Origin of the sequence: Streptomyces sp. NPDC002467, from assembly GCF_042889825.1 — a bacterium.
Lineage (GTDB): Bacteria > Actinomycetota > Actinomycetes > Streptomycetales > Streptomycetaceae > Streptomyces.
In genome coordinates this window covers 12,018-60,176 of sequence record NZ_JBIARJ010000005.1, presented here as the reverse complement: position 1 = coordinate 60,176, position 48,159 = coordinate 12,018, and the positions used below count along the sequence as shown (strand labels likewise).

Annotated in this window: 82 protein-coding genes and 1 pseudogene (1 of these 83 cut by a window edge); 10 read left to right on the top strand and 73 right to left on the bottom strand. The window is 69.8% G+C overall.

The annotated features are described in order from the left end of the window. The 10 genes from ACFYYJ_RS12730 to ACFYYJ_RS12685 all read right to left on the bottom strand — a co-directional run. On the bottom strand, positions 1-1,532 hold the 5' portion of the coding sequence (locus tag ACFYYJ_RS12730; protein WP_389131604.1) for a terminase. It extends 199 nt beyond the left edge of the window; only the first 1,532 of its 1,731 coding nucleotides appear in the window; its start codon is at positions 1,530-1,532; the stop codon falls past the left edge of the window. Continuing rightward, entirely contained in the window at positions 1,525-1,965 is a 441-nt protein-coding gene (locus ACFYYJ_RS12725; RefSeq protein WP_389131601.1) for a hypothetical protein, read from the bottom strand. The genes ACFYYJ_RS12730 and ACFYYJ_RS12725 overlap by 8 nt, the downstream gene beginning before the upstream one ends. 607 nt (positions 1,966-2,572) lie before the next feature. Beyond that, positions 2,573-2,761, bottom strand: a complete 189-nt coding sequence (locus ACFYYJ_RS12720; protein ID WP_389131598.1) for a hypothetical protein — start codon at positions 2,759-2,761, stop codon at positions 2,573-2,575. Between the two features lie 4 nt (positions 2,762-2,765). Next, positions 2,766-3,059: an HNH endonuclease gene (locus ACFYYJ_RS12715; protein WP_389131595.1), complete on the bottom strand. Its 294-nt coding sequence runs from the start codon at positions 3,057-3,059 to the stop codon at positions 2,766-2,768. 4 nt (positions 3,060-3,063) lie between these two features. Further along, positions 3,064-3,216 (bottom strand): hypothetical protein, encoded by a 153-nt coding sequence (locus ACFYYJ_RS12710; protein WP_389131593.1) that lies wholly within the window; start codon positions 3,214-3,216, stop codon positions 3,064-3,066. 17 nt (positions 3,217-3,233) lie between these two features. Continuing rightward, a complete protein-coding gene (locus ACFYYJ_RS12705; protein ID WP_389131590.1) occupies positions 3,234-4,115 on the bottom strand; it encodes an NAD-dependent epimerase/dehydratase family protein in 882 nt (293 codons plus the stop codon). Continuing rightward, the gene (locus ACFYYJ_RS12700) at positions 4,115-4,708 is read right to left on the bottom strand and encodes a class I SAM-dependent methyltransferase (protein WP_389131587.1); all 594 of its coding nucleotides are present in this window, start codon (positions 4,706-4,708) and stop codon (positions 4,115-4,117) included. Before ACFYYJ_RS12700 ends, ACFYYJ_RS12705 begins: the two co-directional genes overlap by 1 nt. Beyond that, on the bottom strand, positions 4,705-5,442 hold the full coding sequence (locus ACFYYJ_RS12695) for a glycosyltransferase family 2 protein (protein ID WP_389131583.1): 738 nt from the start codon (positions 5,440-5,442) through the stop codon (positions 4,705-4,707). The genes ACFYYJ_RS12700 and ACFYYJ_RS12695 overlap by 4 nt, the downstream gene beginning before the upstream one ends. 52 nt (positions 5,443-5,494) lie before the next feature. Continuing rightward, positions 5,495-8,299 (bottom strand): hypothetical protein, encoded by a 2,805-nt coding sequence (locus ACFYYJ_RS12690; RefSeq protein ID WP_389131580.1) that lies wholly within the window; start codon positions 8,297-8,299, stop codon positions 5,495-5,497. Between the two features lie 18 nt (positions 8,300-8,317). Next, positions 8,318-8,563 (bottom strand): hypothetical protein, encoded by a 246-nt coding sequence (locus ACFYYJ_RS12685; RefSeq protein ID WP_389131577.1) that lies wholly within the window; start codon positions 8,561-8,563, stop codon positions 8,318-8,320. Between the two features lie 137 nt (positions 8,564-8,700). Between ACFYYJ_RS12685 and ACFYYJ_RS12680 the strand changes: the two genes are divergently transcribed. Both ACFYYJ_RS12680 and ACFYYJ_RS12675 read left to right on the top strand, forming a co-directional pair. After that, complete coding sequence (locus ACFYYJ_RS12680) at positions 8,701-9,009, top strand: DUF6221 family protein (RefSeq protein WP_389131574.1); 309 nt, start codon at positions 8,701-8,703, stop codon at positions 9,007-9,009. 50 nt (positions 9,010-9,059) lie between these two features. Continuing rightward, positions 9,060-9,260 carry a hypothetical protein gene (locus tag ACFYYJ_RS12675; protein ID WP_389131571.1) on the top strand — a complete coding sequence of 67 codons (201 nt, stop codon included), beginning with the start codon at positions 9,060-9,062 and terminating at the stop codon, positions 9,258-9,260. Between the two features lies 1 nt (position 9,261). Here the strand turns inward: ACFYYJ_RS12675 and ACFYYJ_RS12670 are convergent, their stop codons facing one another. The 17 genes from ACFYYJ_RS12670 to ACFYYJ_RS12590 all read right to left on the bottom strand — a co-directional run bounded on the left by ACFYYJ_RS12670 (position 9,262) and on the right by ACFYYJ_RS12590 (position 16,858). After that, positions 9,262-9,435, bottom strand: coding sequence for a hypothetical protein (locus ACFYYJ_RS12670; RefSeq protein ID WP_389131568.1), 174 nt, complete (start codon positions 9,433-9,435; stop codon positions 9,262-9,264). A gap of 42 nt (positions 9,436-9,477) precedes the next feature. After that, positions 9,478-9,666: a hypothetical protein gene (locus ACFYYJ_RS12665; protein ID WP_389131566.1), complete on the bottom strand. Its 189-nt coding sequence runs from the start codon at positions 9,664-9,666 to the stop codon at positions 9,478-9,480. 40 nt (positions 9,667-9,706) lie between these two features. Beyond that, positions 9,707-10,180, bottom strand: a complete 474-nt coding sequence (locus ACFYYJ_RS12660; RefSeq protein ID WP_389131563.1) for a hypothetical protein — start codon at positions 10,178-10,180, stop codon at positions 9,707-9,709. Then, positions 10,177-10,362, bottom strand: coding sequence for a hypothetical protein (locus ACFYYJ_RS12655; protein WP_389131561.1), 186 nt, complete (start codon positions 10,360-10,362; stop codon positions 10,177-10,179). Before ACFYYJ_RS12655 ends, ACFYYJ_RS12660 begins: the two co-directional genes overlap by 4 nt. Next, on the bottom strand, positions 10,362-10,811 hold the full coding sequence (locus tag ACFYYJ_RS12650; RefSeq protein WP_389131558.1) for a hypothetical protein: 450 nt from the start codon (positions 10,809-10,811) through the stop codon (positions 10,362-10,364). Before ACFYYJ_RS12650 ends, ACFYYJ_RS12655 begins: the two co-directional genes overlap by 1 nt. Positions 10,812-10,843: 32 nt before the next feature. Continuing rightward, positions 10,844-11,026, bottom strand: a complete 183-nt coding sequence (locus ACFYYJ_RS12645) for a hypothetical protein (RefSeq protein ID WP_389131555.1) — start codon at positions 11,024-11,026, stop codon at positions 10,844-10,846. Positions 11,027-11,201: 175 nt separating this feature from the next. Beyond that, the gene (locus ACFYYJ_RS12640; RefSeq protein WP_389131552.1) at positions 11,202-13,169 is read right to left on the bottom strand and encodes a hypothetical protein; all 1,968 of its coding nucleotides are present in this window, start codon (positions 13,167-13,169) and stop codon (positions 11,202-11,204) included. A gap of 97 nt (positions 13,170-13,266) precedes the next feature. Continuing rightward, positions 13,267-14,358: a hypothetical protein gene (locus tag ACFYYJ_RS12635; RefSeq protein ID WP_389131549.1), complete on the bottom strand. Its 1,092-nt coding sequence runs from the start codon at positions 14,356-14,358 to the stop codon at positions 13,267-13,269. A gap of 29 nt (positions 14,359-14,387) precedes the next feature. Next, positions 14,388-14,600 (bottom strand): hypothetical protein, encoded by a 213-nt coding sequence (locus tag ACFYYJ_RS12630; RefSeq protein ID WP_389131546.1) that lies wholly within the window; start codon positions 14,598-14,600, stop codon positions 14,388-14,390. Next, on the bottom strand, positions 14,597-14,920 hold the full coding sequence (locus tag ACFYYJ_RS12625) for a hypothetical protein (protein WP_389131543.1): 324 nt from the start codon (positions 14,918-14,920) through the stop codon (positions 14,597-14,599). The genes ACFYYJ_RS12630 and ACFYYJ_RS12625 overlap by 4 nt, the downstream gene beginning before the upstream one ends. Before the next feature lie 74 nt (positions 14,921-14,994). Beyond that, complete coding sequence (locus ACFYYJ_RS12620) at positions 14,995-15,156, bottom strand: hypothetical protein (protein WP_389131541.1); 162 nt, start codon at positions 15,154-15,156, stop codon at positions 14,995-14,997. Between the two features lie 75 nt (positions 15,157-15,231). Continuing rightward, positions 15,232-15,441 carry a hypothetical protein gene (locus tag ACFYYJ_RS12615; protein ID WP_389131538.1) on the bottom strand — a complete coding sequence of 70 codons (210 nt, stop codon included), beginning with the start codon at positions 15,439-15,441 and terminating at the stop codon, positions 15,232-15,234. 8 nt (positions 15,442-15,449) lie between these two features. Beyond that, the gene (locus ACFYYJ_RS12610; RefSeq protein WP_389131535.1) at positions 15,450-15,986 is read right to left on the bottom strand and encodes a DUF6919 domain-containing protein; all 537 of its coding nucleotides are present in this window, start codon (positions 15,984-15,986) and stop codon (positions 15,450-15,452) included. After that, a complete protein-coding gene (locus ACFYYJ_RS12605) occupies positions 15,986-16,216 on the bottom strand; it encodes a hypothetical protein (RefSeq protein ID WP_389131532.1) in 231 nt (76 codons plus the stop codon). The genes ACFYYJ_RS12610 and ACFYYJ_RS12605 overlap by 1 nt, the downstream gene beginning before the upstream one ends. Positions 16,217-16,237: 21 nt before the next feature. Continuing rightward, positions 16,238-16,462, bottom strand: a complete 225-nt coding sequence (locus ACFYYJ_RS12600) for a hypothetical protein (protein WP_389131530.1) — start codon at positions 16,460-16,462, stop codon at positions 16,238-16,240. Between the two features lie 40 nt (positions 16,463-16,502). Beyond that, positions 16,503-16,661 carry a hypothetical protein gene (locus ACFYYJ_RS12595; protein ID WP_389131528.1) on the bottom strand — a complete coding sequence of 53 codons (159 nt, stop codon included), beginning with the start codon at positions 16,659-16,661 and terminating at the stop codon, positions 16,503-16,505. Continuing rightward, positions 16,658-16,858 (bottom strand): hypothetical protein, encoded by a 201-nt coding sequence (locus ACFYYJ_RS12590; protein WP_389131525.1) that lies wholly within the window; start codon positions 16,856-16,858, stop codon positions 16,658-16,660. The genes ACFYYJ_RS12595 and ACFYYJ_RS12590 overlap by 4 nt, the downstream gene beginning before the upstream one ends. Before the next feature lie 159 nt (positions 16,859-17,017). Between ACFYYJ_RS12590 and ACFYYJ_RS12585 the strand changes: the two genes are divergently transcribed. Next, on the top strand, positions 17,018-17,785 hold the full coding sequence (locus tag ACFYYJ_RS12585) for a GntR family transcriptional regulator (protein ID WP_389131522.1): 768 nt from the start codon (positions 17,018-17,020) through the stop codon (positions 17,783-17,785). A gap of 54 nt (positions 17,786-17,839) precedes the next feature. Here the strand turns inward: ACFYYJ_RS12585 and ACFYYJ_RS12580 are convergent, their stop codons facing one another. The 37 genes from ACFYYJ_RS12580 to ACFYYJ_RS12400 all read right to left on the bottom strand — a co-directional run bounded on the left by ACFYYJ_RS12580 (position 17,840) and on the right by ACFYYJ_RS12400 (position 33,905). After that, complete coding sequence (locus tag ACFYYJ_RS12580; RefSeq protein ID WP_389131520.1) at positions 17,840-18,118, bottom strand: hypothetical protein; 279 nt, start codon at positions 18,116-18,118, stop codon at positions 17,840-17,842. A gap of 60 nt (positions 18,119-18,178) precedes the next feature. Continuing rightward, positions 18,179-18,781: a hypothetical protein gene (locus ACFYYJ_RS12575; RefSeq protein ID WP_389131518.1), complete on the bottom strand. Its 603-nt coding sequence runs from the start codon at positions 18,779-18,781 to the stop codon at positions 18,179-18,181. A 34-nt stretch (positions 18,782-18,815) separates the two neighbouring features. Then, positions 18,816-19,154, bottom strand: a complete 339-nt coding sequence (locus ACFYYJ_RS12570) for a hypothetical protein (RefSeq protein WP_389131515.1) — start codon at positions 19,152-19,154, stop codon at positions 18,816-18,818. Further along, complete coding sequence (locus tag ACFYYJ_RS12565) at positions 19,151-19,588, bottom strand: hypothetical protein (RefSeq protein ID WP_389131512.1); 438 nt, start codon at positions 19,586-19,588, stop codon at positions 19,151-19,153. Before ACFYYJ_RS12565 ends, ACFYYJ_RS12570 begins: the two co-directional genes overlap by 4 nt. Beyond that, positions 19,585-19,749 carry a hypothetical protein gene (locus ACFYYJ_RS12560; protein ID WP_389131509.1) on the bottom strand — a complete coding sequence of 55 codons (165 nt, stop codon included), beginning with the start codon at positions 19,747-19,749 and terminating at the stop codon, positions 19,585-19,587. Before ACFYYJ_RS12560 ends, ACFYYJ_RS12565 begins: the two co-directional genes overlap by 4 nt. Beyond that, on the bottom strand, positions 19,746-20,102 hold the full coding sequence (locus ACFYYJ_RS12555; protein WP_389131506.1) for an HIT family protein: 357 nt from the start codon (positions 20,100-20,102) through the stop codon (positions 19,746-19,748). Before ACFYYJ_RS12555 ends, ACFYYJ_RS12560 begins: the two co-directional genes overlap by 4 nt. Positions 20,103-20,207: 105 nt before the next feature. Further along, the gene (locus ACFYYJ_RS12550) at positions 20,208-20,570 is read right to left on the bottom strand and encodes a response regulator transcription factor (RefSeq protein ID WP_389131503.1); all 363 of its coding nucleotides are present in this window, start codon (positions 20,568-20,570) and stop codon (positions 20,208-20,210) included. Further along, positions 20,567-20,746, bottom strand: coding sequence for a hypothetical protein (locus ACFYYJ_RS12545; RefSeq protein WP_389131501.1), 180 nt, complete (start codon positions 20,744-20,746; stop codon positions 20,567-20,569). Before ACFYYJ_RS12545 ends, ACFYYJ_RS12550 begins: the two co-directional genes overlap by 4 nt. Before the next feature lie 66 nt (positions 20,747-20,812). Beyond that, positions 20,813-20,986 (bottom strand): hypothetical protein, encoded by a 174-nt coding sequence (locus ACFYYJ_RS12540; protein ID WP_389131499.1) that lies wholly within the window; start codon positions 20,984-20,986, stop codon positions 20,813-20,815. A gap of 43 nt (positions 20,987-21,029) precedes the next feature. Continuing rightward, positions 21,030-22,445, bottom strand: a complete 1,416-nt coding sequence (locus tag ACFYYJ_RS12535) for a hypothetical protein (RefSeq protein WP_389131496.1) — start codon at positions 22,443-22,445, stop codon at positions 21,030-21,032. After that, complete coding sequence (locus tag ACFYYJ_RS12530) at positions 22,442-22,639, bottom strand: hypothetical protein (protein ID WP_389131494.1); 198 nt, start codon at positions 22,637-22,639, stop codon at positions 22,442-22,444. The genes ACFYYJ_RS12535 and ACFYYJ_RS12530 overlap by 4 nt, the downstream gene beginning before the upstream one ends. After that, the gene (locus ACFYYJ_RS12525) at positions 22,636-23,427 is read right to left on the bottom strand and encodes a hypothetical protein (RefSeq protein ID WP_389131491.1); all 792 of its coding nucleotides are present in this window, start codon (positions 23,425-23,427) and stop codon (positions 22,636-22,638) included. Before ACFYYJ_RS12525 ends, ACFYYJ_RS12530 begins: the two co-directional genes overlap by 4 nt. Then, on the bottom strand, positions 23,424-23,729 hold the full coding sequence (locus ACFYYJ_RS12520; protein ID WP_389131489.1) for a hypothetical protein: 306 nt from the start codon (positions 23,727-23,729) through the stop codon (positions 23,424-23,426). The genes ACFYYJ_RS12525 and ACFYYJ_RS12520 overlap by 4 nt, the downstream gene beginning before the upstream one ends. Continuing rightward, positions 23,726-24,130, bottom strand: coding sequence for a hypothetical protein (locus tag ACFYYJ_RS12515; RefSeq protein ID WP_389131486.1), 405 nt, complete (start codon positions 24,128-24,130; stop codon positions 23,726-23,728). Before ACFYYJ_RS12515 ends, ACFYYJ_RS12520 begins: the two co-directional genes overlap by 4 nt. Then, positions 24,127-24,378 carry a hypothetical protein gene (locus tag ACFYYJ_RS12510; protein ID WP_389131483.1) on the bottom strand — a complete coding sequence of 84 codons (252 nt, stop codon included), beginning with the start codon at positions 24,376-24,378 and terminating at the stop codon, positions 24,127-24,129. Before ACFYYJ_RS12510 ends, ACFYYJ_RS12515 begins: the two co-directional genes overlap by 4 nt. Further along, positions 24,375-24,650 carry a hypothetical protein gene (locus ACFYYJ_RS12505; protein ID WP_389131480.1) on the bottom strand — a complete coding sequence of 92 codons (276 nt, stop codon included), beginning with the start codon at positions 24,648-24,650 and terminating at the stop codon, positions 24,375-24,377. The genes ACFYYJ_RS12510 and ACFYYJ_RS12505 overlap by 4 nt, the downstream gene beginning before the upstream one ends. Beyond that, complete coding sequence (locus ACFYYJ_RS12500) at positions 24,647-25,390, bottom strand: ATP-binding protein (protein WP_389131477.1); 744 nt, start codon at positions 25,388-25,390, stop codon at positions 24,647-24,649. Before ACFYYJ_RS12500 ends, ACFYYJ_RS12505 begins: the two co-directional genes overlap by 4 nt. A gap of 2 nt (positions 25,391-25,392) precedes the next feature. Next, a complete protein-coding gene (locus ACFYYJ_RS12495) occupies positions 25,393-26,232 on the bottom strand; it encodes a hypothetical protein (RefSeq protein WP_389131474.1) in 840 nt (279 codons plus the stop codon). A gap of 37 nt (positions 26,233-26,269) precedes the next feature. Continuing rightward, positions 26,270-26,974, bottom strand: a complete 705-nt coding sequence (locus tag ACFYYJ_RS12490) for an SAM-dependent methyltransferase (protein ID WP_389131471.1) — start codon at positions 26,972-26,974, stop codon at positions 26,270-26,272. Next, positions 26,974-27,513 carry a helix-turn-helix domain-containing protein gene (locus tag ACFYYJ_RS12485; protein WP_389131469.1) on the bottom strand — a complete coding sequence of 180 codons (540 nt, stop codon included), beginning with the start codon at positions 27,511-27,513 and terminating at the stop codon, positions 26,974-26,976. The genes ACFYYJ_RS12490 and ACFYYJ_RS12485 overlap by 1 nt, the downstream gene beginning before the upstream one ends. Next, complete coding sequence (locus ACFYYJ_RS12480; RefSeq protein ID WP_389131466.1) at positions 27,510-27,770, bottom strand: hypothetical protein; 261 nt, start codon at positions 27,768-27,770, stop codon at positions 27,510-27,512. The genes ACFYYJ_RS12485 and ACFYYJ_RS12480 overlap by 4 nt, the downstream gene beginning before the upstream one ends. Further along, the gene (locus tag ACFYYJ_RS12475; protein WP_389131463.1) at positions 27,770-28,147 is read right to left on the bottom strand and encodes a hypothetical protein; all 378 of its coding nucleotides are present in this window, start codon (positions 28,145-28,147) and stop codon (positions 27,770-27,772) included. Before ACFYYJ_RS12475 ends, ACFYYJ_RS12480 begins: the two co-directional genes overlap by 1 nt. 73 nt (positions 28,148-28,220) lie before the next feature. Next, positions 28,221-29,003 carry an ATP-binding protein gene (locus ACFYYJ_RS12470; protein WP_389131461.1) on the bottom strand — a complete coding sequence of 261 codons (783 nt, stop codon included), beginning with the start codon at positions 29,001-29,003 and terminating at the stop codon, positions 28,221-28,223. An 8-nt stretch (positions 29,004-29,011) separates the two neighbouring features. Next, complete coding sequence (locus ACFYYJ_RS12465) at positions 29,012-29,845, bottom strand: PD-(D/E)XK nuclease-like domain-containing protein (RefSeq protein WP_389131458.1); 834 nt, start codon at positions 29,843-29,845, stop codon at positions 29,012-29,014. Then, a complete protein-coding gene (locus ACFYYJ_RS12460; protein WP_389131456.1) occupies positions 29,842-30,450 on the bottom strand; it encodes an AP2 domain-containing protein in 609 nt (202 codons plus the stop codon). The genes ACFYYJ_RS12465 and ACFYYJ_RS12460 overlap by 4 nt, the downstream gene beginning before the upstream one ends. Next, positions 30,447-30,647 (bottom strand): hypothetical protein, encoded by a 201-nt coding sequence (locus ACFYYJ_RS12455; protein WP_389131454.1) that lies wholly within the window; start codon positions 30,645-30,647, stop codon positions 30,447-30,449. Before ACFYYJ_RS12455 ends, ACFYYJ_RS12460 begins: the two co-directional genes overlap by 4 nt. Then, entirely contained in the window at positions 30,647-30,970 is a 324-nt protein-coding gene (locus tag ACFYYJ_RS12450; protein WP_389131453.1) for a hypothetical protein, read from the bottom strand. The genes ACFYYJ_RS12455 and ACFYYJ_RS12450 overlap by 1 nt, the downstream gene beginning before the upstream one ends. Before the next feature lie 108 nt (positions 30,971-31,078). After that, the gene (locus tag ACFYYJ_RS12445) at positions 31,079-31,354 is read right to left on the bottom strand and encodes a hypothetical protein (protein ID WP_389131451.1); all 276 of its coding nucleotides are present in this window, start codon (positions 31,352-31,354) and stop codon (positions 31,079-31,081) included. Further along, positions 31,351-31,614: a hypothetical protein gene (locus ACFYYJ_RS12440; protein ID WP_389131449.1), complete on the bottom strand. Its 264-nt coding sequence runs from the start codon at positions 31,612-31,614 to the stop codon at positions 31,351-31,353. Before ACFYYJ_RS12440 ends, ACFYYJ_RS12445 begins: the two co-directional genes overlap by 4 nt. A 50-nt stretch (positions 31,615-31,664) precedes the next feature. Further along, on the bottom strand, positions 31,665-32,039 hold the full coding sequence (locus tag ACFYYJ_RS12435; RefSeq protein WP_389131446.1) for a hypothetical protein: 375 nt from the start codon (positions 32,037-32,039) through the stop codon (positions 31,665-31,667). A gap of 93 nt (positions 32,040-32,132) precedes the next feature. Beyond that, on the bottom strand, positions 32,133-32,429 hold the full coding sequence (locus tag ACFYYJ_RS12430; protein WP_389131443.1) for a phiSA1p31-related protein: 297 nt from the start codon (positions 32,427-32,429) through the stop codon (positions 32,133-32,135). Continuing rightward, on the bottom strand, positions 32,426-32,641 hold the full coding sequence (locus tag ACFYYJ_RS12425; protein WP_389131441.1) for a hypothetical protein: 216 nt from the start codon (positions 32,639-32,641) through the stop codon (positions 32,426-32,428). The genes ACFYYJ_RS12430 and ACFYYJ_RS12425 overlap by 4 nt, the downstream gene beginning before the upstream one ends. Further along, positions 32,638-32,856, bottom strand: a complete 219-nt coding sequence (locus tag ACFYYJ_RS12420) for a hypothetical protein (RefSeq protein WP_389131438.1) — start codon at positions 32,854-32,856, stop codon at positions 32,638-32,640. Before ACFYYJ_RS12420 ends, ACFYYJ_RS12425 begins: the two co-directional genes overlap by 4 nt. Further along, positions 32,853-33,086, bottom strand: coding sequence for a hypothetical protein (locus ACFYYJ_RS12415; protein ID WP_389131435.1), 234 nt, complete (start codon positions 33,084-33,086; stop codon positions 32,853-32,855). Before ACFYYJ_RS12415 ends, ACFYYJ_RS12420 begins: the two co-directional genes overlap by 4 nt. After that, positions 33,083-33,292 (bottom strand): hypothetical protein, encoded by a 210-nt coding sequence (locus ACFYYJ_RS12410; RefSeq protein ID WP_384727333.1) that lies wholly within the window; start codon positions 33,290-33,292, stop codon positions 33,083-33,085. The genes ACFYYJ_RS12415 and ACFYYJ_RS12410 overlap by 4 nt, the downstream gene beginning before the upstream one ends. 110 nt (positions 33,293-33,402) lie before the next feature. After that, on the bottom strand, positions 33,403-33,699 hold the full coding sequence (locus ACFYYJ_RS12405) for a hypothetical protein (RefSeq protein ID WP_389131432.1): 297 nt from the start codon (positions 33,697-33,699) through the stop codon (positions 33,403-33,405). Continuing rightward, positions 33,696-33,905 carry a helix-turn-helix domain-containing protein gene (locus ACFYYJ_RS12400; protein WP_389131429.1) on the bottom strand — a complete coding sequence of 70 codons (210 nt, stop codon included), beginning with the start codon at positions 33,903-33,905 and terminating at the stop codon, positions 33,696-33,698. The genes ACFYYJ_RS12405 and ACFYYJ_RS12400 overlap by 4 nt, the downstream gene beginning before the upstream one ends. A gap of 216 nt (positions 33,906-34,121) precedes the next feature. Here ACFYYJ_RS12400 and ACFYYJ_RS12395 point away from each other — a divergent pair, with 216 nt between their 5' ends. From ACFYYJ_RS12395 to ACFYYJ_RS12380, 4 genes and pseudogenes are all read left to right on the top strand, one after another. Continuing rightward, positions 34,122-34,625, top strand: a complete 504-nt coding sequence (locus ACFYYJ_RS12395) for a helix-turn-helix transcriptional regulator (protein ID WP_389131427.1) — start codon at positions 34,122-34,124, stop codon at positions 34,623-34,625. Between the two features lie 377 nt (positions 34,626-35,002). Then, entirely contained in the window at positions 35,003-36,343 is a 1,341-nt protein-coding gene (locus ACFYYJ_RS12390; RefSeq protein ID WP_389131426.1) for a hypothetical protein, read from the top strand. Between the two features lie 258 nt (positions 36,344-36,601). Further along, entirely contained in the window at positions 36,602-37,063 is a 462-nt protein-coding gene (locus ACFYYJ_RS12385) for a hypothetical protein (RefSeq protein ID WP_389131424.1), read from the top strand. A 135-nt stretch (positions 37,064-37,198) separates the two neighbouring features. Continuing rightward, a pseudogene (locus ACFYYJ_RS12380) lies at positions 37,199-37,617 on the top strand (DUF6578 domain-containing protein). 63 nt (positions 37,618-37,680) lie between these two features. Here the strand turns inward: ACFYYJ_RS12380 and ACFYYJ_RS12375 are convergent. Continuing rightward, complete coding sequence (locus tag ACFYYJ_RS12375) at positions 37,681-37,755, bottom strand: 50S ribosomal protein bL37 (protein ID WP_099895366.1); 75 nt, start codon at positions 37,753-37,755, stop codon at positions 37,681-37,683. A gap of 46 nt (positions 37,756-37,801) precedes the next feature. After that, the gene (locus ACFYYJ_RS12370) at positions 37,802-39,046 is read right to left on the bottom strand and encodes a TerD family protein (RefSeq protein WP_389131421.1); all 1,245 of its coding nucleotides are present in this window, start codon (positions 39,044-39,046) and stop codon (positions 37,802-37,804) included. Positions 39,047-39,141: 95 nt separating this feature from the next. Here ACFYYJ_RS12370 and ACFYYJ_RS12365 point away from each other — a divergent pair, with 95 nt between their 5' ends. Further along, positions 39,142-39,804, top strand: a complete 663-nt coding sequence (locus ACFYYJ_RS12365) for a hypothetical protein (RefSeq protein ID WP_385128865.1) — start codon at positions 39,142-39,144, stop codon at positions 39,802-39,804. A 7-nt stretch (positions 39,805-39,811) separates the two neighbouring features. Then, a complete protein-coding gene (locus tag ACFYYJ_RS12360; RefSeq protein WP_385128866.1) occupies positions 39,812-40,045 on the top strand; it encodes a DUF2277 domain-containing protein in 234 nt (77 codons plus the stop codon). 114 nt (positions 40,046-40,159) lie between these two features. Here the strand turns inward: ACFYYJ_RS12360 and ACFYYJ_RS12355 are convergent, their stop codons facing one another. The 5 genes from ACFYYJ_RS12355 to ACFYYJ_RS12335 form a co-directional block, all read right to left on the bottom strand. Further along, positions 40,160-40,660 (bottom strand): hypothetical protein, encoded by a 501-nt coding sequence (locus tag ACFYYJ_RS12355; RefSeq protein ID WP_389131418.1) that lies wholly within the window; start codon positions 40,658-40,660, stop codon positions 40,160-40,162. A gap of 93 nt (positions 40,661-40,753) precedes the next feature. Further along, entirely contained in the window at positions 40,754-41,293 is a 540-nt protein-coding gene (locus ACFYYJ_RS12350) for a hypothetical protein (RefSeq protein ID WP_385128868.1), read from the bottom strand. Between the two features lie 276 nt (positions 41,294-41,569). After that, positions 41,570-42,193 (bottom strand): DedA family protein, encoded by a 624-nt coding sequence (locus ACFYYJ_RS12345; RefSeq protein ID WP_385359127.1) that lies wholly within the window; start codon positions 42,191-42,193, stop codon positions 41,570-41,572. A gap of 161 nt (positions 42,194-42,354) precedes the next feature. After that, positions 42,355-44,022, bottom strand: a complete 1,668-nt coding sequence (locus tag ACFYYJ_RS12340; RefSeq protein ID WP_385359125.1) for an alkaline phosphatase D family protein — start codon at positions 44,020-44,022, stop codon at positions 42,355-42,357. A gap of 105 nt (positions 44,023-44,127) precedes the next feature. Next, a complete protein-coding gene (locus ACFYYJ_RS12335; RefSeq protein WP_385128882.1) occupies positions 44,128-44,772 on the bottom strand; it encodes an HNH endonuclease family protein in 645 nt (214 codons plus the stop codon). A 496-nt stretch (positions 44,773-45,268) separates the two neighbouring features. Between ACFYYJ_RS12335 and ACFYYJ_RS12330 the strand changes: the two genes are divergently transcribed. Beyond that, a complete protein-coding gene (locus ACFYYJ_RS12330; RefSeq protein WP_384579700.1) occupies positions 45,269-45,850 on the top strand; it encodes a TMEM165/GDT1 family protein in 582 nt (193 codons plus the stop codon). Positions 45,851-46,779: 929 nt separating this feature from the next. On the opposite strand, the gene ACFYYJ_RS12325 is transcribed toward ACFYYJ_RS12330, so the two are convergent. Further along, positions 46,780-47,466 carry an HAD-IA family hydrolase gene (locus ACFYYJ_RS12325; RefSeq protein WP_389131414.1) on the bottom strand — a complete coding sequence of 229 codons (687 nt, stop codon included), beginning with the start codon at positions 47,464-47,466 and terminating at the stop codon, positions 46,780-46,782. 147 nt (positions 47,467-47,613) lie between these two features. Next, entirely contained in the window at positions 47,614-47,784 is a 171-nt protein-coding gene (locus tag ACFYYJ_RS12320; RefSeq protein WP_389131411.1) for a peptidoglycan-binding protein, read from the bottom strand. Positions 47,785-48,159: the final 375 nt, after the last annotated feature.

The window sequence follows — 48,159 nt, the reverse complement described above, 5'->3', positions numbered from 1 at the left end:
TGGCGCAGCACCTTGTGCCCGTCATGGGTCAGCTGACGCTCCAGGACGTCGCGGTAGAAGCGGTCCACGGCCTCCGTGAAGGTCTGCTGGCGCCGCCGGTCGCGCATGTCCCACATGACGGCGTGCTGGCCGTGCCCGGAGGCGACCGCCTTCAGCTTGAGCCGCTTCCCGTACCGCTGGGCCCAGGCGTCGATGAAACCGTCCCAGTACCTCTCGCCGTCCGCCTCATCGAAGCCCGAGCCCGGGTCGGCGAAGAACGCGAGCGGCTTGTAGGTCGCAAAGGTCAGGTCCACAACGCCATCGACCTCCTCGCGCGGCACCCGCCACGGAACCCCGTCCGGCCAGTTCGCTGGCCGCTGCCAGACGCCCAGGGTGTGCAGGTGGCCGTCGGACAGGCGGCAAGCGACGAGGCCGGTCGCGTCGTCCGACTTGGAACCGTCGAAGAACATGACGATCTCGTCTCCGGCCTGCAGCTCAATGCCCTCGTGGGGGCAGGCGTTCCACTCGTAGGGCGCCAGGTAGGCGTCCTCGGAGGCCGTGATCTGGTTGAACCAGAACCGGCGACTGCGGGACGGCGGGTTGCGGACGTCAAGGATCGACGCCTTCAGCCGCTCGATGTCCAGCCAGGTCGAATCCCCACGGACCGCTCGGAGAGTGGGCTCGATCCACTCCTCGGACAGCTTCGCCTCGGCCGGCGCCTCGAGGCTGTCGTAGAAAAGGCCGACGTCGGCAGCCCGGCCCGCTTCGGCGGACTCGAAAGCCTCGCGGGTCCGTTCGGCCACCGAGTCCTCGCCGGGTTCGTAGGCGTTGGTGTTCGCGAGCGTCCGGGACTGCCCGTCCGCCGACTTGGTGGCGTTGCGTTCGATCACGGCCGCCATCTCGTGGCCCTGGTTGGACTCCAGCCAGTGGTGGGTCTCTCCCAGGTTGACCGCGGTTGGCCGCCCGCCCTCCAATGCCCGCGGCGAGGAGGTGACCGCCTCAATGCGGGCCCGTCCCTTGTCGGCGTAGATGATCTCCTTGCCGAGGTCGATGCGGTACTCCTCGATCGCCCGCTTCGTCAGGATCGACGGGAAGAGCGTCATGGTGTTGCGCGTCTGGTCCTGCGACACCGCGGCGATCTGCACCCACGCCGCGGGGTGTTGACGTCCGAGCGGTTGCCCCGGTGGAACACCCCATTCGTTGCCCTCGTCGGCGACCTGCCCGAACCTGCACGGGCCGACGAACTCGAACGCCGACCACGTTGCGATCAGCGGGTCCTTACCCCAGCCCTTCAGCCGTTGGATCACGCCGTCCCGCCACAGGAACCGGTTCGTCGCCGGGTCCATCGCGTACCACCACAGGGTCAGCCGGGCCTGCTCGGCGGTGTACCGCCACGGGGCACCGACGTAGTGCTGCAGGTAGGTGGCCGTCCAAGCCAGGGCCTGCCAGCCAAGTGTGTACTCGGGGAGCAGGAACTTGCCGTCAGGGCCACGCTTCCAGGTGGGGCCGATCGTGAAGGGCTCGACGACCTCGGGGACGTTCTCGTCAACCACCGATCGAGGATCGGTAGTCGGCGATGGCCGTCACGCTGGCCGGCACTGCGGCAACCGTCTTCCTGCGCTCCAGCTCGATCCTGGCACGGCGCCGGTCTCCCTCGGTCGTCAATAGTGACGACATCACGGAGTTGAGGGCGGCCACGTACTGGCCGTTCGGCGGGCGGTCGGACTGCAGCCCGCGGGACATGAGCTCCGCTGCGTATCGGGCCATTGCCCAATCCGACGGCTGATAGAAGGCGGCCTGTCCCGACTCGCGCAGGGACAGGTACCAGTCCGTGGCGATCGGATGCCACATGGCGTCTGGCTTGGGCAGGTCGGGAAGGTCGGCCGGCGGACCGGACGGAGCCTTCACGATGGAGTCCTTCTCCTCCTTGGAGCGGTGCCCCATGCGCTCCTCGGAGCGCTTACCTATGGGTCCACGTGCACCCATGTCGACCTCCAGGGTCTCGGTGCGAGAGGCCCGCCTCCAGGGCAGGCCAGCAGGGCAAATGAGCTGGTCAAGCGGCCGTCCCGGGGGCCCTAGGAAACCCGGGCGGAAAGTCAGGTGCTATACGGCCCCGATCCGGAAAAGATCACCTAGGGGGGCATACCCCCGGGTAAGGATCATGAAATTATGTCCGAATTTAGGGTGATTTAGAAGATCGTTAAGGGGTGTTCCTATGTCCTATTTCAACCCCGTTTGGAACAGCCCTAGTTGATCTCCATTGGATCTTCGAGTGATCCATTAGGTGATCACTAAGCCTCGCTGACGATCTACCTCGACAGAGATCATCCGCTTGCTGGTCTACTCCACTGGCCTCACCGGCTCCGCCTACCAGGGTTGGCCCTGCTGCCTGTCCCGACCCCCGTGTTCCGGATGTGGAGGAGCTGGCAGTAGCCCTTGGCCCTGGCCCCGAGGTACTGGTGGAGCTGCCGCGTGCACCTGGTCCAGTCTCCTGGCGTACCCCATCGGATCTTGGCTGCGCCCTGGCCTGTGCTCCAGTACCTGCGCAGCGTCTCGGCGTTACCTCGTGGGTTGGGCTTGCGTGCCACGTGGATCACTCCTCGGGCTCGTCGTCGATGCGTGTGATGGTCGCGCCTGCGTGTGCTGGCAGTACAAGACATGGCCCTTGCGGGTCGGCCAGTACAGCCCAGTCGCCTTGGATGGTGAGGGTGAGGTCGGGGTCCTCGACGAGGATGTCCTCGCCCTGCTGCCCCTTGGGGTGGGTGATCAGGTAGCGGGCCACGGTCTCACCTCAGGCCAGGGTGCTGTTCGGGCGGGCGGGTTCGACCGGGCCGGGGGTTCTCACGCTGGGCGGCGTTGCCCTCGGCACTGGACTTCTGGTCGTGGCATGGGCCGCACACGCCTTGCAGGCCAGCCTGGCTGTGGTCGTCGACCTTGGCCAGGATGTGGTCGCAGAACCTGGACGGCCTGACGTTGCAGATCTTGCAGATCGGATCCCGTGCCAGGATCTGAGCCCGGATCTTTGACCAGCCGGACGGCAGCCGGGCCTTGCGGTCCGAGCCCTTCCAGTTGCCGCTCATGCGGTCATTGCTGGCCCATGCCGGCCATGAGGATCGCCCTGGTCAGTTCGAAGGCGCGCTGTTCAGAGAAGCCCGCGCTTCGGTATGCCTCGTACAGTTCGTGGAGTTGAGCCGCAGCAGCGGCGAGCTGAGTGATCGGGTCTTCCGGTTCGGCCATGGCGCTGGCTCCTCGGTCTATTCGGCGAGTGCCCGCCGTATGCCCTCTTCGAGGGTGACGGTGGGCGTGTAGAAGTCGAGCATCCGGCTGGGGTCGCACACGCGATGATGAACGCCCTGCGGTGCGGTCGGCAGGTGCTTGAGGTCAGGTCGGTAGCCGTATTCGGCGGTGACCAGCTGGGCGAGCTCGTCGAACGAGGTTGCCTTGCCAGTACCCAGGTTGATCGGCCCGCGGACGTCTTGATCGACGGCTGCGAGGGTGGCGCCGACGAGGTCGTCGATGTGAATCCAGTCGCGGGTGCTGCTCCCGTCGCCCCATATTTCAAAGGGGTCCTGCTGCTCTTTGGCCCGCCGGATGAAGGCGGGGAAGGGGTAGCTGTCGTCCTGGTCGCTGCCGTAGCCAGAGAAGGGGCGGAGGACGGTCATGCGGGTGCCGGCCGCTTCGGCGTACTGGGACAGTTGCTCGCCAGTCAGCTTGGCGAGACCGTAGGTGGCGTCGGGCCGGCCGGGCCGCTCGTAGTCGATGTCGGCCTCGACGAGGCGCCGCATGGGGCCGGGCTGCTGCAGCGCGACCGGGTAGGCGGCAGAGCTGGAGAAGTACACCGCCCGCGGAGTCTTGCTGCGGGCGAGCCAGCGCATGTACCAGGCATCCAGAGCGAGGTTGGTGCCGACGCCGAGGGGTGAGCCGTCGATGCTGGCCCGTCCCCCGACAATGGCCGCGCAGTGGATGGCGAGGTCGAAGCGGACGTCGCTGGTGCGGAAGTGGTCGAGTGCGTCGCGCCGAATCACGGCCGGTGTGGCGGTCAGGTCGATCGCGGAGACCATCCAACCGCGGTCGTACATGGCCTGGTGCAGGTGACGGCCGACGAAGCCAGCCGCCCCCGTGAGGAGTACGCGCATCAGGCCGCCTTCACCGCACGGAACACGGGCCAGGGCAAGTCGGTATCGACTCGCTTGAGGCCGAGCCGGCGGCAGATGTCGTCCTGCCGGGTGCGGCTCCAGGTGGTGACGCTGATCCAGCCGCCGCCCTCGTGGGGGTCGTCGCTGGTCGGCCAGTCGAGGACGAGAAGCCCGTTGACGCGGACCGCGGCCCGGAGCCCGGCGACGATTCGCTCGGCGGACTCGTAGGTGTGGTGGATCAGTACGGCGAGGGAGACGACCGCGTCGGCCTTCTTGCCCAGCTGACGGGCCAGGTCGGTCCCGTCCGTGAGCACGGCCGGCATGTCTGGGGTGTTCTCGTGGAGCCGGTCGAGCATGGACTGGGAGCCGTCTGCGCCGGTGACGTCGTAGCCGAGGGCGGCCAGGGGTACGGCGACGCGGCCGTCTCCGCAGCCGAAGTCGACGACGCGGCTACCGGCGGGGAGGACCGTGGCGAGGAGCTCGGCCTGGACCTGTCCGGACTCGCGATAGGCGTCCTCGCTAATGCCGCGGGCCGGGTGGATCGCAGCAGGGTCGGCCATGTTCCAGGCCTCGATGACGGTGTCGATGCTCATGTGGTCTCCTCGATGCCCATGACGTGTCGCGCCGGATAGTCGGCGTACTGGACGAGGGCCTGGAGCTTGGCGAGGTCGGCTTCGAGTCCGCCGTTGTCGCGGTAGTCGTAGTAGGTGGTGGCGTCGGCGGTGGAGACCTCGCTGCTGTTGCACTCGATGTAGCCGGCGTCGATGTCGGCTTTCCCGTTGGCCGGGTGCATGTGCTCGAGGATCACGTCGCCGAGGTAGGTGATGCGGCCCATGCCGCGACCCCAGTCCATCCAGACGAGGTCGAGGCACAGGTGGATGAGGGCCGGTGGCGCCATGTAGCCGAGGGTGGTGACGATGTCGCTGGTCATCGCTACGGCGGTGGCCATGATCTCGCCCTGCAGCAGGTCGTTGCCGTAGACGATGCCAGGGCCGCCGGACATACAGATCCGGAAGCGCTCGTCCCAGCCGGGCGTCCGCGGCCGGTGGTCATCACCCATGAAGGCGAGGAACCGGTAGCGGGGGGCCTCTTCGACGGCGGCGGCGTTGAGAGTGCCGCACATCCGCAGGCGAGGCCCGATCCGCCAGCGGATGTGCGGGTCGTTGATGGTCTCCATGTGCTCGCGGTAGCCGGGCAGCATGGGGTCGTCGTCATCGACGGCGAACAGCAGGTCGGCGGTTGCGCCGGTCTGTCGCCAGCAGTCGAGGATGGCGGGGACGCTGTCGGGCCGGCCACGCGTGGGCACGATCATCAGGAGGTCGTCCACGGGCACCTCCTGTGATCTGTCGTGCGAGTAGCCGAGTGCCGACCGCGCGTGCTCAGACCGCGTACCAGCCCCAAGCCGTCCCGTTGTAGAGGGCCTGAACCCGCAGCGTCTGCCCGGTGGTGACGGTCGCCGTGGTGGCCCCGGTGCCGCTGGTCGTGTAGATGAGCTGGCTGCTCGTCGTGGCCACGGTTAGGTTCGACCCGCCGACGTTCTTGAAGACGTACTCGACGGGGTTGAAGTCGGCAGCCGGCAGGGTGCCGGTGAACGCGCCGCCCGCAGTGGTGTCGCAGACGAGGGTGCGGTCGATCGGGCTGCACGTGAACGCGCCGGTCTTCCGCTTGATCGCCCTGGGCACTTGGCCGTTGACGATCTCGATGCCCGTCGGGGCGGAGACGCTGACACCGCTCTCGGTGAAGAGGCCCGTAAGCCGGATCTGCCCCAGTGCGGAGTTCATGGCCGCAGTCGAGTTGCCCGAGACGTTGGGCGTGGACGACTCGGTGGAGACGTTGGCGTAGATCGCGGGGCCGACGCCTTCCGATCCGACGCCGACGACGTAGATCTCATTGATGCAGGCTTCGATGCTCGCCGAGATGACGTCCATGGCGTGGACGGAACCGACGCTGCCTGCGTAGGAGCCGACGGGGCACAAGCCCGCCCAGGAGTAGAGGGCCATGTAGCGCTCGACCACGGCGTGTTCGGTGAGGAAGAGCGCGTAGGTGTAGCCACCCCCGCAGCCGACGTTCCGCGCGACCACGTGGTCGTTGTTGCCGGGGGCTGGCAGGAGGAATCCGACCGACAGGCCGGTCCCGAAGGTGCCCGGTGAGGTGTAGTCGGTGCTGGGTGACGCGACGGTCCCAGCGGTGCCGTAGCCCACGTTCTCCACGTGGGCGTTGGCGCAGCCCCAGAGGTTCGCGGCTCCGTAGGTGAGGCCGTAGGCGCTGTGGGCCGTGAGAATGGCGAGGTTCTTGATCACGGCCTGCATGTTGCTGAAGGCCGCGGCAACGCCGTAGCCGGAGCCTTCGTTCGGCCCGGAGATGACGCCTGGGTTCCCATCGTTGTTGATCGACGTGATCTGGGCACTCGTCGAGGCGTACACGCCGAGGGAGATCAGGCAGGAGCCCGCGTACTGCGGGACGGCCTGCTCCCAGTGCCGAACCGCTGCCGCACCGTCGCCCTCGCCGCGGAACTCCAGGATCTTCTTGACCCCGGACGTCGAGACAGGTCCGAAGGTGATCTGCCCGTTGCCGCTCTTCGCCGCCGACAGCGGGCCCGCAACGATGTACGGCCGAGGGGGGAAGTACACCTGGGCGTATGTCTTGCCCGTGGCCAGGTAGGCCTCGGCAGCGTCCACGGCAGCCTGGATGGCTGCGGTGTCGTCGGTGCCCCAGATGACCACAGCGTTGGTGACGGTCGTTGCCGCTGGGGCGGCGAGCGTGACCTGGGTGGCGCTGATGCGAGCGCTGATCGTGGTCACCAGGGTCGTGACGCCTGTGATGGCGGCGCCCTTGACCGAGACGGCTTTGCCGACGTCGCTGGGCTGGAAGTTGGCGGTCGCGCTGGTCAGCGTCGTCGAGGCGGCTGTCATCGCCCCGTCGTTGACGACCTGGCCGTTGCCCAATGCCCCGTAGGCGGAGGCGGTCACGTCGAACACCCACGGATCGGCCGCGCCGCCGCCGACCCAGGTGCCGGGGGTGCCGCCTGCGGTGCACAGCCAGAATGCGCCCGCCGAGTCCTGCACGGTGTCGCCGGCAGCCCACGTGCCGCTGGTGGGCGCACCCGTGCTGGCACGGCGCCCACAGAAGCGGATGTTGGCCAGGGCGTTCTTCGCGCCGATCGCAGCGACGCCGGTGGTGGCGTCGATGTCGTGGACGGTGTCGAAGGGGGAGGTGCCGAACTGGGTGCGGCCGATCATGTGGGGGCCGGCGGCTTCCCAGCGCATCAGGTTGGACTGGGCGCCCGTGAAGTCGGCGTTCTGCCAGTGGGAGACGAAGACGTCGAGCCCGCCGATCTCGAAGTCGAGGCCGCCGCCGGTGACGCGCAGCCGGTAGGCGCCGGTGTCGTCTGCCCGCGTGACAGTCAAGTTGGCACCGTCGACGGTGAGGTCGCCGGTCATGGTGCCGCCGGCCTTCGCCAGCAGGGCGGCGAGGGAGGCGGCCAGGCCGGAAATCTGGGACTGGGACAGGCTCACCGGGTCCGAGCCGGCCGCAGCGTGCGAGGCAGCGTGCGCGGTAGGAGTGCGGGCGTCCGAGAGCCGCGCGTCGGTGGTGACGACCAGGGCCGCGGTATTGGCGATGCCGTGCACGGCCGTCGTGTCGGCCTCGTGTGAGGCCAGGGCCGCTGCTGCCGCGGCGCGGTCGCCGTGCGGGTCGGTTGCCGCAGCGTGAACTACCACGGCCGCAGCTGCGGTGCCCTCCGGGTCGGCGTCAACGTCGTCGGCGTCCAGGACTACGGCGCCGATCTTGCCGTTGACCGAGGAGACGGCACCGCTGCCGCCGCCGTTGCCGGGCCCGCCGTTGGGTGCCGGAATGGGGGTGAGGTCGGCGATGTCCACAGTCCCGGTGCCGGTGATGTTGGCGTAGAACTGGACGCGCTTTCCGCCTGTGGGCTGCAGGTCGACAAACCAGCGCCAGCCCGTCGGCTGGATCCCGGACGCATCGCAGGGCAGCAGGACAACAGAGAAGGTGCCGTCGCTGGCCAGGTCGACGCTGCCGCCGCCGGGGTAGACCGCGTTCCGCCCTGCGTCGATGAGGTACGCGGACGGCTTGAGGGCGATCTTGCCCCTGTAGGCGGTGCCGGCAACGGCGGACGGGATGGTGCCGACGAGCGTGACGGTGGGCGTGCCCGGAGGGAACGACATCGGGCACCTCCTCGTCGGTCAGGCTGCCTTGGGGTTCCTCTGAGGCATCGGCCGGTACGTCTTGGCACGCTCAGCGATCTCGGGAAGCGCGTACATCGTCTTGTGCTCGCGCCCGTTGCCCGCGTACTCGCCGGGCCGACCCTGGAACCGGCGGATCTTGCCGCGGCGTGCCCACTGGCGGATGACCGTCCCGGGGACCCCGGTTGCTTCCGTGGCTTCGTTCTCGAAGACGAGGTCGTCGGGGTACAGCTCGTGCAGTTCCATGCCACCCCCAGAAACGCGAAAAGCCCCCGGCGAGGCTGGGGGCTTGAGGATGCGGACACACGAGTATCTCGCTGAGGGCACTGTGACATATGCCGGATCTTGTCGTCAAGGAAGGCTTGTTCGAGCCACAATGAGCCATGGATGACTTGGTGCAGTTCCTCCGCGCCCGCCTCGATGAAGACCGGGAGCGAGCCCGGTTGATCGCGGGGGCGCTGGCCGGTAACGCCAGCTCGTTGGAAATCCGGCCGGAGCAGGCAGCGGCCCACGCGCAGGAGATGGTGACCGCAGCCGAGGCCATGATCCGACTGTTCGAGGAGACCATCTACTCGCACCTGCGGGTGGATGGCCGGGCTGGGCGCCGTGCGGATCTGCAGATGCGGTTGATGGCTTCCTCGTACACGGCCCACCCGGACTACCGCAATGACTGGGCGCCCGATCCGGTGTAACCCGCCCCAACCAGCAACACCGAGACCCCCGCGCGCGGCATGATGCCCGCATGGGGGTCTCTTTCGGTATCGCGGCCGATACGGCGCAGGAGTGCGCGGAGGGTCTGGCCTTGCTCGGGCTGCTCCAGCAGCACGGCGTCAAGGTGACCGTCACGCTCGAGCCGGCCCAGGTTGGCGGTTCCCGCTGGATCGCTCGGGCGGTACCCACGACGAAGGCCCCCGCGGTCGGCGAGGGCCTGGTCGAGCAGTAGGTCAGTTCAGTTCGTGGTCGCAGTCGGAGCACTCGCACTCGTCGTCGTGCGGGCAGTCGCATCCGCAGGCGTGGGCCCTCCAGCAGCTGCACTGGCACATGCCCTCGCCGCAGGGCCAGTCCTCGCCCATCTCTTCGGGTTCGGTGGTCGGGTCGGTGGTGGTCTGCTGGGTCATGCGCGTCTCCTTGGTTTGGGTTGAGTGTGGCAGTGGGGTCTGTCAGACGGGCCGGAGTTCGTGACCATGGCAGAGGACGGGCGCGATCCAGATGCTGATCTGGTCGACCGTCCAGCGGCCTTCGGTGAGCGGTCCGGGTGGGACCTCGTCGACTATCCGACCGACCCTCCCGACTGCCCGCGAGTCGTCCTCGCAGCTCACGATCAGCACTCTCTGCCCTGCCTGGAACATCGTCTTCTCCTTCGGTTGTGGGGGCTTGTCGGGCGGCAGGTCAGGCGAGTCGCGCGGCGGCCTGCAGCATCCGGATCGGCGCTGCGGGCCCGCTCTGCCGGGAGTTCCAGTGCGGGATGCTGACGACGGTCCGGTCCTCGGCCCGGATGGCTTGCAGGAGCAGCGTCCGCGCCTCCCCTTCCTGCCGGTCGTTGCCGGCTTCGAGGTGGATGGCGTGCAGCGGGCAGATGGCGCCAGTGCTGTCGACGGCGGCGTGTCGGCTCCAGCGTGCGGTGGTGAGTCGGCGGGCGGCCCGCTCGAGGAGTCGAGCGATTGGCTGGTCGTCGGCGACGAGGATCGGCGGGCCGATCTCGACGTCGGGGATAGGGGTGCTGGCGGTGTTCACGTCGAATGCGAGGCCAGCGCCACCGAGTCGCTCATCCATGGTCAGCCCGGCCAGGGCGAGCTTCTCGTCGAGGGTCAGCGGCCGTGCCGCCGCCCTGGTGGGGGCGGCGGCCGTGCGGGTGGCGGTCATCGCAGGCGGGCCTTTCCGTCGCCCTTGCACTCGGGGCACTTTGCGAACCCGCGCTCACCGCCGAAGGCCCAGTAGTTGCCGCCCTGACCGTTGCACTGCCAGCACAGGCCGCGGCGGATGCAGGCCTCACGGGCGAGCCGGGAGTTCTGCTTGATCCACTGCTCGTCGGTCATCTCAGCCATCACCACCACCCCTTGCGGGCGCCGGACTTCTTGTCGGCCTTGGTCCGTTCTTCGGCCTCGTCGGCGAGGTACTCCATCTGCTTGATGTCGTCGCGGTGGATGGCGCCTCGGTACTGCTCGCCGCGGCGGATCCCGTAGAGGCCTTCGTCGCGGCAGTCGGGTTCCGGGCTGGCGAGGTCGCGGAGTCCGTGGGGCTGGGTCTCGAAGGCCTGGCCGTAGGTCATCAGCAGGGACTTGCCTTCGCTGTTGAACAGTCCTCCGCCGGTCGCGGTGCGGAGGCTGCAGGTGTGGGCTTCGAACTGTCCGGCGATGCGGGTCTCGTGTTCGTTGACGACCCAGACCTTGCGGCCCTTCTTGAACCAGCGGTCGAAGTCGGCGATGTCGCCACGGCGTCGGGTGTCCCACGAGCGTCCGGAGCAGGTCCAGTTGCCATACTTGCTGTTGCTCATGACGGTTCTCCTTCGGTGGGTGGGGTGGTGGGCTAGCCGAGGGCGAGCTTGTAGGCGCGGACGAGTTCGGCGACTTCGGCGTGGGGCCAGCGTTTGATGAGGGCGGCTGCAGCGGCGTCGCCTTGGGCCTTGCGGCCAGCGAGGTAGTGCGGTTCGACGTTGGCCTGGTAGTCGGCGACGAGCTTGGCGAAGCGGATGGGGTCGAACGCGGTCACGGTTCTCCTTCGTGGTTGGTTTGTGCCGGTATGGGGGCCGGAAACGGTCAGGGTTTGCGGTGGTTTGTCCCTCGGAAGGGCGGCGGAAGGCCTACCGCCCGTTCCTGGGGTTTTCCGGGGTGTTTCCGCCCTCATTCCGGGGGGCGTTCCGGGCAAAACGGCACTGATTCCGGGGTCAGGACCCGCTCAGGAACTCCTGAGCACCCTCGATGTCGGCCCGCTTGTAGCCGTTGGCCCACCGGTCGCCGATTTTGACCTTGTCCGTACCACCGGCCCCCGCGCCGCGAAGGAGGGCACTGAGCTTCTCCGGGGTCATGCCGTCGCCGATCCTTTCCGCCATCTCGGCGAGAGTCGCCGCATCCCGTCCGAGCTGGTCCATCGCGGCCAGAGCCCCGCGGACAGCGTCGAGCTGGAGTCGCTGCTCGCCCGTTAGCTGAGCGACAGACCGACCGGGCACCCCGTCGTTCTTCGGGCCGCCGGCTGCCGACGACAGGCCTGTCGCCTTGAGCAGGTGCTGCTCGATCGGGTCTTCCCACTGACCGGTCAGACGGCCCGCCGCCTGTCGGAATCCGGCGGCACGCCCGAGGAGCATGGTGATCTCGCCGCGCTCGTCCTCGTCGAGGTCATAGGAGCGAGCCAGGTCAGTGATGCCTGCGAACGGGTTGACCAGCCACCCAAGGCCGGGCCGGGGAGGGTCGAACTTGCTGGCGTCCCGCCCCGCGCTGGCCTGGCCTGCTCCGAGGATCGCGTTGGACTGGGTTGCGTTCTCGACGAGCATGGCCCACTTGCCGCCGCAGTTCATGCTGAGCGCCTGCGGAACGACGTCTACCTCGGGGTACTGGGTGATGAGGACCCCGAGTTCCCCTGCGGCAGCCGCCACGGCGGAGTACTCGATGAGCGCCTCGAGGATCTCGTCTCGGAGCGGCTTGCCAGGCCGGGTGAACGTGGCGAGTTCATCGATGATGAGGAGCTCCATGCCTCCGAGCCTGGCGCGAAGGTCGGGGATCAGCTTGGACTTACCCAGCTTGCCGAGCTCGCGCTCCCGCCGGTTCTTGTCCGCGATGAGCGCCTGGATGAGGGCCAGGAGCCGCTCGGGGTTGGGCTTGAAGTAGGTCGCGGCCACGCCTGACTTGGCGTAGGCGTCCCACTCGCCGTTCTCCTTGCCGGCGACGATCCGGAAGTTGACCAGGGGGTCCATCGCTGTCCCAACGGACAGGTTCGATGCTCCGACGCCCTTACCTGAGCGGGTCCGGCCTGCAATGACGAAGTTCTGGTTGGTGATCGGCAGCCTGATGGTATTGCCGCGCTTGCCGTAGGCGACGGGCACTCCGTCCCGCCAGGAGTCGATGGGTGTGTGCTGCTCAAGCAGCGGCGAGGGGCGCGGCTTCTCGAAGGGGTCGGTGCTGGCGGTCCAGAGGGTGGCGCGTCCCGCGTTGCCCGGCACCTTGTCGACGTCGACCATGGTCAGGTCCCGCCCCAGGGCGGCAGCGAGGCCTTCGGTCTTCTTGCGGAGTTCGGTGACGGTGCCGGTGCCGCCGAGGTCGAAGGTGACCGTGCGGGTGCCATCGTCGCGGCTCAGGGCGCCGACGATGGTGACGTTGGGGTAGCCAAGCTGCGCGAGGATGCGGCGGAGCTCGGGTTCGTCGGCGCCGCTCTGCTGCGAGGCGCCGATGTCGCCGACGGCTGAGGCCTGGACAGGCAGCGTGACCGCAAGCTGCTGCGGCTCGCCCTTGATGCCGTTGCAGAGTCCGACGACGTAGACGCCAAGGGCGGCGGCCAAGTCGACCATCAGGCCGCCCGTGAGAGTACCGACGACGAGGCCGGTTCCGCCGGCTAGAGTCCAAGCGCCAGTCAGACCGAGGTGAGTGAGCCGGTGCTGGCGGTACTCGGCGCGCAGGTCCTTCTTCAGCTGCTTCAGTTCACCCTTCTTGTCGGCGGGGGCTTCGCGGAGTTCCTGCCGCACCGTCTCGATCATGTGCGGGAAGTCGTCGGTGTACCGGTCGACCCAGTGCCGGCCAAGGTTCCGGTAGCCGCGGCCGACCGTCGGCAGGTACAGGCGGTGCCCCGTCGCGTGGTTCACCGCAGCCCCCAGCCGGGACGGCTGCGCGGCCTTCTCTACGGCCGTGGACTTCTCGACGACCACACCCTCGAGAGGGGCCGGCGGCTCGGTCGGTACGGGCGGTACGACGGTCAGGTGCGGGTGCGCGGATGCGGTCGACACGGTCGGTCTCCTCTCGGGTTCAGTGGTGGTGGCCGTTGACCGTGGCGGTCACGGAGCGGCGGGCGGTCTCGGCTGCGACGGCGCCGACGACGGGGTGGAAGGGGACGCTGTCACCCTTCCTCCGGACGGGCGGGACAGGGCGCTTGCGAGGCGCCTTGGAGGCCCCTTCCGTGGAGGGGGGGATTTGGGTGACACGCTGGGGCTTTACAGGCTCGACGGGGGCTGTCTGCGGGGGCTGGTGGAGTACCTCGAGGAGACGTCCGCGGATGCTGACCGGGGAGCCGTTCGCCGTATCGAGTGCATCGGCGTAGGCCTTCCGGGAGGCGTGCCGCTTGGCATGGAGAGCGGGCATCAGACCGTGCTCCCGGGTGCCGTGCTGGATCTCCCAGGCGGTCGTGAACGCGTCCTCGAAAACGAGCTCCCCGAACGGTGCTGCGGACACGAGGCGCTCCGCCAACTGCACGACGCTCTTGTGGTGGCGGCGCCGGTTCTTCTCGTGCTTGGCGCGGGCCTTCGCCTGAGCGTCGGGCTTCGGCTTGGCCGCGTGTCGGCCGGCCATCACCATGTGGAACAAGGCGACGGGGACGACGGAGGAGGCGGCGAGGATGGCGCCAAGCCACCAGGCGGTCTCCATGCCGTGCGCGAAGTTGATGGATGCCGCGGCGGTGGTGAACGACCAGATCGCGGTCCGGTACGGCCAGATCGCTCGGCCAGCCTTCATTGCCTTGACCTCGCCAGCGGTGGCGGCCCACGCTCCGGCCTCGAGCATGAACGCCAGCAGGGCAGCCAGGCCTGTGAACACCCCGGCGCCCATGAGGGCGTCGAGCTGGAAGTAGAACGCCGGGACCATGCCGGCGACCATCACGGTGAGCGCGGCAGCCAGGTCGGTGTTCACGGCGACCCAGTCGACGCGCGCCTTCCATGCGGCCTTCCGCTCCCGCTTCTTGCGGCGCTTCTCGGCCTCGTGGTGGGCTCGCTCTTCGCGGGCCCGCCTGCTGCGGGCTTCCTCCGCCTTCAGTCGCCGGTCGAGGGCAGCCTCGTTGTCCATGCGGCGTTCAGCGGACTCGGCTGCCCTGTCCGCCCGCATCTCCTCGCGCCAGCTGCTGCTCACGGTCGTGATCCCTTCGTGTGGTGTGGGGGTTAGGCGGCGGTGTCGTAACGGGTGGGCCGCGGGATGCGGCGGGGGGTAAGGCGGTGGCCGTCGGCACCAGCGCTGAGCGCGATGGCCACTACGAGGGCGACCCCCATGACCACGCAGTTCCGGGTCGACCATTCGGCGCCGAGGACGGTCATCACTCCGATGAAGGCAAGGAGGCCGCGGGCGATACCCATCGCGGCGGTCAGGGAGTTCATGACCACCGCCAGGGCTCACCGAGGCGGGCGGCCAGCAGGGCGGAGTCGGCGATCTGCCGGGCCATGGCGGCCCAGTTCCGGTCCCAGATCTTGAGGGAGCCGGCGGCCTGGTGGAGGGCCTGGCCGATGCGCTGGGCCTGCTGGGGGTGGATGTCGAAGGGGTCGCCGGGTCGGCTGCCGAGGATCGGTTCGAGGGTGGGCCAGTCGGTGTTGCGGCTCTTCCGCAGCTTGTCGCCGAGCCGGCTGAGGCTGGTGGCCGAGTAGCCGTATCGGGTGCCGCCGTGCGAGATGGAGTAGCCCATGGCAAAGCTGCCCTTCATGCGGGGTGGATGGTGGGGTGGTGCTGGCCGGATCTCCAGGCCTCAGGTGCGGGACCTGAGGCGAGGGCTACAGGTCAGCGCGTCTCTCGGATCCCGAACGTGCGCTTGATGTGGTCGAACGTTGCGAGGCGCGGCTCCCCGCGCGTTTCGTAGTAGACCTTGTAGGACGGGTCTTCGTTGCGGGTCCACTTGCGGCCCGTGCCGTCGACGATCTCCTGCGGTTCCTTGTCACTCACGGTGTCCCTCCCTGGGCCGGGGCTGTCCCGGGCTCCCCTCACCGCCCGCACCTGTCGGGCGGATCGGGCAACCGGTCAGTCGCGAAGGAGGAGGTCGACGTGCTCGTGGTTCGGGTCGGCGCAGTCGACGCCGTCGTCGCACAGTTCGACGTACCGGCCGAGGAGGATGGAGGACACGGCGTTGGCTGCGGCCAACCCGGCCCGTCCGTGGCGGGCACCGGCCTTGGCCAGTACTCCCGAGGCATTGTTGAGACGGCCGGACACCTTCTTGCCAAGCTTGGACATGGGGACTCCTAGCGGATCGCGTTGGCGAGGGCGGGCCACAGTCGGTCGTCGCGGCCCCAGGCCATGTCGATCAGGTGCAGCGTGACGCCGTGCTGGCGGAGTTCCCGGAGTGCGTGCCGGCCGACGCCGTGCCACTCGCGGGCCTTCCAGTCGCGGCGGACCCGGTAGCCGAGGGTGGTGAACGGGTGTCCGTCCTCTTCGGTGAGCACCAGCTGCGGGGTACGGCTGCCACGGATGACGGTGAATCCCATCCGTTCCAGGCCGAGGAGGCGTCCGAGGAGGGGGCTTCGGTCGTGGACGATGCCCTCGACCCACGCCCGCTGCCGGGTGCCGCCGTGGTCGTAGCCGGGCTGCGAGCAGGTGGTGACGAACCCGGCCCGGTTCGCGGCGGCCAGGACGGGAACGAGGTGGCGGACGTCAGCCTCTTCCTCGTAGCCGAAGTCGGCACCGTAGCCGGGCCACGCCGGCCCACGGCCCTCGAGCCATAAGGCCATGTTCTGGCCGAGGTCGGCGATGCTGCGGGAGTCCCGCCACACGCTGCCCATCAGGCGGCCTGGCTGCTGCGGAGGGCGTCGAGCTGGGCGACGAGGGACGGGAAGCCCGGGTACGTGGCGTCGATGCCGGCGGCCTCGGCCCGGATCTCGACCATGCGGCCGGCGTTCCGGTCGAGCTTGGCCTGGAGGTAGTCGGCGATGACCGCGGCGTGCCGGGAGGTGATGGCGTCCTCGACGGTCGTCGAGCGGCGGCGGGCGTCGAGGCTGCTGACGTTGGACATGGCGGTGGTTCCTTCCGATGGTCAGGCGGGCTGGTGGGTGGTGGACTGGCGGGTCGCGGCGTAGCGCTCGAGGTCGAGCAGCAGCCGCGTGATGCCACTGGCGGTCATGGAGGCCTCAAGCGCCTCGTCGTCCAGGCGGGCGTTCTCGACCCCGCTGGCGAGCAGCTGGTCGACGCTGGCGTGCAGGGTGTTGATCTCGGCGGACAGGCGGGTGCCGATGGCCTGCCAGTCAGCGGTTTCGGGCATGGCTGTGCTCCTCGGTTGGTCGTGCCGGGAGAGGTGGGGTCTAGCGGTGGGTGTGGAGGGGGGCGCCGATGGCGGAGCCGAGCTGGTCACGCTGGGCGCCGGCGGACTCGGCGCGCTGGGCCTGGGCGGCCTGGTACTCGGCGAGGCACTGCTGCTGCGTGGTCTGAGGCTGCGACTGGGCCGGCTGCGGTGCGCTCACGACGCCACCGCCGGACGGGCGGCACGGACGTAGGAGGCGGCGCGGCGGGTGTCCTCGTCGAGGGCCTCGATCCGGCGGACGCGGGCCAGGGCCTCATCCATCGACGGATCCGAGTCAACGGCGACGAGACGCCGGACCGGGGTGGGCGCGCCCTGTTCGTACAGGGAAGCGCTGGTCAGGATAGTGTTGTGCAACATGCGGATCCTCCTGGGCACAGGTAGGGGTTCGCAAGGCCCTGACCAGGTGTGCAAGACCTGGTCAGGGCCGTTTGCGTTGGGCACATTCAGAGGCTATCCCATTCAGGGGTCGCTTGTATAGGATAGGCGGGAGACATCTTGGAGCGAGAGGAGAGGCCCATGGCGCCAGCCACCTACATGGACGTAGCAGACGCGATCCGACGCGACGTCGAGGCGGGTCGCTGGCCCATCGGCGATCCCATCCCCGGCATCGACAGACTCAAAGACGAGTACGGCGTGTCACGCCAGACCGCCAACAAGGCCATCCAGCACCTGGTCGCCGCAGGCCTGCTCTACTCGGAAGGCCGGCGCGGCACCTTCATTCGTCCGCGCCTCGGGCCACCTGCCGTAGTCCGAGATCGCATCGCGTACCGAGACGAGATCGGCTACTTCTTCGACCGCAACGCCCAGGACTGGCGCGGTATCGGCGCTGGCTCCCAGGCGGTGGGAGTGCCTCCCGACGAGATCGCCGACGCCCTCGGTGTGCCGCGCGGTGAACACGTCATGATCCGCGACCGTGCAGTCGGACCGCCGGACGCCGACTTCCCGCACCAGCTGGCTACCTCGTACCTGCCGATGTCCCTTGTGGGCGAGTTGCCGATCCTCGGCGCTGCTGGCACCGGACCGGGCGGCATCTACGACCGGATCGAGGAGTACTTCGGTGCGCCGATCGAGTGGCGCGAGTCGATAAGGGCAAGGCCCGCAAACGACGAGGAGCAGCTACGGCTGAAGATCAGCTCCAGTATCTGGGTGCTCGTCGTAACCCGGGAGTCCAGAGTCGGAGATCGCGTGGTCGAGGTGAACCACACACGGATGGCCGCGGACATGTTCGCCGTGTCCTACCACGTCGAGCGCGACGAGTCGGCAGCCTGGCCGCGTCCGGCCTGACCCCAGACGCACGACAGCCCCCGGCCTCGGGTTGAGGCCGGGGGCGCTGTCATGTCACGGGCTGGGCGTGGACTGGAGCATTTTGTTCCGGTCGAAGTTCCCATCCTTGTCAGTCCACCCGAGGTCGTCCATCGACTTGCTCATGATGAGGAGCGTGTAGTCCTCCTCCTTGAGCGGCTCGCACGGCTTGGGCTTCGTTTTGTCGTCCAGGTGGCGGGCCTTGAGGGCCTTGACACACTGCTGGACGGACTCGTCGTAGGTGGGTTGGCTGCTGCAGCTGGCAAGGAGGAGCGCGGCGCCAGCGATGGCCACGGTCAGGGCGTTGCGGTTCATGGGTCGGCAGCTTGGCCCGACAGGGTGTTGCTGTGCGACGGGTGTTGCCGGGTTGTGACCTCAGGCCGCGGACCGCTCCGCCATGGGCAGCCGCAGCACTTCCGCGTGCCCGTACTGCTGCTCGCAGCCGGGGCACCGCGCCCCCGGGGTGTCGAGGGTGACCTTGAGGACGGTGCCGCAGCCGCACTGGACGGGGATCCGCCTGGCCGGCTTCTCGCCACCGATGATGGCGTCGCATTCGGCCTTCAGTCGGCGTATGTCCTGGGCGAGTTCGAACACGGCAGGGTGTGCGTCGCAGAACCACGGCACCTGAGCCCGGAGGAAGGCGACGGCTCCATCGACGGTCTGCTGTACGTCGCCGCGGAACGGGGCCTGCTCCCATCCGAGAGTCTCGCGAGCGTCGCGTTCCCAGGTGGTGACGACGCCCTCGATGCCGCCGCGGGCCCGGAGGTCCAGCACTCGTTCGTTGACCGGCAACGGGGCGGTACGACTACCGGACCGACCACTCTCCCCGCGGCGGCCGGGGGCGAGGTGCTGCTCTAGCGCGCGGTACAGGGACGGCAGTGCGGCCAGGCCTTCGTCAAGGCGTGCCTCGCAGCCAGCGTGGACGCGGACGGTGGACGGCTTCCGGCAGATCTCGCAGGCGCTGATAACGTCGTTCACGGCTGGCTCCTTGTGCGGGTGACGCGGGCGGGTCTCAGGCGGTGGGTTCGAGGGCGCTGATCGTCGGGCAGGGTGCGGGCCGGTCTGCGGGCTCTCCGAGGTAGGCGGAGCACTCGGCGCAGACGACACGGCCCGCGCGTTCGACGGGCCGGTGCAGCTTGCGGATCCGGTCGCGGGTGTCGTCGAGGAGGGTCTGGATGCGGACCGCTCGCCGCTGGTCGGCGTCGAGTTCGCCGGCTACCGCGTCGAGGACGGCGTCGGCAACAGCCCGGCGGGCGGAGAGCGGGAGCCAGTAGCCAGCCTGGTTGATGGCGGGGCCGACGGCGTTGAAGGCGAGCGCTCGGCGGCGGGCTTCGGGCTGGTCGGGGGTCACGGCTGGCTCCCGAGGATTGCCCGGGCCACGGCGAGGGCGGCGCCCATGACGTCACAGGCGTAGTCGTCGCAGGCGGGCCGGTCGTGGTCGTGGGCCATCTCCGGGTAGGCGGCGGCGAGGCGGGTCGCAGCGGCAAGGAGTTCGGCGAGCGCGGCCCCGACGCCGGGGTGGACGGTGATCGCGTACTCGGCGTCCTCGAACGACATGACGTCGACGTTGCAGTCGGCAGCCTCGCGATTGCGTTGGGCGAGTTCGGTTTCGTCGCAGGTCTTGGTGTGGGTGAAGACCCAGCCGCTGGCCTCCCAGCAGGACAAGCAACGGCAGCCGTCTTCCATGTGGGTGTGGGCCATGGAGTCCCAGGGGCCGGGGCTGGCGTCCTTGACGCGGGACTTGAGCTTCTCGGCTGCGGCGTGGAGTTCGTCGATGGGGGTCACAGGTACTCCTTGGCGGGCTTGATCGTGTGGATGTTGCGGTAGGCGTCCGGTTCGTCGTCGTGCACGTTGGCGTAGGGGTTGCCGCGGCGGTCGGGTGGCGGGTCGGCGGTGTCGGGCTCGGCGTCCCAGCCGTCCCGCCACAGCTCGAGGTCGGCAGTCACGGCTGGGCTCGGCGGGTGCGCCCGCTGTACCAGGGCAGGGCGAGTCCGTCGTTCTCGGCGCGGGGCACGAGGTGCAGGTGGAGGTGGAACACGGACTGCGTCGCGGGCCGGCCCTTGCTGGTGATCAGGTTCATGGGGCCGCTATCTCGTGCAAGTTCGGCGGCGTAGTGCATGGTGACGGCCGAGGTGTAGGCGCTGGTGGTGAAGTCATCGACGTGCCGTTTGGGGATGACCAGCAGGTGGCCCTCGACGACGGGGTTGAGGGGGACGATGGCGATCGCCTGGGGCCAGTCGCGGATGATCGTGGCGGGCGCACGGCCGGCGACGATCTCGCAGAAGGGGCAGTCGGTCATCTGGGTCTCCGTGATGTCAGGTTGGGGGGAAAGGCTCTGTGCGCCTCTGTGAGGCTGCATGGCGGGCTCCGGCGCCGCGAGGGGCACCGGACCCCTGAGAGCTCCTCAGGCGGCGTTCTGTGGCGCCTGGCGGGCCTTGTAGCGGCTGCGGTGCTCCCGCTCCCCGGCCCGACACGCCTCGCAGGGGTCCTCGCCCCGGCGGCGATGCGCCTCGTACCCGGCGTGGTCGCCGTGCCGCCGGCGCTGGCCATCGAGCAACCCGGCCTGGCAGGCGAGGAAGACGGCGTGCGGGGCATTGTTGGCGCCGAGCTTGGTCAGGACACGCTGCATGTGCGCCTTCGCCGTGTTCTCCGAGACCGCCGGCTGGACTCGCCGCGCAGCCTCGCCGTAGCTGAATCCCTGGCTCGTCAGCTGCAGGATCTCGAGCTCTCGCGGGCCGAGTGGCTGGCCGTACCGCGGGACGCTCACGACTCGCCGCCTTCAGGCTTGCCCCAGTGGGCGCAGCCGTCCTTGTGCTTGCCGTCGTGGCCGAGCTCCCGCTCGCAGCGGTTGCAGACCCTGCCGTCGGACATCCGGATGACGGCCGGGCAGATCGTTGCGGCATCCCGGAGGTGGCGGCGCGGGAGGTTGGGTTGAGCGGCCATCGGGGTCTCCGTTCGTGAGAGGGTCGGGGTGGCCCGCCCCCGCTGCCTGGGGGCGGGCCGTTTGCGTCACGGGGTGGGGTCGGTGGGGGCCATGACCCAGGTCGGCAGGTCGTCGTCGCCGATCTGACCGATGCAGGCGAGGGTGATGCCGTGGGCCTGGAGCCAGAGTTCGAGCCGGGGCCAGACGGCGGGGTGGACTAGCAGTTGCCGCACTTCGCCGGCTTCAGGCAGGTCGGTCATGGGGTTCCTCCGGTGTTGTCGGGCGGGTGTCGTCTCGGGCAGGTCAGGCGGCGTCGTCGACCGGCCGGCCGGAGCGGCAGGCCCACGGGGAGCAGCCGTCGGGGTCGCCGTCTTCGGCGCGCTGGAGTTGGGCGGCGTACACCTGGTCGGTGACGGTGGTGGGCTTCCATTCGCGGGGCTGTCGAACATCGATGGGTGCTTCGTCGAGGGGGAGGCAGCTGGCGTGGAGGTAGCGCTGCTGGGTCATGCCGGCCCCGTGGCGGTATGCCTTGTCGAAGGCGACGACCTCGGCCCAGGCCTGCGGGTCGGTGTCGCGGAGCCGGCGCCATTCCGCGTTCGACTTGAACGGGCAGCCAAGGCACGAGGACTTGGTGACGTTGCCCCAGCCGCGGGCTTCGAGGTACTCGATGCACTGGGCGCGGGACATGTCGAGTTCGAGGAGCGGGTAGCGGCTGCGGCTGTACTTGGTGTCGCCGCGGTTAGAGACTCGGCCGATCTCGTCGGTGGAGAAGCCGATCCACTGCTCTGCCCAGGCGCCGGCGGGGGGAGGTCCGACGCGGCTTATGGTGCCGAGTCCTTCGCAGACCGAGCAGTCGCCGATGACGGTTTCGCCGCGCTTGGCCCGCCAGGGGGCAACGCGCTTGCCTTCTCCGTTGCAGTACCGGCACAGGATTTCGTTGCCGATGGGGGCGCCGAGGAGGAGGCGGACCTGCTCGAGGATGGGCCGAAGCTTGTACTGCTGGGTGCACTTGCGGTTGAGCATGCCGTAGTCACGCTTGGTCTCGGTGTGGGAGGCGGTGGCGACAAGCCCCGTGGAGTTGCACGGATCGTGCGGCCCCGGCACTTGGCGCAGGCCTGCTCGGCGCAATGCGGCTGCCACCTTCGACGCGGCTACGTACTCGTCCTCGAGATCTCCCTCTTCGATCTCGATGTCCGAGGGCGGTGCCCACTGGGCTGCCCTGGCATCCACCTCGCTGAGCGTGGCCCCCAGGGGGATGAGGTGGATGAGGTCGAACAGTCCGTCCATGTCGCTGAGGTCGGCCGTCTCGACGGCGAACAGGCTCATTTCGCCTGCGCCCTCAGCGCTGTCGGCCTTGACCTGCCGCAGTTTTCGCCATCCGCACGACTTGACCGGGCACAGTCCCCACCGGTCGACGACCTTGACCTCATACGGCTGGCTGGCCGTGTACGCGGGGATGGCCCGCATCTTGTCGGGGTTGAGGATGTCGTCCTGGATGACGCCGTTGCTGACGCGGTAGAGCGGGATGCCGAGGGGCTGGAAGATCTCACGTTCGACGCGGTCGAGGGTGGCGTAGACGCCGGCCGGTTCCCACCCGGTGTCACTGAAGATCGCGGCGTGAGGCTTCTCGAGCTTGCCTTCGGCGATGAGGAGGGCTTCGGTGATGGACTGGACTCCGGCGCCGAAGCTCATCGCCTTGATCGTCGGCTGGTCGCTCATCGGCTTGCCTTTCGTGCGGGTCGTGTGGGGATGGGTCCGTGCCATTCGGTGCCGTCGAGTGCCTGCTCGAGGACGGTCCGGTGGCGGGCGGCGGCTGGGTCGTGGCGGGCCCTGTAGCGGGCCGTGGACGGTCGGGGGCCGCCGAAGGTGCCGTCGGGCCACTCCTCGGCGAGGACCCGCTCGAGGGCGCTCATGCGGCCAACTCCTCGGTGAAGCAGCCGCAGCCGCCTTCATCGAAGATGTCGAGCTGGTCGGGCTGCCGCTCTATGCGGGTTCGGAGCGCGGCCAGCGTGAGCGGCTTCGTGGTGCCGTCGGTGCGGTCGCGGAGGATGCTGACGTCCTTGCCAAGCAGGGCCCGCATCTTCACCTCGGCGGCCTCGGCGCGGGCGTACCGCTCCGGGAAGACCTCAAGGAGGCGCGCCCACTGGGCTTGGCCGCCCTTGACGCAGGCTCCCCCGCAGTTGTTGTGCGACCAGCCGAGCCGGTACAGGCGCGGCATCGGCAGGCCGGCGGCGCGGGCCTCGTTCAGCAGCTCGGTTTTGTCCCGGTAGGGCGGTGCCGTGAGCGGCGCCTGGACTGTCCAGGGCGCCCAGCCCTTCACGATGCCCGGGAGGCGGTGGGTCTCGGTCCAGTCGATGCCGACGTACAGCACCGTGTCCGCCGGGTGGGTGTTGGCGGCAAGCCAGTCGCGGCATGGAACTTGCTTCAGGGCGTGGGAGCACTGGGCGATGCGGGTGTTGCCGAGCCACCGCTTGTCTTCGAAGACCTGCCAGGGGTCGCGGCCGTCAGCAACGCGGGTGATCGGTACTCCGAGCTGTGCACTGGCCGCGTCGTTGAACGTGTAGAGGTCTTCGTCTTCGATGAGGGTGTCGGCGAAGAGCAGGGTTGTGCTGGCCGTGCCGTGTTCGGCGATGACGTGGCGGGCGGTGGCCCAGCTGGTGATGCCGCCGGACCACATGACGACGTGCTGGGTGTTGGTCATGCGGCCGTTCCCTTCGCTTCGGTGTACCGCTGGGCGTGGACGTTGGATTCGGTGCCGTCCTGGTTCCGGCAGGGGTAGGTCGGGAGGACTTGGCAGGTGCTGCAGACGGCTGTCTGGATGGCGTGGGCGTCGATCCGTGCGGGGCAGGGCTGGGGCTTGGTGATGCGGCCGGAGATGGTTGTGCAGCGGGCTCCTTCGGCCGCCCCGCAGTGGGGGCAGCGGACCGTGCGGGCGGGGTGCGGGGCGGGACGGCCGGCACGCAGGGCGGCGGGCATCGGGGCAGAACGGGGACGGTCGATCACTGGTCCTCCTGCGAGGCGAGGCCGAGGATGCGGGCCGTGGTGCAGGGCCAGGCGACGGAGCGATCCGGGCTGGGCAGCGGGTCCGGTGCGTCGGGGGCCTCCGGGACGGGTCCGGTTGCGCACCGGGTGCAGATCCGGCGCCCACCCCATGAGGTCTGCTGGTGACCGAAGTCGTCCTCGCTGTGGCCGAGGTCGTCCCGGAGGCAGCGGCGGCAGGGACGCTTGCCAGCAGCAAGGGCTTCGGACCGGGTGGTTTCGGTGATCTGCCAGCCTCGGCCGTGGGTGCAGTAGCCCCAGCAGTCGCAGTCGTAGTCGTGGATGTTCTGGCCCATTTCGAAGGCCGGGCAGTTGCTGGTGCGGTGATAGCGGTGGCCTCCCGCTGAGGCGTACACGGTTGTCACTGGTCTGCCTCCGGGGCTCCGCTGGCGAGGGCCAGGGTGGGGTGCAGGACCTGCAGGGCGGCGATGAGTGCCATCGGGTCGGGTGCGCCGAGTTCCGCAGCGTCGTTGCCGGCGTCGTCGAGCCAGTTGGCGAAGGCGTGGACGACGCTCACCGGCATGGGCACGGTGTCGGTGCTGGCTGCGATGGCGGCGTCTCGGAGGGTGTCGGCGGCGGCTCGGAAGTCGGCGACGGGGGTGGGGATGGTCACGGGTTCACCTCTAGGCATTCGGTGTCGGGTGGACGCCAGCCGGCGTCCAGGAGGCGGGCGACGATGCGACGGGCGGTCTCTTCGGGGGTGCCGTCTCCGAAGCCGGGGAAGGCCTCCGGGTTCGCGGCTCGCCCTTTCTGGACGGCGAGGGCGGCGTGGACGTGTGCGGTGATCCACTGCTCGGCGATGGCGATGCCGTTCTGGCCGTGCTCGTAGCTGATGCGGGCCAGGTCGCATTCGACGGCGGCCATGCGGGGGTCGTCGGCTTTCACGCGGCACCTCGCCGGCGTCGGCTCGGGCCTTCCATCGGGACGATGTGGGTGATCTCGCGGAGCCTGTCCGCGATCCGCTCGCCGAGCTTGTCGGTGAGGTCGGGGCCTTGCTTGACGCCGTTCCTGTCGATGACGGAAAGGGCGGGCAGGTTGCTGGTGATCAGCGTTGGCAGGGACTCGTTGTAGCGCTCGTTCAGGAGCCGGTACGTCGCCTCTTCGGTGAACTCGCTGATCTTTTCGGTGCCGAGGTCGTCGATGAGGAGCAGCGGGATCTTCTTCAGCCGCTTCACCTCGTACTCGGTGCCGCGTTCACTGCCGCCGGGCCGCATGAGGGCATACATGTCTGGGGCGGTGATCGCGATGACCTCGTAGCGCTCGGGCCCTGCCTCCGCGATTCGGCGGAGGGCCCCGTAGGACTGGTGGGTCTTGCCGGTGCCGAACGATCCGGTCAGCAGGACGAAGCCAGCGGAGCGGGGATCGACCGCGACCCGGTCAGCCCAGGCCATGAGGTCGGGGTGGGTGCAGCTGGCGTTCTGGTAGCGGTACGGGGTGGCCGACTCCCAGCGGGCCAGCGCCCAGTTGGCACGGCGCTTGCGGTGGTACTCAGGGTGGCCGGGCTCATCCTCGGCGGGGGTGTCATCGATCGGGCCGGGCTCGATGTGGTCGAGGCCGCGGGCTGCGAGTGCGCGTTGGAGGCGGGCGGTGAGGTTGCCGCTGAACACGGGACTGGGTTCGGGCATGGTCAGAATCCGTTCGCGTAGTTGGCGTTCGGGTTGAGCCGGAAGGGCTGGTGCTTTTGGCCGTCGACAACCCGGAGGTTGGGCTGGCCGGCAGGAGCCTCGGGGTACTCGTCGTGGTAGCGCTCGTTGCGGAGCCAGTTCGCGGCGTAGGCGATGAACTTGGGGTTGGGCTCGTCGGCCACAGATCGTGCGTAGCCCTGGGCGGCGGCAACGATGACGGCCGGGTCCTCGCCGCGGCGCATGGCCGCGATCCACTCGTCCTTGGCTTTGCCGCGGTCGAGCTTCTTCGGGTAGTTGGTCCAGAAGGCGCCGAAGGCTTCGAGGTTCTCCGCGACGGGGGAGGAGGAAGCCTCCTCCTCTTCTTGAGGAGAGTGAGGGGCTGAGGGGAAGGGGGTAGCCCCGGCATCTTCAGAAGGAGCCCCGGCATCTTCTGAAGATGCCCCTGCTTCCCCTTGAGGGGTGGAAGGGGTAGCCCCTGCTTCCCCTAGGAGTAGTCCCCGCTTCTCCTTATCCTCGGAAGGGGTAGCCCCGGCATCCCCTTCGAAAGGGGGCACACGGAACGTCATCCGCCGGCCCGGCACCGCGTACAACAGGCGCCCGTCCTTGCCCTTGCCGATCGGGATTCGGAACTCCCAACCCCTGGAGGCCAGCCGCTTGAGGGCGTCACGGACGACGACGCTGTCCTTGGCTCCGGTCCAGCGCGCGAGCTCGTCCAGCCCGACGTAGCTCTCGCGAGTCTTGTCGTTGGCGTCGTCTGTGATCTCGAGGGCCACGGCCCGCTGCAGGCCGATGATGTCCGGCCCGAGCGCGTTCCGCAGCTGGCGGCGGAGCTCGTAACCCATGGCGTCTTCTCTCTGGCTGGTGCGGGTAAAGGGGTGGCTAGGCCGCGGCGGGGGTGGGTGCGAGGTGCTCGGCGAGCTGCTGGCCGATCCATCGCGTGTAGGCCGGGGGGACGGCTTGGTTCATGCCGTCCTTGGTCATCCAGTCGAGGCCGCCCATGGCGTCGGAGGCTGCGGCGCGGGAGCAGTTGCCGCCGCCGGTGACCTGCACGAAGTCCCGCCACTGGTCGAGCCGGCCGTAGTGGGCCTTCCGCTTGTCGAGCGTGTAGTGCAGCGGGTGGCGCTTCGGGCAGGGCCGCGGGACGGTCAGCGGGATGTTGGACTCGAAGAGGCGGTGTCGGCTGACGCGGAGGCCGTCGAACATCGTTCCGCAGAGGATCAGCGGGGTTTGGAGCGGCGCCCCTTCGACGTTCTCGATGACGTAGGGCAGTCCGGAGGCCTCGACGAGGGCGCGGGTTTCGGGGATGAAGTCCTCGTACTCGCGGCCGGTTCGGTGGGCGAGGTCGGAGTGTGCCCAGCAGGGCGGGGAGCCGGCGACCGCGTCGAAGTTCTGTGCCAACCAGTCGGAGTCGAGATCACGCAGGTCGGCCTGGATGAACGGGAACGGGTACCGCGGCTGCGGCTCCCGGTCGACACCGACGACGTCGAAGCCGGCCAGGTAGTAGCCCATCGAGGAACCGCCCTGCTTGCAGCAGAGGTCGATGACCGTCAGGCCGTTTGGGACGCGGCGGGGAAGCTCGGACATCAGGCGGCCTTTCGCATGTCGTCGCGGGTGGCCGCCGAGGTGCGTTCGCGGTATGCCTTGCGGGCCGCGCGGTCGCAGGGGCGGCAGTAGGGCTTGCCGTCCTTTCGGTAGCCAAGGCAGTCCGGGTAGGCGTGGCCGCGGCGGCACGTCGTCTTCCCCGGCTTGGGCGGCTGGGGGTTCCGGCGCCGAAGCTCCTGCTGGTAGTGCCGGTGACACAGGCCGAGCGCCTTGATCTGCCCTTCGCAGTCCTCGACCTTGCAGACCCTGGGCGTCTTCAAGCCGACCTGCTCCTTCCACCGGGACGCCTGCCGGTGGTGTGTTCCGACGAGGCGGGCTGCGTCCTGCTCGCTGCGTCCGGCGGCGGTCAGCAGGAGCGCGGCGGCGCGCTGCTCCTCGCGGGTCAGGGCGGGCAGAGGGCGGTCGTCCTGGACGACCCGCTGGACGGCGATCCAGTCGACGTCGTTGCTGTACGTCTCGACGGGCAGCGAGATGCGAGTCGGGGTGTCGAAGGTGCGGCTGGCCTTGATGGATCCGGTCACTGGTCTTCCTCCGTCCGGCGGGTCTGGTGGGGGATGAAGCAGAGTTCGGCGGTGATGCGGTCGTCGCTGTACGGGTCGCCGGGCGCCTGCTCGACGCCGGTGTTCCGAAGGGCCCGCTGGGCGGCGAGGTCCGCGAGGAGCTGGGCTCGGCGGTTCGTTGCCGGCGGGGCGGTGTCGTCGTCGAGGGCGAAGCGGTGCAGGACCCAGGCGCCGGTGAGGGACACGGCGACGATGGCCAGGTCGATGAGGGTGTCCATCACGCAGCCTGCTTCCGGCCTGCGAGCCGCTCGGCCTGGCGCTTGGCGGCTATCTCCTCGCCGCGGCCGGTGAGCCGCCAGACGTGGATGCGGTGGCCGTGGGTGGACTTCTGGGTCGACGGCACCATCTCGCCCGTGGCCTCGATGACTCCGCCGGCCCGCAGTCCGTTGATGGCGGCGCCGAGGAACCCGTGACCCATCTCCGGGAGCAGCTGGCGCAGGTCGTTGCACGAGAAGGTCGGGGTGATCGCGCCGTAGTGAAGGACGGCCTGCATGACGAGGAACTCGTCCCAGCTGGACTGCTGGCGGATCGTGGCGAGAAGGACGTCCTTCTCGGCGGTGGCGAGGCGTTCGGCGACGGTGAGGCGACGGGTCATGGCGTGGTCCTCTCGCGTGTGCTCTGCTTGGGGTGGGGTGCCGCAGGTTCGGGCCGCGGCACCCCGAGTGCTGCTACTGCTCGGCGGGCTCGGGGTTGGCGTTGAGCCAGGCGAGGAGCGGTGCGGCGATGTCGCGGGCCCCGTTGGGCCGGTCGATGACCTTGCGGTTCAGCTCGGGGCAGCGGGACTTGAGGACTTCGAGCCGGTTGTCGATGTCCATCGAGACGGCTACGTCGAACTCGTACTCGATGCCCTTGCGCTGCTCGGGCCGGGTGCCGACGCGCTTCGGCTCCTTCTTGCCGCGCTCGTTCTCCTCCAGGACCCACTCGGTGTAGGAGCGCATCGAGGCGACGACGTGGCCGGGGTAGGCGAGGATCGCGGCCACCATGTCGTTCTGGATGGGCGTGCCGTCCTTCCAGCCAGCGAACTGGTTGTTGCCGTACTTGCCCTTGGCCCTCTCGACCTGGTCGAGGGTGCCGTCGGTGCCCGTCCAGAAGTGGCTGAGGCTGTCGACGAAGACCGTGGGGTATCCGGCCTGACCAGCAGCCAAAAGGGCGCGGCCGAGGTCTCGGGGGTCGTAGCGGTCCATGGCGAGCGTGTCGAACTGGATGCCGCCGACTCCGGCGTAGAGGCTGGCAGCCCCCTTCTCGGTGTCAATGACGGCGAAGCGGCGTCCCTCTGAGAGGCCCTGGGCGATGCTGAGACCAGTCCAGGTCTTGCCGGAGCCGGACATCCCTTGGATCGAGAGCCGGGCCTTTCGGCCGGCTTTGCTGGCAGGGCGGAAGGCGAACTGGCCTGAGGCGTCGTCAGAGCTGCCGCGGCGAGCGGTTTGGACGGGCGGGGGAAGCTGGGACACGGGGGCTCCTAGGCGTACTGGCGCTCGATGTACGGCGGCAGGGAGAGGACGGTGGAGGTCTCGACGTAGGCGGGCCAGTGGCCGGTCTCGCGGCCGTAGAGGTAGTGGCCGACCGCGAGCTGAGTGAGGTAGCCGCCCACGTGTCGGGCCACGGGGTCGAGCTCCGCGACGGTGACCAGGTACGGCGGCTGCTTCTCCTGGAACAGGAACTTGAAGGCGGCGCCCTCGGGGAGCAGGCCGAGCTCGACGGCTCCGCGCCGGTAGATGTGCTCCTGGATGTGGTAGCCGAGCTCATGGACGGCCTTGCTGAGGTAGTCGGGGTGCACGGACCGGGTGGTCTTGTAGTCGCCGATCAGGTCGGAGCGGAGCCAGTCGAACCGGCTGCGCCACCAGAGCGGACCGTCGGGCCAGAAGATCGACTGCTCGGCCACGCCGCTGCCGGGGGTGAGGATCTCCGAGGCCTCCGCGTGATTGGCGATCACGTCGGCCATGTCGCAGATCCGCTGGTACGCCTCCGGCTTCAGCGGGACCCCGCCGGCTTCCCGTATGGCAGCGACACGGGCCTTGATCTCGTTGGTGTCCCATCGGTCCTCGTCGACCACGACCAGCTCGGGGCCGTCGCCCAGGACCACGGTGTGGGCCGCGGTGCCGAACTCGAACTCGGGCTTGTAGGGTTGCGGGTTGTCGAGCTGGTACTTGAACCGGGCCGGGCAGTCCACGAGCAACTTGGCGCCGGAGGCGGACAGACTGCCGCCGGGGATCGGATCCTGGTGATACAGCTCGGCGTCGATGTCGTAGAGTCCGGGCTCTACTTCGGCTGGCTCGTCGGTGGTACCGGTCACGCCGCGGCCTCCCTGGTGACGGGAAAGTTCAGCCGGGCGAAGGCGCCCCAGCGGGCAGCGGCCGCGGCGTCATAGGCTCGGGCGGCTTCCTCCTCGGAGTCGTAACGCCCCAGGCTCTTGCAGTGCTGGTCGACGGTGATCTTCGCCTGCCACTTACTGCGGGACCGATCCCAGGTCACGCCCTTGAAGCGGGAGGTGGCCGTCGAACCGTCGGACCGACGCGGCTTCCACGTGTTGGCGCTGTTCTGGCTGCACGTCGCGACGCGCAGGTTCGAGCGTCGGTTGTCCAGTCCATCGCCGTTGACGTGGTCGGTCTCGAGGCCTGCAGGTGTGCCCGCAATCAGACGGTGCATATAGACGGCACTTCGGCCGGCCATGGCGTAGGCGTAGAGCTTTCCGTTATGCCCCTTGAGGGGGCGCCACGTGTACTGCGAGACGAGCGGTAGATCCGCCACGTCTATGAGGGCGGAGTGGCCGCCCTTGACGTCAACTCGCCGGATGCTGCCGTCCTTCGGGTCGACGTGGTCTTCGCAGATCCACAGGTCACCGACGCGAACGAAGGGGCCGTTCTCGTCGCCGCACTGGGCGCAGGTACGGGGGCTCATGCGGCCACCTCGAAGACCTCGAAGACATCGAAGGCGAGACCGTCCTGCTCGTCTTCCAGCGAGGCCGCGCTGTGGCAGCGGGTGCACAGCTGGGCGGAGTAGAACTCGTGGAACCCGGCAGGGATCCACTGGAACTCGAAGAGCGGACGGGTCTGCTGGCAGCTCTGGCAGCGCCCCTCGGTCGGCGTGGCGGCCATCAGCTGGCCACCTTCGGTGCGGTCCGGCTGAAGGAGCAGGGCCCGCAGTCGGGGTGTCCGCAGTCGAGGCCGAAGGAGTGCTCGACGGCCTGGTTCCATGCGTAGCCGCGGTGGAGGACGACGGCGTACATGACGGGCGCGAACTCGCTGCTGTCGCGGAGCCGGAGTTCGGCGAACGTGGCGTTCAGCTCGGCGGCCAGTTCCAGGGCCTCGGACAGGGTCTGTTTCGGGTGGACGTCGTCCAGGCCGAGGACCCATACGGCCCATTCCTGGTCCTCGTAGCCGACGCGCTGGCGGTCGGGTCCGAACAGGTGGATGGTCACTTGGGGCTCCAAGAGGGTGTGCTGGGCCAGGGCCCTGGCGGTGCAGGGCCCTGAGGTGGGTTGGTGTCCCGGGGCCGCGGTCCGTTGGATGCGCGGTCCCGGGCGGTTCTAGGCGGTCCGGATGCGGGCCGCGCAGAAGCTGGCGCCGACTCCGCCAGCGAGGTCGAGCCACATGAACTCGCCGCAGGTGGCGTTTCGGTCGGTGCGGAACAGACAGTCAGCGAGTTCCGGACGGCCGAGGTCGGTGAGGACCGGTGCCAGGTATGGAATGGCGTGCTCTTCGACCCGGCGGGCAAGCTCGTGCCGGTCGTCCGCATTTACGGTCAGCGGCGGTACGGGGTACGTGTCGCCGAGCTTCCCGAACTCGAGCTGGTAGGTAGTCATCGGAGGTACCCCCATCGGTCGGCTTCGTGGAGTGTGATCACTCGGATCGGCTGGGTGTCGGTGGTGGATGGGTCGCGGGTGAGGGAGGAGACGGCCTGCTGGTTCTGTCGCGTGGCCTCGGCCGCCCGGGACAGCTCGTCCCGCAAGCGGTTGACCTTCGCGTTGGCGTTGTCCCACCCGGCGGTGGCGATGGTCAGGCGGTACTGCAGGTCCGCGGCCAGGGCTCGGGCTTTCTCCAGCTGGTGTTCCAGGGTGGCCACGCGGTCGACGGCACGGTGCTGGCCACGCGGCCGGCCTATGTGGAGGAGGCTCACCGTGGGACCGCCCGCTCGTCGAAGCTCAGGCTGTCGAGGAGCCCGTTCAGCTGCCGGGTCCGCTCGGTCAGCTGCTCATCGCGGTCCCGCGTCTGCCCCTCGGCGATCCGCAGCTTGGCGTCGAGGTCGGCGACAAGCCCCAGCAGGAACGCGACGTCGTCGTGGGCGCGGCCGATGAACATCGCGTCGTTGAACGCCTGCGCCCTGTCGTCGCCGTCGGGGATGCCGCCGATCTGCCGGCCGGACGAGTCGTCGAGGACACGCATGTCGGCGGCCAGGTGGTAGATGGCGCCGTCGTAGTAGGTGCCCCACGTCCCCTTGGTGGCGGCCTGGAGTCGGCCGGTGATCTCGGCGAGTCGGTCAGTGGCCATCGTGGCTCCCTCGGTAGTTGCGGCGGCCCCACCACATGGCGGTGGCGAATACGGCGCCCGCGGGGGCATCCAGGACAGCGATCCGGCGGAAGGTCACGGCCGGCCTCCGATGCGGGCGGCGAACGCGGTGTCGGTCTCGACGAGGCCGGCAGCCACGGACTCCGCGAAGGGGTTTGCCCGCGGCACCGTCTTCCGCCGGATCGGGATCAGCGGACCGTGGTGGTGGTAGACGTCCGGCAGCGGCAGAGCCATCAGGCTCGGGACGTCCGAGCGGAGCATCGGCTCCGCGGCCGGCGACCACTCGCCCGTCCACGACCAGACCACGCCGAGCACGTCGGCGAAGTCACCGTCGAGGTCGAACTCGATGCCGTCGTGCACGTAGGCGGTCATGCCACACGCTCCAGCTGTACGGGCTGCTCCATGCTCTGGGCGTGGTCGAGCAGGGCGGCGGCCATGACGCGGAGGGCTTCCGGGCTGGACCCGTCCGTGTGGAGCGTGACGGGGCCGAGACGCAGCCACGAGTACTGGCCCGCCCGTTCGGCCTGGATCTCGGTGGGGTCGTCCGTCAGGTGCACCGCGAGGGTGCCGACAGTCGTGCTCACGACTGGCCTCCGTCGATGAGTCGGGCGGACACGCCCTTGCGCAGGTCGGGAAAGGGGCGGGTGGCAGCGCCGGGGTCGGCGTCGTGCAGCAGGTGCCCGTACTCGCCGAGCAGGCCACGACGGATCCGGGCCTCCTGCTGGGCCGCCTCACGCTTCAGGCGGAGGAACTGCAGGTCGGCGTCCAGGCGGGCAATGTCGGACGTCGGCGCGGTCATCGGGCACCTCCGTTCAGGAGGCGGTACAGGGCGGACACGGCGTCGAACACGCCCTCGTTGTACGGACTGCGCGCCGCCGTAGCGTCCTGCGTCTCGTACTCGGCGTTCGCGGCGGCGATGGCCTCGGCCAGCACCTCGGCGCGGTAGGCGTCGAGCAGCTGCGCAGCGCCTTCCTCGGCCACCATGTCCTGGCTGACGGCCAGGCGGAACAGCTTGTCGCGGGCGCTCATCGGACGACCTCCGTCGGCTGCGGGTACGTCGCCAGCACCTTCGCCGCGGCGTGCATCGTCGAGATCGACCGCTCACGGGCCTCGACCGACTCCGGCAGCAGGTACATCCAGCGGGCCTTCCGCAGCTCCGTGGCCGCGGCCTGGATCCGCTCGGGGTAGTGGGACTCGATCAGGTCCACGACCGGATCGGGCATGATGTTGGACATCGGGGTTCCTCTTCTCTCCGCAATTGCGTGCGGGGGAGGCTGGGACTTCGGGAGGCCCTGGCCGGCCGGGGACCTGGCAGTAACCGGTGCGGTCGGGGCCGCATAGCCGACTAGGCGGCGATGGGGACGATCTGGGTGCGGGCGTTCTCCATCCGGATGTCCTCCGGGGTGAACGTGATCCGCCCGTTGTCCTGGTGGTGGTAGACCTTGCGCTTGTAGCAGGCCTCCTTCAGGAGACGGACGCTGCGGTAGGGCAGCAGCTGCTTCTCGATGACCTCCTCCACCTCCCAGCGGACGAGGTCCAACTCCTCTTCGGCCTTGCGCTTCTCCGCGCGCCGAGCGGCTGCGGCGTAGGCCCGAGCCTTGGGGCCCTTGAGCGTGGGCGCCTTGGGGGCGTCGACGGTCACGTCTTCTCCTCGTGGGTTATGGCCTGCAGGGCCACGTGTAGGGCGATGGCGACCTTCCGGACCTGCTCGTCGTCCGACTCGTGGATGTGCCCCCTCTCCAGCCGGGAGAGGTAGCCCCTGTTCAAGCCGGTCATTTCTTGGAGCATCCGCAGCCCGATGTTCTTGGCTCTGCGGATCTCCCGGATTGCTTGCCCGTTCGGCCTCACAACCAAAATCTAGTCGCAGTCTGACTACGAACGCAAGCAGTTCGCCTACGTGGATTGACTAATTTCTGGTTGCGGCACCGCATGCCAGGGCGCACAGGTATGCGCCGGTCGCGTGCGCCGTGCAACCTTCTTGGCGCGGATTGACTACCAAAGCGCTGGTCAAAGGCTGAGAAGTATGCTTCTTGGTTGCAGAGACCTAGGGCATGATGAGGAGCCATGGACAGGGACTGGGTACGACTCGGTGAGGCACTCAAGGCCGCACGCCTGGCGCTCCGGCCCAAGCCGACGCAAGAGGATGTCGCACAGAGCCTCGGCGTCAGCCGCGCCACTGTGCAGAACATCGAGCAGGGCAAGCCGCTCACGCGGGTCAACGCGACTATCCGCGCCTACGCGCAGCTGGTCGGCTGGACCTCAGACTCACCGGAGCAGGTGCTTGCCGGTGGGGCCCCGGTCAAGGCGGGTGTGGCGCCCGCCGAGCCGGCAGGGCGGCCTGAAGCTGAAGGCCTGCCTCTGACGGTGCAGGAGGAACTCGAACGAGAGGGTGCCGTCGTGGATACTGCCGTCGTTCAGCTCCCCGATGGGACGAGCGTGACCGTCATTGTGAAGGGCGCATCGAAGACGCCGACGCCCGAGGAGCGGCAGCGCAACCTGGAAGCTTGGCGCCGCGTGCAGCCGATGCTGCGCGAGCTGAGCTACCCGACCGACCGCGACAGCGCGTAGGCGCATCTGATCATTTCTGTCACTCCGAACCCTCCACATATCACTCACATGTGTGGTTGCATGACAGAACGCTGATGGTGGGGCCCCAATCGTGAACGGGCGGGGTGCCAATGTGTGTTCATGTTCTGTGCGGTAGTGCTCTTCCCGACAACTCAGTCGTGTGGGTCGACTCGACTGGTGAGCACAACCTCGTGTATGTCGACCCCAGCCTGTGCGGCGCCGATGGCCAGCTGACTGAAGCCGGCCGCGCCTGCATCAACGAGCACCTGGCCCAGGCGCCTGGCATGCCGTCACTCGAATCGGCCGTCTCCTGCTCCTAGGCCGTCCTGCAGCCTCGGGCTGGATCACCATGGGCCTGACCAAGGAAGGGAGCTGCCATGGCCTGGGCCGAGAAGGTCTACAAGGTACGGAACGGCAAGCAGACGACGAAGTTCACGTGGCGGGCGCGCTGGACGAAGCCCGACGGGAAGCCGGGCAGTTGGCCCGGCTTCCCGACGAAGAAGACGGCCGAGGAGTACGGGGAGAAGCAGGAGGCGGCCATCAGGGCCGGCCGGTACATCGACCCGGCGCTGCAGCAGACGAAGTTCGGGGTGTTCGCTCGGCGGTGGATGAAGGCGAAGCCGAAGCGGGGTGCGACAGTGGCCAAGCGGTGGAACCTGCTGGAGCAGCACATCTTCCCCAAGTGGGAGCACATCCCCCTGATCGACATCACCTGGTTCGACGTGGACGACTGGCAGCTTGCGTTGCCTTGCCAGTCTGTCACCGCCGGCCATGCCGTCAGCCTCATGTCGTCGATCATGACTGGGGCGGTTGACGCCAGACACCTTGAGGTGAACCCCCTCTTCGGTCGGCGCCGGACGCTGCCCACCGGATCGACGACGGCGAAGCCGAAGAAGTCGGACGAGGAGAAGTGGGCCCCGCCCGAGGTCGTCCTCCAGATGGCGCGTCGCCTCGGGCCGGCTGTCGGCCTGCATGTGCTGACTACCGCGTTCACGGGGCTTGGCTGGGGCGAGAGTGCCGCGCTGCACCGCGACAATGTTCTGCGTACTCGGCGTCAGGCGCACGACGGAGGATGGTTCGAGTGCCCGATCATCCGAGTTGACGAGGAGGTCGGGGAACTGGCCGAGTACGAGGGCCGCGACGAGGACGGCAAGAAGACCGGGCTCGTCTTGCGCCTGGAAGCCCCGAAGAACGGTAACCGCGCTCGAGACATCGACATCCCGCCGTTCCTGGCGACGCTGCTGGAGCAGCACATGAAGGTCTGGCCGCACCCGTACATCTTCTGCACCCCGTCGGGCGTGTTCTGGCGCCGCAGCAACTTCACGCGGGCCCAGATCCGGCCGGCTGCGGATGGGCGGAAGGCGCTCGAGGTGACACGGGGGAGGGCCGAGCGGGAGGCCTGGGAGCCCATCATGCCGGGCTTGACCATGCGGGACCTGCGGCATACCCACGACACGTACCAGGATCAGCTCGGGGTGAAGGCGTCTCTCGCCTACGACCAGGCGGGGCACCTGCGGCCGGGGATCAAGCGGATCTACCAGCACCCGACGCCGGACATGCGGCTGGAACGGCTGAAGGGCCTGCAGGGTATCTACGCGCGCGCTATGGGTAACCTGAAGTGGACGGAGATCTGGCCCGAGGCTCCGAAGCTAGGAGCGGGGAAGCGGCCCCTAAATTCCCCCCAAACGATCTTCGAAGAGGGGGAGGCGGCGGCTTAGCCGCAGGTCGCAAGATCCGTGAGGCTCCAGAACGCCGGGATTAATCCGGCTCTTACAAAGCAGATGTCGGCGGTTCGAAACCGTCCGCGCCCACCAGTGCAAAGGCCCCCCCGCCGATCTTGGCGGGGGGCCTTCGGCATCTCCATCCGACATCAACGGGCACAGCCGGTCGGACTCCTGCCGGATGGGCGCTCGTACCTCACGGGTAACGTGCCAGGACGCCGATGCGGGCCGTCTCGCGGGTCAGGGGGACCAGGAGTGACTCGACACGTCAGTTTGACCCGTCTGCCCGTGAACTTTGCGCGGCCTGTCGGGCTGGTCACCTACATCATCGGACACAGCCAGCTGTTGCTCAGAGGGCATCAGGACGACGAGCAGGGCCTCTCCACAACACTGGAAATCCTCTTCAAGAACGTCAGCGCCCTGTCCGTCCGGGCGCACTACCCCTCGTTGACCATCCGCCATGCGTCCGGCGAGGAAGAGACGGAACTGCGCGAAGCGGTTCCAGGTCCTTGGTACGACGCGCAGGCCTTCGTCCTCGGTGAGCGCTTGCTGGGCGGGTTCGTGGTCGCCGGCGCCGTGTACTGGGGCGAGTCCTCCGCTCAGGAGACGTACAGCAGCTTCCTCGTTCCCGAGTACGAACTGCCCCGGCTCGATCTGGGCCCGTCACATCCATCTGAACGCCGGACGATCCATACGCCCTACCGGCAACGCCGGTAGGGGACGTGCCGCCGCGGATCCGTCCGGCGCCTGCATGGTGGGGGGGGCGTGGGGAGCGGCGGACCTCACCGATCCGCTCGTCGACTGCGGGAGGCTTGCATCAGTGGCCGCCCGCGGGCGGCGGACAATGGCGGCATGACGCTCACGATTTGGGTCGACGACTGGCAGATGCGGTGCTGCGGGAAGGCGTCGCGCCGGGGGACGTCGTTTCGTGGGCGCTGCTGGAGGTCGATCCGGAGGACTACGCCGCCCTCGTCGGTGGCGAACGTGCGGCCGCGATCGACTTCCGCGAGGAGCACCACGGCCAGGGGGAGGGGCGCGTACCCACCTCGGTGAGGGTGGTGTCGATCGTCGAGGTGCACTGCCGTTTCGGGGTGCTCCCGGGTGCGACGGACAAGGTGAACCTGCCGGTTCCGGGCACCACCGTGATGGTTTCGGTCGAGAAGGCGGACGGGTGGGCGAAGGCCCGGCCGGACGTGAGCTTCGCGGGCTACCTGGTGACCGCTGGGCGTGTCACCGACCTGCCGGAAGGCGGGGCTGCTCGCGGTCGATGAGGCATCGGCCGTGGTCGCCGGATACGAAGGCCCCCCGCCGGTCGTGGCGGGGGGCCTTTCGCGTCAGGCGTTGGGGCGCTTGCCGTGGTTGGCCTTCTTCTTCTTGCGGGCGCGCTTCTTGTTACCTCGCTTGGCCATACGGGACATCTCCCTGCATTCGGGGATCTTTCATGGCCCCGTCAGTCTAGGTTCCGGGGCGCTTGAACTCCACAGGGCCTGCGTTCATCTGGATGGTTCCGTCCGGGTGGAGGACCGGGCGGCGCTCGGTCATGCGGCCGCTGTACGCCTCGATGTGGCGGATGGCCGCGCCGTCCGGGGCCGTGAAGTCGACGAGGGCCATGGCCACCCAGTAGCGGGTCTTGGTGTTCTCGTAGAGGGGGACCGTCACCATGGAGCCGCGGCCGTCGGTGACGACCACGTGGGCGCCGAAGCTGCGGAACGAGCCGAAGCCGTTGCTGAGGGCCGAGTACGCGCAGAGCAGGACGTACCCCTGTTGCTCCGGGCGGGTGATGCGGACGGTTTCGCGGCCGGGTTTGCGGGCGTCGCCGTCCAGCTTGATGAACGGCGGCTCGTGGAGTGAGCCCAGGTTCCTGTAGTAGACGGCCTTGGATTCCTTCGCGGAGGTCGGGCCGGTCTTGACCAGGGTGCCGGGTTCCTCCGTGCCGCGCCGGGCCTCGGAGGCGGGCACGAACAGGGCGTAGAGGTCCAGGTCGGCCCCGCGTGCGCGGCGCTGCTCGCTGCCGCCGTCCCACTCCAGGGTGGCCGTGACCACCAGCTCGCGGTCCTGCTTGTCCAGGTCGATCGAGGCCGCGCCGCCTTTGGCCAGGCTGATCTTGCCCAGGGGGCGGGGCCTGGGCGCGGACGGGGTCGGGGTCGGGGTTGCGGGCGGGGTCGGGGTCGGGGTCGCGGGTGGGGTCGCCACCGTCACGCCGAAGTCCGTCGCCAGGCCCGCCAGGCCGTCCGCGTAGCCCTGGCCGATGGCACGGAGCTTCCAGCCGGGGCCGCGGCGGTAGACCTCCAGCAGCAGTACGGCCCGTTCGCCGTCGGCGAGGGGCGGAACGCGGAACTCCACCGGCTCCGTGCCGGCCTGCGCGCACAGCACCCGTACGTCGCTCACCTCGCGGAAGGTGCGGGCCGCGTCGTCCGGGTCGCAGCTCGCGATCAGCACCACCCGGTCCACCTCGGCGGGCAGCGCGGACGGGTCCACCTCGACGCGTTCGGGCCCCGAGGCGTCGGCGGCCAGGTGGCGGACCGCGCCGGACTCGGCGGACGGCTGGTTGTAGAAGACCATGTCGTCGTCCGACCGGACCCTGCCGTCCGCCGTCACGAGGAGGGCGCTGAGGTCCACGGGGGCGCCCGCGCAGTGGAGCGAGGCGGTGATCGGATGTGTGGCGATGGGCGTGTTTCCACCCTTTTCGAGCGTCGTCATGTCCGTGCCCCCCGAGCGTCGCGATCGATGGCGTCACTGTGCCACAAGGGCTCCGGCCCCTTGGCGGCGTTCGGCGGCCGTGGGATCGTCGGGGGATGGGCGAGTGGCTGGCGTGGGGCGGGGCTGCCGGGGTCGTCGCGGTGGTGTGGGTGGTGCTGGAGCGGGTCCGGGGGACCGGGTTCGAGCGGCGGCGCGAGGAGGAGCGGGCGCGACTGCTCGCCGGGCTCGCCGAGTCGGGAGCCGTTGCCGGTGTCGCCGCCGTCGTGCCCCAGGCACGGCCCGGGGCTCCGAAGTTCCAGGACGTGGGCGCCGTACGATCTCCGGCGGAACCGCCCGAGGGCCGGCGCGACGAGTTCACCCCGCTGCTCGTCGAGTACTACGCGTACGGGCTGACGCAGGCCCGGAGCAGCTTCGCGGCCGGCCAGAGGTTCGCCGCCGGGGGCGCGGTGATCCTGCTCTTCGGGGTGGGGTCGGCCGTGTGGAAGGCCGAGAGCACCGGAGACCTGTACCTCGGGATCGTGACCGGCTCCGTGGGACTGGTCGTCACCCTGATCGGGCAGCTGTTCCACCGCCGGGCCGACATCGCGCTGCGACACATGACCGCCCAGACCGCCTCGCTGCGCGACGACCGGCGGGCCGCCGAGACCATGCGGCAGGCCATCGGGCTCCTCGACGCGGTCGAGGACCGGCAACTGCGGGCACGGATCCAGGCCGGGCTCATCATGAAGCTGTCCGGGGCGGAACTGCCCCCGGCATAGTGGAGGTATGTGCCGTTCCATCAAGACCCTGCGCCCACCCGTCATCCCCGAGAAGGCCACGGAGGAGGAGATCCGCGCCGCCGCGCTGCAGTACGTACGGAAGGTGTCCGGATTCAGAGCGCCCGCCGCGCACAACCACGAGGTCTTCGAGGCGGCCGTGGACGCCGTCGCCGAGGCCACGGCGGCGCTGCTCGACGGCCTCCAGGTACGGGGGCAGGCTTCCGCCGCCGCCTCGGCGTGACGCCGGGAGCGTACGGGCCCGCCACGCGGCCGCCGTGTGGACGGCGCCCTCCGCAAGGGGGGACCACCGCGGCCGGGCAGCCCGTGTGGAGCAGCACCGTGGGGGTGACCGGGCTCAGTGCCGGGAGGGCGGGCGCTTGCGATGGCGGCCGATGACGAGCAGGTCCGCGGCCCGGGAGGCGGCGACCAGCCGGCCGGCGGTGTCGTCCGGAGCCGTCACCAGCTCGACGTCCACCTCGGGGAAGCGCTCCTCGTACGGACGCAGCCGAGCCCCGGCCGTCCCATCGGCCGTCCCGTCGTGCACCCGCAGGCGGGCCCCGCGCCGTGCCGCCTCGCGGAAGGCGAAGGCCGTGGCGCCGGCGTCCGCGGCGGCACCGTTCGCGCCGAGTACGACCAGACCGTACGGGTCCGGTGTCGGCGGCCGGCCGGAGCGCCCCTCCGGGGCCGCGCGGACCCGGACGAGGGCCGGGTCGTCGCCGCCCCCGTCGCCGGAGGACGAGCCGCCCAGGGTGAAACCGATCGCGCTCGCGTAGCGGCGGTCGTGCACGACGCGCAGGGGCACGCCTGACAGGAGGGCCCGGGCCACGGCCCACTCCAGCGCCCGGTTGCCGTTCACGGAACGTCGACGGCGGCGATCACGGGGTGGGAGTGGGGAAGGTCCCGAGCGGGGTGGGACCAACGGCCACCCCCGCGACGGGGCGCCGCGGGCTCAGGCGGTCGAACGGCGGCGCAGCAGCCACACGCCGGTGCCGAGCGCGCCGGCGGCGAGCGCTCCGCCCGCGGCGATCTGACCCGTGCTCATGGAGGCGAAGCTGCCGCCGATCCCGCCGCGGGCGGCGCCCGAGATGACCTGGATCGAGATGGAGACCTGCTCGCCGCGGGGGTTGCCGCACTCGAAGAGGACCCGATGGGTGCCGATGGAGGCGTTGCGGGAGATGGTGGCGTTGGCGAAGAGGTTGGTGGCCTGGAGGTTGCCCGGCGTCAGGAGCACCTCGCCGAAGGCGGTGGAGGAAGCCCGGCCGGTCTTGGTGCCGCAGCCTTCGAGGTTGAGGGCCACGCGGCCGCCGGGGGCGACGGTGCTGGGGGAAACGGTGGCGGAAGGGGATGCGGCGGCGAGCGTGGCGGGGGTGACGGCGGCGACCGCGAGGGTCGCGGCGGCGACGGCCGTGACGCGGCGGCGGGCGCGGGCGCCGTGTCCGCTGCCGAGGGGTTGGGCGGGGGGCTTGGCGTGCGGCGGCGTGGCGTGCATGGAGAGAACTCCTCGGCTCCTCGAAACGGCGCGGCCAGGGCACGGATGTGACGCGGATTCGGTTGCGCACCGTCCTTCGGACGCTAGGAGCCCGGCCCGGGCACGGCGCGCGGGGCCGGGTGAACGGGTGAGCCGCTGCTCCGGCCGGGGGAGGCGATCCGCTGCGCGGGGCCTTCCTTCCCCACCCCGCCCCTTCCCGTGACCGGGGCTCCGCCCAGGACCCCGCTCCTCGATCGCCGGAGGGGCTGGATCCTGGCTGCTGCCGTCCTCGGTGGGTTACGCGGCCGGGGCGGGGCGGGGGCGGCGGAGGAGGAAGGCGGCCAGGGCGCCCGCCGCGAAGAGGGCCACCAGGGAGAGGGCGGTGCCGAGCCATTGGGTGCCCAGCCACTGGGTGCCGAAGTAGCCGAGGGCCACGCTGTAGCCGGCCCAGGCCATCCCGGCCAGGACCGACCAGGGGAGGAAGTCCTTCACCTCGCGGTGGGTCTTGCCCGCGCCCAGCGACACCACCGAGCGCCCCGCCGGGGCGAAGCGGGCGATCACGACGAGGGCCCCGCCGCCGCGGGCCAGGGCCGTGCCCAGACGCTCATGGGCACGGGTCAGCCGGCGGGAGCGGGCGATGGCACGGTCCAGCCGCGCCCCGCCGCGCCGAGCCAGCCGGAACGCCGCCATGTCACCCAGCACCGACGCCGTCGTGGCGATCACGAGCAGGGCGAGGATGTCCGGGACCTGCGTGGGCACCGGCACGGGCCCCGCCGCCCCGGCGGCCGCAGCCGCGGCCGCCGCGGTGATCACCAGTACCCCGCTCGGCAGCACCGGAAGGAAGACGTCGAGCACGACGGACACGGCCACCACGGCGTAGATCCATGGGCTCGCGGTCAGCGACCCCAGAGTCTCAAACAAAGCGGGACTCCCCAGTCCGGTTGACGTGCTGCGGCATGAAGCGCCGCGACGTCGCGGGGGAGCGGCAGGAGCGGCTGACAGCCATACAGCGTACGCCCGGAGTCCACCCCTTGAACCCCCGGGGCCGCCCCTGACCTCAGGTGTGTCAGCCGCATCGCCCGTTACACCGGCTCCGTCAGCTCCCGGTCCAACACGGTCTCCAGCTCGGCGCCGGTCCTGCCCTTCTTGCGCGCCTGGTGCAGTTGGAGCCGCGCCGTGCGCGCCGAGAGCGTCAGGGTCATCAGTTGGTTTCCGAACCAGGGACCGGCCGTACGCCGCCAGCTCAGCGGCGGGCGGCCCGTGCGCCCGTGCCGGGTGAAGCCGCGGCCCAGCCACCGACCCGTGCGCGACCAGCCCAACCGGAAGCCCCACTTCACGGCGGTATGGATGGAGTTGTGCACGGGCGAGCACGTCAGCTGGAACACCCGCGCCGTACTGGGTATTCGAGGTTCGGCGACATACGCGTGGTGCACGTCCCCGGACAGGACGGCCACCGTCGCCGGCGCCCGCGGCCCCGTCGCCACCTCCTCGATCAGATCCGTCAGCATCGCGAACGAGGCCGGAAACGCCGCCCAGTGCTCCAGATCGCTGCGCCGCCGCAGGTTCTCCCCGATCCGCGCCCACCGCGGTCCTCGATCCCCACGACACACCGCCGCGTTCCACGTCTCGGCGTCGTGGATCAGCGGAGGCATCAGCCACGGCAGCGAGGACCCGATGAGGAGGTGGTCGTAACCGCCGTGCCCGGCCAGGGCGTTCTCCCGCAGCCAGTCCCGCTCCGCCGGATCGAGCATCGCCCGCCCGTCCTCCGCCAGCACCCGCGCCGCGCGGGTGTCCACCATGAGGAGCCTGGTCCGGCCGAAGTCGCGCCGGTAGCTCCAGCGCACCGTGCCCGGATCGGCATCCGCCGCCGACGCGAACGCCCGTAGCGCATCCGTGCCGTCAGGCGTCTGCCGTATCGCCGCATACAGGGCGTCGGCCTCCAGTTCGGCGGGCGAGAGATTGCCCAGGTGCTGGTACACCCAGTACGACATCAGCCCGCTGAGCACCCGCTCCTGCCACCACGGCGTCGCCCGCATCTCCGCCAGCCAGGCCGCGCTCGTGTTCCAGTCGTCGATGACGTCGTGGTCGTCGAATATGTGCAGGCTCGGCACCGTCGACAGCAGCCAGCGGATCTCCGGATCGAGCCAGGACTCGTAGTAGAGCCGGGTGTACTCCTCGTAATCCGCGACCTGCGCGCCCGGCGCCTCCCGCAGATCCCGCCGGGCGGCCAGCCACTTCCGGGTCTCCGTCGACAGCGCGTCCGCGTACACCTGGTCGCCGAGGAGCAGCAGGACGTCCGGGCGCACCGCCTCCGGGTCGGCGGCCAGGCGCGCCGCGAGGGTGTCGAGGGCGTCCGGGCCGTGCCTCCCGTGCCGTCCGGCCGGCGGCGCGGCCTGACGACAGGAGCCGAAGGTGATCCGCACGCCGGGGGAGGGCCGGGCCGAGCCCGGGCCCGCCACGGCCGGAGCGGCGATCGTGCTCGCAGGGAAGCGGCTGTCGGGCAGCGGCCACACCCGCACCCCGTCGAGCAGCACCTCGTACTCCGTCACCGCACCCGGGCTCAGGCCCGTCACCGGTACGACCGCATAGTGATGGCCGGCTATCTGGAAGGTGCGCGCCCTGCCGCCCGCCCCGTCCGCGCACCGCACCTCGGCCGTGCACGGGCGGTCCGCCTCGACCCATATGGTCGCCGACCGGCCCGTGTCCCAGTCGACATGGCGCAGCAGTGGCCCCAGACGCAATCCGGCCATGCAACTCCCCCTCCTCCATATCCCCTTGGATCACGGTACGACGGGGAGGGGGAGCCGCGCCTCCCCCTGGCGGGGGAGAGGCGGGAGGGATGGGAGGGTGAAGGGTCAGCAGCCGTTCAGGACGTTCACCAGCGCCGTCTTCTCGGCGGAGTCCATGCTCAGGCCCCAGTACTGCTTCACGTTGACCCACATCCGCGCGTACGTACAGCGGTAGGCGGTCCGCGACGGCAGCCACTCGGCGGGGTCCTGGTCGCCCTTGGCCTGGTTGACGTTGTCCGTGACCGCGATGAGCTGCGGGCGGGTGAGGTCGTTGGCGAACTGCTGGCGCTTGCTCGTGGTCCAGGAACTGGCGCCGGAGTGCCAGGCCTCGGAGAGCGGCACGACGTGGTCGATGTCGAGGTCGGAGGCGGCGGTCCAGGTGACGCCGTCGTACTCGGAGTACCAGCTGCCGCTCACCGAGGCGCAGGAGGAGTCCGTGACGACGCCCACGCCGTCCCGCTTGAGGACGGTCTCGCGGGTGTTGCAGGTGCCGGAGACGGTGCTCCAGTGCGGGAAGAGGTCACGGCTGTAGCCGGCGTTGGAGCCTTCCGCCCGCGGGGTGACCGTCGCCAGGTAGGCGCGGGCGGCCGCGGCGCTGATGGGGGTGGGCGGGGCGGCCTGGGCGGCGGGGGCGCTGACGAGGGAGGTGAGCGCGGCGAGCGCCGCGGCGGAGGCGAGCACGCCGAGTCGACGCGCGTAGACGTTGGGTATGAGTGCCATGAGGGGCTCCCTGGGTGGGGGGATGTGGTCGTGCGGCACCCCGGCGGGGCGCGGCCATGCTGTCGGCGCCGGGTTTCGCAGGGGTGGGCGCCAGGTGACAGCTTGGCGACATGTGCACGTCACATCAAGTCGTGCAAGTCCCCTGTTTCAAACGGAAGTTGAGGTTCCGCGTGTGGGGCCGTTTTCCTTGGGACCAAAGGCCTATTCCGGGCGCGGGTGGGCGTCGCGTACTCTGTTCGGAGCAGAAGGGGAGTAGCTCTTCGCCGGACCGTCGACATACTGCTGGGTCATCCCAGCCGGCGCCCGGAGGCAGGTCACCGCAGGTGGCCGGCCAGCGAGACCTTCGGCCGCAGTGTCCTGTCCATGCGGAAGCGCGTTCGTGCGCGCATACGCAATCAGGGCGCCGCCGAGCCGAAGCGACCCCTGACACACCCCAGGTCTCTCGGTACCGATGGCGTCCTGCCCGACCGATTGAGGTTCCTCCTCCGTGTTCAGCTTCACCGTCATGGCGATCGCCTTCGGCGTCGTCTTCCTCGCCGAACTCCCCGACAAGACGGCCCTCGCCGGCCTGATGCTCGGCACCCGCTACCGCGCCTCGTACGTCTTCGCGGGCGTGGCCGCCGCCTTCGCCGTGCACGTCGCGCTGGCCATCGCCGCGGGCAGCGTGCTGACCCTGCTCCCGCACCGGCTCGTCCAGGCGGTCGTGGGCGTCCTCTTCCTGGCGGGCGCGGCGATGCTGCTCCTGAAGAAGAGCGACGGGGAGGAGGAGGTCAAGGCTCCCGCCGACCAGTCGTTCTGGAAGGTCTCCGGAGCCGGGTTCATGCTGATCCTGGTGGCCGAGTTCGGTGATCTGACGCAGATCATGACCGCCAACCTCGCGGCCCGCTACGACAACCCCGTGTCGGTGGGCCTCGGCGCCGTGCTGGCCCTGTGGGCGGTCGCGGGCATCGGCATCCTGGGCGGTCGCACGCTGATGAAGTACGTGCCGCTCCGCCTGATCACCAAGGTGGCGGCGGCGGTCATGGCGGCACTGGCGGTGTTCTCGTTGTACGAGGCGATCACGGGCTGACGTCTCGCCTCGCGAGGCGCCCCGGGCGCCTCGCGACGGCCCGGGCAGGTCGCCGCAGGCCCCCGGGTCCGGGCCTGCGGCCCGGGCCTGCGGCCCCCGTTGTGTGGCTCTCCCGGCTCCGCCCCAGCCTGCGGGCCAAGGCCTGCGCCTCCGGCCCGCGCCTCCGGCCGCGCCTTTTGGCCCCGTGCCCGCTGGAGCTCTCGGCCCCCAGCCCCGCGGGTGGCCTGTCGCCCCCGGGGCCGGGGGCGACAGGGTCTCTCCGGGGCCGTTGACCTGCGGACCTGTGTGCCTGTGCCCCGGGCTCCAGGGCCCGCTGGGCCCGCTGGGCCCGCGCCTCCACCTGCGTGTCCGTGCCTGCGGCCCCAGGCCTCCCAGGCGCACGCCCGGATCTCCGGATGTCCGCCAAACCGGAACGACCTCAGACCGTCGGACGCCGTCGTCGAGAAGCGCGTAGCGATCCGGTGCGAGATCAGCCCCAGACGGTCGTCGGACGCCGGGACGTGAGGAGCGCGTAGCGATCTGACGCGCCCATCCCCGTGCCGGGCTCTTTTGGTCAACATTTGGGGGGGAGGGGGCGCCTGCTCACCCCGGCCGGTGGCCTGGAGGGGCTTGGGGGTGTGGCGGCTGGGTCGAGGCAGGGTCGGACATCCCAGCCCGGCCCGGTTGTCGCTGTTCCTCCCGGCCCGTTCTTTTGGGGGTTTCCCGGCAGTCCTTGTCTTTCCGTGGAGGGTCGGTCTGTCAAGGGTCGCCGAAGGCGAGCGGGCAGCGACGCGACGACGAAGGAGGAGCGCCCTTGACGGGCCGGCCCGACGCGGAAGGACAGCGGGGCTGCCGGGAAACCCCCAACCCGTTCCACCGTCGACCGGCCGGGGCCCCGCCAAACCCAAGCCGCTACCCCGGCAGGGGTTGCTCGCCGCCGCCGGCCGTTCTCAGGCCGCCGTGCCCACCGTTACCTCGATCGATCCGTCCGCGGTCGCCGTCACCCGCAGGGAGCGGAGGTCTTCCGCGTGGGCCGTCGGGGTGTGGGCGGCCGCGCGGGGGCCTATGCCGATCACGCGCATGCCCGCCGCCCGGCCCGCGGCGATGCCGGCGGCCGAGTCCTCGAAGACGATGCAGTCGGCCGGGGCGACACCCAGGGCGGCGGCGCCCTTGAGGAAGCCCTCCGGGTCCGGCTTGCTGGCCCGGACGGACTCGGCCGTCACCCGTACCTCCGGCATCGGCAGGTCCGCAGCCGTCATCCGGGCCGTGGCCAGGGCCGCGTCGGCCGAGGTGACGAGAGCGTGCGGCAGGCCGGCGAGAGCGGCCATGAACTCCGGAGCGCCCGGAACGGGGACCACGCCGTCGACGTCGGCGGTCTCGCGGGCGAGCATCACCGCGTTCTCCGCGTGGTTGAGCTCCATCGGGCGGTCCGGCAGGAGCACCGCCATGGTGGCGTAGCCCTGGCGGCCGTGGACCACCTCGAGGGCCTCCTGCGGGTCCAGCCCGTGGGACACCGCCCAGTCGCGCCAGCACCGCTCGACCACCGCGTCCGAGTTGACGATCGTCCCGTCCATGTCCAGGAGCAAGGCCTTGGCGGTCAGGACTACGGGTGCGGTGGTGGTGGTGCTGGCCGGCATCGACTGGGCTCCAGACGGGCGGGAAAAGAGAACAAGCGGTTCCGTCCACCGGTCAGGGAGTGCGGACGGAACCACTTTGTTCCTCCACGATACAAAACAAGGGCGGTCGACGCCAATCAGCGGCGGGCACCGTCGCAGGCGCGGCCCTCAGCCCTCCAGGGCCTTGCGGGTGAGCGGGCCGTAGACGCCCCACTCCTCGTTGATGTCGTTGTTGAACTGGAAGGTCGACACGGCGTTCTCCACGCGCCAGTCGAACTTGCCGTTGACCTTGGACGAGAACAGTCCCTGTGCCGCCAGCAACCGCTGGAGCTTCTCCACCTCCGGCCCCGAGTCCCCGTAGCGCAGCGTCGGACCCGACGGCGCCGGCGGCTTCGACGGGCTGGGGGAGCGGCTCGCACTCGCCGACGGGCTCGGCGGAGCGGACGTCGCCGAACGCGACGCACTCGGCGACGGAGACTTCGACGGACTCGGCGACGCGGAACGCGAGGCCGAAGGCGACGCCGACGCACTCGGCGCAGCCGATGACCGGGAGGTGGACGGAGCCGGGGCGATGGCCGCGGGCGCCGACGCCTGCGCGTCCATCAGCGCGGTGGTGGTGGGGGGGGGGGGCGCCCCCCCCCCCACCCCCCCGCGGGCCCCCCCCCCCGGGGGCCCCCCCCCCCCCCCCCCCCCGCGGGGGGCCCCCCCCCCGCG

What these genes read in the sequence shown, in the direction of transcription:
- ACFYYJ_RS12725 (WP_389131601.1), bottom strand. Translation starts at nt 1,965, where the DNA reads ATGGGTGCACGTGGACCCATAGGTAAGCGCTCCGAGGAGCGCATGGGG.
- ACFYYJ_RS12715 (WP_389131595.1), bottom strand. Translation starts at nt 3,059, where the DNA reads ATGAGCGGCAACTGGAAGGGCTCGGACCGCAAGGCCCGGCTGCCGTCC.
- ACFYYJ_RS12710 (WP_389131593.1), bottom strand. Translation starts at nt 3,216, where the DNA reads ATGGCCGAACCGGAAGACCCGATCACTCAGCTCGCCGCTGCTGCGGCT.
- ACFYYJ_RS12705 (WP_389131590.1), bottom strand. Translation starts at nt 4,115, where the DNA reads ATGCGCGTACTCCTCACGGGGGCGGCTGGCTTCGTCGGCCGTCACCTG.
- ACFYYJ_RS12700 (WP_389131587.1), bottom strand. Translation starts at nt 4,708, where the DNA reads ATGAGCATCGACACCGTCATCGAGGCCTGGAACATGGCCGACCCTGCT.
- ACFYYJ_RS12690 (WP_389131580.1), bottom strand. Translation starts at nt 8,299, where the DNA reads ATGTCGTTCCCTCCGGGCACGCCCACCGTCACGCTCGTCGGCACCATC.
- ACFYYJ_RS12685 (WP_389131577.1), bottom strand. Translation starts at nt 8,563, where the DNA reads ATGGAACTGCACGAGCTGTACCCCGACGACCTCGTCTTCGAGAACGAA.
- ACFYYJ_RS12680 (WP_389131574.1), top strand. Translation starts at nt 8,701, where the DNA reads ATGGATGACTTGGTGCAGTTCCTCCGCGCCCGCCTCGATGAAGACCGG.
- ACFYYJ_RS12675 (WP_389131571.1), top strand. Translation starts at nt 9,060, where the DNA reads ATGGGGGTCTCTTTCGGTATCGCGGCCGATACGGCGCAGGAGTGCGCG.
- ACFYYJ_RS12670 (WP_389131568.1), bottom strand. Translation starts at nt 9,435, where the DNA reads ATGACCCAGCAGACCACCACCGACCCGACCACCGAACCCGAAGAGATG.
- ACFYYJ_RS12665 (WP_389131566.1), bottom strand. Translation starts at nt 9,666, where the DNA reads ATGTTCCAGGCAGGGCAGAGAGTGCTGATCGTGAGCTGCGAGGACGAC.
- ACFYYJ_RS12660 (WP_389131563.1), bottom strand. Translation starts at nt 10,180, where the DNA reads ATGACCGCCACCCGCACGGCCGCCGCCCCCACCAGGGCGGCGGCACGG.
- ACFYYJ_RS12655 (WP_389131561.1), bottom strand. Translation starts at nt 10,362, where the DNA reads ATGGCTGAGATGACCGACGAGCAGTGGATCAAGCAGAACTCCCGGCTC.
- ACFYYJ_RS12650 (WP_389131558.1), bottom strand. Translation starts at nt 10,811, where the DNA reads ATGAGCAACAGCAAGTATGGCAACTGGACCTGCTCCGGACGCTCGTGG.
- ACFYYJ_RS12630 (WP_389131546.1), bottom strand. Translation starts at nt 14,600, where the DNA reads ATGAACTCCCTGACCGCCGCGATGGGTATCGCCCGCGGCCTCCTTGCC.
- ACFYYJ_RS12625 (WP_389131543.1), bottom strand. Translation starts at nt 14,920, where the DNA reads ATGAAGGGCAGCTTTGCCATGGGCTACTCCATCTCGCACGGCGGCACC.
- ACFYYJ_RS12615 (WP_389131538.1), bottom strand. Translation starts at nt 15,441, where the DNA reads ATGTCCAAGCTTGGCAAGAAGGTGTCCGGCCGTCTCAACAATGCCTCG.
- ACFYYJ_RS12610 (WP_389131535.1), bottom strand. Translation starts at nt 15,986, where the DNA reads ATGGGCAGCGTGTGGCGGGACTCCCGCAGCATCGCCGACCTCGGCCAG.
- ACFYYJ_RS12605 (WP_389131532.1), bottom strand. Translation starts at nt 16,216, where the DNA reads ATGTCCAACGTCAGCAGCCTCGACGCCCGCCGCCGCTCGACGACCGTC.
- ACFYYJ_RS12600 (WP_389131530.1), bottom strand. Translation starts at nt 16,462, where the DNA reads ATGCCCGAAACCGCTGACTGGCAGGCCATCGGCACCCGCCTGTCCGCC.
- ACFYYJ_RS12590 (WP_389131525.1), bottom strand. Translation starts at nt 16,858, where the DNA reads ATGTTGCACAACACTATCCTGACCAGCGCTTCCCTGTACGAACAGGGC.
- ACFYYJ_RS12585 (WP_389131522.1), top strand. Translation starts at nt 17,018, where the DNA reads ATGGCGCCAGCCACCTACATGGACGTAGCAGACGCGATCCGACGCGAC.
- ACFYYJ_RS12580 (WP_389131520.1), bottom strand. Translation starts at nt 18,118, where the DNA reads ATGAACCGCAACGCCCTGACCGTGGCCATCGCTGGCGCCGCGCTCCTC.
- ACFYYJ_RS12555 (WP_389131506.1), bottom strand. Translation starts at nt 20,102, where the DNA reads ATGACCGACTGCCCCTTCTGCGAGATCGTCGCCGGCCGTGCGCCCGCC.
- ACFYYJ_RS12545 (WP_389131501.1), bottom strand. Translation starts at nt 20,746, where the DNA reads ATGGCCGCTCAACCCAACCTCCCGCGCCGCCACCTCCGGGATGCCGCA.
- ACFYYJ_RS12540 (WP_389131499.1), bottom strand. Translation starts at nt 20,986, where the DNA reads ATGACCGACCTGCCTGAAGCCGGCGAAGTGCGGCAACTGCTAGTCCAC.
- ACFYYJ_RS12535 (WP_389131496.1), bottom strand. Translation starts at nt 22,445, where the DNA reads ATGAGCGACCAGCCGACGATCAAGGCGATGAGCTTCGGCGCCGGAGTC.
- ACFYYJ_RS12530 (WP_389131494.1), bottom strand. Translation starts at nt 22,639, where the DNA reads ATGAGCGCCCTCGAGCGGGTCCTCGCCGAGGAGTGGCCCGACGGCACC.
- ACFYYJ_RS12525 (WP_389131491.1), bottom strand. Translation starts at nt 23,427, where the DNA reads ATGACCAACACCCAGCACGTCGTCATGTGGTCCGGCGGCATCACCAGC.
- ACFYYJ_RS12500 (WP_389131477.1), bottom strand. Translation starts at nt 25,390, where the DNA reads ATGCCCGAACCCAGTCCCGTGTTCAGCGGCAACCTCACCGCCCGCCTC.
- ACFYYJ_RS12495 (WP_389131474.1), bottom strand. Translation starts at nt 26,232, where the DNA reads ATGGGTTACGAGCTCCGCCGCCAGCTGCGGAACGCGCTCGGGCCGGAC.
- ACFYYJ_RS12490 (WP_389131471.1), bottom strand. Translation starts at nt 26,974, where the DNA reads ATGTCCGAGCTTCCCCGCCGCGTCCCAAACGGCCTGACGGTCATCGAC.
- ACFYYJ_RS12480 (WP_389131466.1), bottom strand. Translation starts at nt 27,770, where the DNA reads ATGGACACCCTCATCGACCTGGCCATCGTCGCCGTGTCCCTCACCGGC.
- ACFYYJ_RS12475 (WP_389131463.1), bottom strand. Translation starts at nt 28,147, where the DNA reads ATGACCCGTCGCCTCACCGTCGCCGAACGCCTCGCCACCGCCGAGAAG.
- ACFYYJ_RS12460 (WP_389131456.1), bottom strand. Translation starts at nt 30,450, where the DNA reads ATGAGCCCCCGTACCTGCGCCCAGTGCGGCGACGAGAACGGCCCCTTC.
- ACFYYJ_RS12455 (WP_389131454.1), bottom strand. Translation starts at nt 30,647, where the DNA reads ATGGCCGCCACGCCGACCGAGGGGCGCTGCCAGAGCTGCCAGCAGACC.
- ACFYYJ_RS12445 (WP_389131451.1), bottom strand. Translation starts at nt 31,354, where the DNA reads ATGACTACCTACCAGCTCGAGTTCGGGAAGCTCGGCGACACGTACCCC.
- ACFYYJ_RS12435 (WP_389131446.1), bottom strand. Translation starts at nt 32,039, where the DNA reads ATGGCCACTGACCGACTCGCCGAGATCACCGGCCGACTCCAGGCCGCC.
- ACFYYJ_RS12430 (WP_389131443.1), bottom strand. Translation starts at nt 32,429, where the DNA reads ATGACCGCCTACGTGCACGACGGCATCGAGTTCGACCTCGACGGTGAC.
- ACFYYJ_RS12420 (WP_389131438.1), bottom strand. Translation starts at nt 32,856, where the DNA reads ATGACCGCGCCGACGTCCGACATTGCCCGCCTGGACGCCGACCTGCAG.
- ACFYYJ_RS12415 (WP_389131435.1), bottom strand. Translation starts at nt 33,086, where the DNA reads ATGAGCGCCCGCGACAAGCTGTTCCGCCTGGCCGTCAGCCAGGACATG.
- ACFYYJ_RS12410 (WP_384727333.1), bottom strand. Translation starts at nt 33,292, where the DNA reads ATGTCCAACATCATGCCCGATCCGGTCGTGGACCTGATCGAGTCCCAC.
- ACFYYJ_RS12395 (WP_389131427.1), top strand. Translation starts at nt 34,122, where the DNA reads ATGGACAGGGACTGGGTACGACTCGGTGAGGCACTCAAGGCCGCACGC.
- ACFYYJ_RS12390 (WP_389131426.1), top strand. Translation starts at nt 35,003, where the DNA reads ATGGCCTGGGCCGAGAAGGTCTACAAGGTACGGAACGGCAAGCAGACG.
- ACFYYJ_RS12370 (WP_389131421.1), bottom strand. Translation starts at nt 39,046, where the DNA reads ATGACGACGCTCGAAAAGGGTGGAAACACGCCCATCGCCACACATCCG.
- ACFYYJ_RS12365 (WP_385128865.1), top strand. Translation starts at nt 39,142, where the DNA reads ATGGGCGAGTGGCTGGCGTGGGGCGGGGCTGCCGGGGTCGTCGCGGTG.
- ACFYYJ_RS12360 (WP_385128866.1), top strand. Translation starts at nt 39,812, where the DNA reads ATGTGCCGTTCCATCAAGACCCTGCGCCCACCCGTCATCCCCGAGAAG.
- ACFYYJ_RS12350 (WP_385128868.1), bottom strand. Translation starts at nt 41,293, where the DNA reads ATGCACGCCACGCCGCCGCACGCCAAGCCCCCCGCCCAACCCCTCGGC.
- ACFYYJ_RS12340 (WP_385359125.1), bottom strand. Translation starts at nt 44,022, where the DNA reads ATGGCCGGATTGCGTCTGGGGCCACTGCTGCGCCATGTCGACTGGGAC.
- ACFYYJ_RS12325 (WP_389131414.1), bottom strand. Translation starts at nt 47,466, where the DNA reads ATGCCGGCCAGCACCACCACCACCGCACCCGTAGTCCTGACCGCCAAG.